The following is a 57,671-nucleotide window of genomic DNA, read 5'->3' on the forward strand; positions in this document are numbered from 1 at the left end:
ATGATCCCAAACACGACGTTGCTGCGTTGGACGACTGCGTCGGCGGCGGCGTCTGCCTGTTGACTCATACCTGACTGCTGGTTAATGGCTGCTGTTAATAAAACACGCACGTCACGGGTTTCGGCCATATCGAAGATGCCCAGCATCTCAGTCCAGATGTGCTCGTTATCTGCAGGTTTTCGGTCTGTTTGGGCCTGCACCACGCGTTGCTGAAAATTAGAAAAGTTTTTTTCAAGCACGTCGAGTGTGTCTGTGTTGTCAACACCCGCAAGTCGAAGCCTGCTTTCGCCCAGCAATCGGGTTTGCACGGCGCTCAGTTTTCGCAGCGCTTGAATATTGGTGCCAAGCCTGACAAGTAGAAGATCACGCGTCGTTGGCGCCGCGTTGCCGGTTAACAGCAGCTGCGCGTACCAGACCTTGAGCCGCTGTTTGTCTGCAGAAACATCGGTATAGCGAGTCAACATATCGTGGGCCACCCGACTGCGCAGCTCGTGGTGCTGCACCGTCCGCACCAGCCAGTACGCGGTCGCCGCCTGAACCAGCATCAGCCCGCAAAGGCATACGAAGGCGAGCACCAGTTTTCTTCGGTACATAGTTTGTTTTTACTTTTTCATTGTTCCCGGCAAGCTTGGCTAAGGATTGTCAACCCCGCCCCACAAACGGCATCTTGGTCGCCATGATGGTCATGAACTGAATATTGGTCGACAGCGGCAGTGCCGCCATGTGCACCACCGCATCGGCCACTTCACGCGCGTCCATCATGGGCTCGATGGCGATCTCGCCATTGGCCTGCGGCACGCCCTTGGCCATGCGCGCCGACAGCTCTGTCATCGCATTGCCGATATCGATTTGCCCGCAGGCTATGTTGTACTTGCGGCCATCGAGCGAGATGGATTTGGTCAGCCCGGTGATGGCGTGCTTGGTTGCGGTGTAGGGCGCTGAATTAGGCCGTGGCGCGTGGGCCGAAATCGAGCCGTTGTTGATGATGCGGCCACCCTGCGGCAGCTGGTCCTTCATCAGTTTGAAAGCACCCTGTGCGCACAGAAACGATCCGGTCAGGTTGATGTTGACGATGTTTTGCCATTGCTCAAAACCGATGTCTTCAAAACTCGACCCAATACCGCTGACCCCGGCATTGTTGAACAGCACATCGAGGCGGCCGAAGGTCTGCTTGCAAGTGGCAAACAGTGCGGCGACCGATTCGGGCCGGCTGACATCAGTGGCCACCGCCAGGGCGCGGTCGGTGCCCGACGCCTTCGCGACCTCCAGCAGCGGCTCGCTGCGGCGCCCGGCCAGCACCACGCGGTAGCCGCCCGCCAGCAGCGCCAGCGCAACCTCCCGGCCAATTCCGGTGCCTGCGCCGGTGACCAGTGCCACTTTGTCGTTTGAATTCATGGGGTGCCTTTGTCTATGAATGTTGTAGATGAAGCAGTCCATCACTGCCTGGTTTATAGATTTTGCCCGAGCCACTGCTGCAGCGCTTGCCCTTCCCGCCCGGCTCCAGGGATAGATTTCCCCAAAAAACTTTAGGTTTCAGCTATTTTTAGGATTGTCGGAAATAACCGACACCACAGAATTTTCAGCAGTGCTACCTTTGCACCATGGCTACCAATGCCCCCCGCTCTGCCCCCGCCCGAGTGCTGAAAATCTGGGACATCTCGCCTGCGGTTGACGAGCAGGCCGAGGTCTTTCCAGGCGACACGGCCTATTCGCAGCAACTGCACTTTTCGCTCTCGCCCGACTGCCCGGTCAACGTCAACCGCATCACGCTGTCGCCGCACACCGGCGCGCACGCCGATGCGCCGCTGCACTATGGCAGCGGCCAGGCCAGCATCGGCGAGCTGGCGCTGGCGCCCTATCTGGGCCCGTGCCGGGTGATTCACTGCATCGATTGCGGCCCGCAGGTAGAGCCAGAGCACATCGCGCATGCACTGGCAGACCTGCCGCCACGCGTGCTGCTGCGCACGGCGCTCCGCGCCAGCCAGTCCTGGGCATCATTTACGGCTGTAGCACCCGCTACGCTTGCGCTGCTAGCTACTAAAAACATAGCACTTATCGGTATTGACACGCCCAGTGTGGACCGCGTTAGCAGCCAGGGCCTGCCCAGCCACCAGCAGTTGCTGGCGCACGGCCTCCGCGTGCTGGAGAACCTGGTTCTTGACGACGTGGCCGAAGGCGACTACGAGCTGATTGCGCTGCCGCTCAAGCTGACGCGAGCCGATGCTTCGCCCGTTCGCGCCATCCTGCGCGAACTTCGATGAGTGCGCCATCCTGCGCGAATTTTCTTGAAACATGGAAGCTGCAGCCTATGTCCATCTCCCTGCAAGACTGCCGCGCACTGGACGCGCAAGACCCGCTGCGCGCCCTGCACGGGCAGTTCGTGCTGCCAGAAGGCCTAATTTACCTGGACGGCAACTCGCTAGGTGCGCTGCCCAAAAGCGCCGCTGCCCGCGTCGCCGATGCGGTAACGCAGCAATGGGGCCAGGGCCTGATCCGCTCCTGGAACAGCGCCGGCTGGATCGATGCGCCGCAGCGCCTGGGCGACAAGATTGCGCAACTGGTGGGTGCCGCGCCCGGCGAGGTGGTGGCCACCGACAGTACCTCGATCAATCTTTACAAGGTGCTGAGCGCGGCGCTCAATATCGCCGCTGAGGATGCGCCCGGACGCAAGCAGGTGCTCAGCGAGCGCAGCAACTTCCCGACCGACCTCTACATCGCCGAAGCGCTGTGCCAAGCGCGCGGCCTGCAGCTGCTGCTGGTGAAAGCTGAAGACATCAGCACAGCCTTGAGCTTTGACGTCGCCGTGCTGATGCTGACGCATGTGAACTACCGCAGCGGCGCCATGCACGACATGGCCGCCGTCACCCAAGCGGCGCATCAGGCCGGCGCCCTCGCGGTCTGGGACCTGGCGCACAGCGCCGGCGCCGTGCCGGTGGACCTGCACGGCGACAAGGCCGACTTCGCCGTGGGTTGCGGCTACAAATACCTCAACGGCGGCCCCGGCGCGCCGGCCTTTGTCTGGGCTCATCCGAAGCACGCGAACCGTTTCTGGCAACCGCTGGCCGGCTGGTGGGGCCATGCCGCGCCGTTCGACTTCACGCCCGACTACCGCCCCGCCGCAGGCATTGCGCGCTACCTGTGCGGTACCCAGCCCATCTTGAGCATGACGGCGCTCGAATGCGGACTAGACAGCGTGCTGGCAGCGCAGCCGCTGGGCGGAATGGCCGCCTTGCGCAGAAAATCGCTGGCGCTGACCGACCTGTTTATAGAACTGGTAGAGCAGCGCTGCGCCGGCCACGGCCTCGGCCTGGTCACGCCGCGCGAACACGCGCAACGCGGCTCGCAAGTCAGTTTCACTCGAAGCAATGGCGGCTACGCCATCGTGCAGGCGCTGATTGCGCGCGGCGTGATTGGCGACTTCCGCGCGGGCGACGGCGGCAAGCAGGAAGACATCCTGCGCTTTGGCTTCGCGCCGCTGTACATTGGTTTTGAAGACGTGTGGAACGCCGTGGAACAGCTCAGGCAGGTGCTGGAATCCAGCGAATGGCAGCAGCCCGAGTTCAACCAGAAGCAGGCGGTGACTTGACATGATTAACCCCCACGCTTGTCGCTGCACGTATTACGCTGCCCCCCGAGGGGGCTGCCTGCCCTTGGGGCGGCCCGGCGGCCAGGCAGCACGCCTTTTTCAAAAAGCATTGCCATGAAATCGCATTCACCCGAAAACATCGTGCGTGACGAGAAAGCCCGGCTCGACTTCAGCCGCTCCATGAGCTACGGCGACTATCTGCAGCTGGACGCCATCCTGGGCGCGCAAAAGCCGCTTTCGCCCGCGCATGACGAGATGCTTTTCATCATCCAGCACCAGACCAGCGAACTCTGGATGAAGCTGATGCTGCACGAGCTGCACGCGGCCATTGCCAACGTGGCGGCCGACGAGCTCGGCGATGCCTTCAAGAAGCTGGCCCGCGTCAGCCGCATCATGGAGCAGTTGGTCCATGCCTGGGATGTGCTGGCGACCATGACGCCACCCGAATACAGCGCGATACGCCCTTACCTCGGCAACTCCAGCGGCTTTCAGAGCGCGCAGTACCGCTGCATCGAGTTCGCGCTGGGCAACAAGAACGCCGCCATGCTGATGCCCCACGCGCACCGCCCTGACCTGCTGGCGCAGGTGCAGGCGGCCTATAAAGCGCCGTCGCTCTACGACGAAGCGCTGCGCTTGCTGGCCAGGCGCGGCCTGCCGGTACCCTCCAGCCACACCACGCGCGACTGGACTCAGGGCTACGTCGAAAGCGACGCGGTAGAAGCCGTCTGGCTGACGGTATACCGCGACCCCCAACAGTACTTTGACCTCTACCAGCTTGGCGAAGAACTCACCGACCTGGAAGACGCCTTCCGCCTCTGGCGCTTTCGCCACGTCACCACAGTCGAGCGCGTCATCGGCTTCAAGCGCGGCACCGGCGGCACAAGCGGCGTCAGTTACCTGCGCAAGATGCTTGACGTGGTGCTGTTCCCGGAGATCTGGAAGCTGCGTACAGCTTTGTGAGTTAAATAGGGCCCTAGCCCATATATGACGGGCGCAAGACGCTATGTTTTTAATAGCAAGTTCTTGTGTTTTACCTCGGCGAAAGCCGCACACTGTGCAACCTTGCGACGCCTGGCATGAATACCGGCGCTTGCCGCCTAGCCCGGCGAAGGCAGCGCCTCGCCCCACATGCGCCGCCACAGCCAGGGCAGCGCGGTGGCCAGGTCGGGGCGCTGGCTCTGCAGCGTTGGCGCATGGCTTTGCGGGGCGCGGGCGGCGCTGCTGCCCAGATCGAAGTGAAAGGTGTAGTCAGGCTCCTGACCCATGCGCAGGTCGGTGACAAACAGGTGTTCAGCGGACTGAGAAAGGCGGAAAAAGCCGTGGCTGAACGCCGCGATGCGCGCAACAGAGGGCTCCTGCCCATACCGGGTAATCAGCGCTGCGCCTTTGTCATGGGCGGTCCAGCGAATGCGCGGCGACGCGTCCAGCAGCGAATAGTGGCCTTCGAAATATTGGGTGGGTGTGGTGGCCACCAGTCGCCACAGCAGCGTGTTGAACGGCGCGGGTGTGACCAGCAGCGCACTGGCGGCAATGCCTTGCGTTTGAAGCGAGCTGCGCGCCAGGGTTGTGGCGTGCTGCTGCGCCGCCGCGCTCCAGCCCAGGTACAGCGTGGTGAGCAGCAGGCCGGCCGCGTTCCAGCGCAGGCCACGGCTGCTCTTGAGCCGCAGCGCCGCCACCACGCCCACGATCAGCGGCACGGTGTAGAGCGGGTCGATGATGAAAATGCTACCCACGCCAAACGGATAGTCGCTGAAGGGCTGCAGCAGTTGCGTGCCGTACACCGTCATGGCGTCTAGCAGCGGATGCGTGATGAGCGCCAGCCAGAGCGCGAGCCACCAGCGCTTGAACAGCGCTGCCTCGCCGTGCAGGCGCGCCACCAGCCAGGCCAGCGGCGGCGCAGTCAACGTCAGGAAAAACAGCGCGTGGCTCTCAGCGCGGTGGCGCGTCATGTTCAAGATCGCGTCGCCGTGGTCAATGAAAGCGTCCAGGTCAGGCAGGGTGCCAGCTAGCGCGCCCCAAAGCGCAGCCTTCCACACTGCGGTGCGACTGCCCATGACGGCCAAACCGACAGCCGAACCCAGCGCAATATGAGTCAGAGAATCCATGATGCGCAGCTTAATGCAGCGTGCTTGCACCCATGCGGCCTGCGGAATTGGACGGTACCTAAAATGACGCATACCATCAAGAAATGGAGTCTGCAATGTCAGGGCTGCGAATGCAACTGCGACTGGTCGCTTTTCTTGGGTGCCTGTCGAGCTTGGCCAGCGTGGCAAATGCTGCGGGAAATTGCGGCGCCGAGGTTAATGCCGACACGTTCACGACGAACGTTGGACCGCGCCATCATCCGGTCGGCCGGCCGCTGCCGCGCAGCGCGCAGTTCAAGCAGCCGACGTATTGCGGCGATGGCGTTTGGTTCTTCGACCTGAACCACAACGGCAGTCCTGAACCGGGCGAACCCAAGCTGTTTGGTCCCCAGCGCGTGATCGGCTGCAGTACTTGCCATGCCGACTCACCCGATGCGAAAACCGAGGCTGCGTCGAACGTCTTTTTGCGGCAGGACGTCAGTGTGTTGTGCCTGATTTGCCACAATATTTGATGTACCGCGTAAGGCGCCTTGCAAGTCAATTTATTGACGCAACCCATGTCAATACTGCGCACGCTGCTACTATTTTTATAGCGTATGAGTAGCGGTCAGCCTGCTGATCTAGCCAAAAAAGGGCAGACGACAGAAGCGCTGCAAACGTTACCAAGCCGCCGGCTGACGTAACAGCTAAAGGAAAGTGCAACACGGCCTAGCCCAAAAGCGGGGCTGGCAGTTAGCATCGGCCAAACCCACCGATGTTCCAAGCATTCCATGAACTCCCATCAGACCCTGCTCCCCCTGCCCGACGCGCGGCGGCTTTGGCGAGTGCCGGGTGGGCGCGGGGCGGGTTGGGCAGTGTCAATTGCAGTGTTCATCCTGCTGGTTCTGCACACTCCGCGAGCAATGGCCGACATCTGGGCTTTTATTGACGCCGAGCGCATACCGCATTTTTCGTCCACTCGCCTGGATGAACGCTATGAGCTGCTGCTTCGCGACAGCAAGGAAGTGGAACCATACCGGCGCATCGGGGCGGCCGACACCGCCCAGCAGGTTTCTGAGGAAGCCTACGACACGGAAGCTGGCAAGCCTGCTGTGGCTGCGGCCGACACGTCCAGCATCGGTGCGATTTCGCCCAGATTCCTGAGCTTGTTTGCGCGCTCAGAAAATTACCGGACCGTCAGCCCCTTGCTGCGCGAGGCCTCAAAAACCCACGGCATTGACTATTCACTGCTCAAGGCCCTGGTTGCCACGGAGTCCGGCTTCAACCCTAATGCCATATCACCGAAAGGCGCGGTGGGCCTGATGCAGCTGATCCCGCCAACTGCGCAGCGTTACGGCGTCACCGCCAGCAAAGGCAGCACGATTGCCAAAAAGCTGACCGATCCCCGGATCAACATCAAGGCGGGTGCCCGCTACCTGGCTGACCTGATCAGAATGTTTCCTGGCCGCCTGGACCTGGCGCTGGCGGCCTACAACGCCGGCGAAGGCGCGGTGCAGCGCGCCGGAAATAAAATTCCCAACTACCCCGAAACCCAAAATTATGTGAAGACCGTGATGCAGCTCCACACCGGGCTGGCGCCGCCTCCGGTCAAAACGGCGGAAGGGCGGGTGCGTGTGGAAACGCAGGGTGTGGGTATTGCGCGCGTCGACATGCCGCCGGTGCGCGAATCGCTCGATCCTTAGCGCGCGCTTATTGCCCGCACAGCAGAGCATTGCGTCGGGCCTGCTGGGTGGAGAGAATTACTGCCGCAGCGCCCGTCGAAAATGCGCAAGCAGCTATCTTTTTAATAGCAAATAAAACTTCAATCGAGCCACGGGCTTTAATCCCCGACATTTGCGCGTACGCCCGGCAGCGGCTCCAGAGCAACACGCCGGGTCATCATTTTGAGGATGGATGTGGTGTCTTAGGCGGTGGAGCCGACACGGCCCTTCTTCACATGCGGGGCCGATCAGCAGCGTGGCTGACTGGCTTTTATGGCTGGTCTGCGGTTGCTTGTTGTTGCAATGGCTTGGCCTGATTTCAAGTCGGCAGGCAACGATAGTGTTCGGCAGGGCTGGCCGCGTGAGATGGGCGATGCGGCGCTGGTTCTTCGAAGTCGGCTTAAGCCTTCTGTCAACTCGACAACGGAGACAAATACAGCTACAGCCCATACACAACGGGCGCATACAGCTATCACTTTAATAGCAAATCAGAAACCCGTAGGCGTTTTTCCATAAAGCCAGGGCAGATCAAGTAGCTTCTCGCCCAGCAGCCTGAGCGACGCATCGCGCGCCCAGCGCAACGGGCCACTGGCGTGAAATATCTGGCCGTTGCGCAGCGAGCGCGCCTGCACCTGGGCATTGCGCTGCCAACGGCGCTGAGCGTAGCGCTGCAGCAGGGCCGGCACTTCCACGGCCTGGTCTTGCGCCTGGGCCAGCGCCGAACCCAGCTCGGCCGCGTCTTCAATCGCCATGCCGGCGCCTTGCGCCAGATAAGGCCGCATCGGGTGCGCGGCATCGCCGAGCAAGGCAACGCGGCCCTGCGCCTGCTGCTGCGCGCCGCGCATGGGCGGGCGGTCGCACAGCGCCCACAAGCCCCAGCCAGCACCTGCCTCGCCACCGCAATCGGCAACTGCCTGGACCAGCTCACGCAGGGGCCAGGCGGTGTGCAGAAGCGCCGCCTGCAAATCGGTGGCGTTGCTGACGTGGTCCCAGCTTTGCAAGTCGCCATCGAGCTGGCCGTGCACGATGGCCACCACATTGAGCCATTCGCCGCCGCGCACTGGGTATTGCACGACGTGCAAGTTGGGGCCCAGCCAGGCCGTCACCTGCTGGCTGCGCAGGCGCTCGGGCAGGCTGGCCTGCGGCAGCAGCGCGCGGTAGGCCAAGTGGCCGGTAACGCGCGGCGGGCCGTCGGCCAGCAACTGCTCGCGCACGCGGCTCCACAGGCCGTCGGCGCCGATCAGCGCATCGCCCTGTACCTCCAGGCCGTCGCTGGTTTGAAGGGTGACCGCCTGCTCGCTGTCGGCAAAGCTGGCCACCGCGCTGTTCAGATTGAGCCGGACGTGATCACGCGCTTGCACGGCTTGCAGCAGCAGGCCGTGCAAGTCGGCGCGGTGGATGGTGGCGTAGGGCGCGCCGTATTTTTGCAACGCCCGCTGGCCCAGCGGCAGCACGCCAAGTTCGTCACCCGTGACCGCGTCGCGCACCTGCAAGCGGTGCGGAAAAGCCGCGATGCGTGCCAAATCATCCTGCAGCCCCCAACCGTGCAGCACCCGCACGACATTCGGGCCCAACTGGATGCCCGCGCCGACTTCGCCAAAGGCGGGCGCCTGCTCGAACAGGCGCACGTCCCAGCCCGCGCGGGATGCAGCCAGCGCCGCCGCCAGCCCGCCTATGCCGCCGCCGGCAATCAAGGCCTGCTGGATCACGCCGGACAAACCGCCACCATCCTTCGCCGTAAAGGCGCTCGATGATCCAACGAAAACATAGTCTGCGCGCTCATGCAGCCAACAACTGCCGCAACACAAAAGGAAGGATGCCGCCATTGCGGTAGTAGTCCACCTCGATGGGCGTGTCGACACGCAGGATCACCGTGACTTGCTGGCGCGAGCCGTCGGCGCGTGTGATGACAAGCTGCGCCTCGCTTTGCGGCTTCAACTCGGGGTGCGGAATCACGTCGATGATTTCCGAGCCCCTGAGCTTGAGGGTCTGCCACGATTCGCCCGGCTTGAACTGCAACGGCAGCACCCCCATGCCAACCAGGTTGCTGCGGTGAATGCGCTCAAAACTGCGCGCCACCACGGCCTTGATGCCGAGCAGCTGGGTGCCCTTGGCGGCCCAGTCGCGCGACGAGCCGGTGCCGTATTCCTCGCCGGCAAAAATCACCGTCGGCGTGCCCTCTTCCATGTACTTCATGGCGGCGTCGTAGATCGGCATTTTCTGAACCACGCTGTCTGGCGTGCGATGGCCGGGGTGGAACAGAGTCACGCCGCCCTCTTCGCGCGAACCCTCTTTGTCGGCAGGGATCATCAGATTCTTGATGCGCACATTGGCAAAAGTGCCACGCATCATCACGTCGTGGTTGCCGCGGCGCGCGCCATAGCTGTTGAAGTCTGCCTTCTGCACGCCATGCGCCTGCAGCCACAGGCCTGCCGGTGAGCTCGCCTTGATGGCGCCGGCTGGCGAAATATGGTCGGTGGTGATGGAGTCGCCAAACAGCGCCATGATGCGCGCGCTTTGCACCGAGATGCTGCCGGCCTCGGCCCTGGCCAGGGTGAAATCCTTGAAGAACGGCGGCTCGGCAATATAGGTGCTGGCCGGCCAGGTGTAAGCCGTGCCGGTCACGCCCTTGATCTTTTCCCAGAGCTGGCCCGGCTCGGTTTTGACCTTGGCGTAGTTGGCGCGAAAAGCCTCGCCATTCATCGCGTACTTCATGAGGGCATGGATTTCCTCGCTGCTTGGCCAGATGTCGCCCAGGTACACATCCTTCCCGCCTTTGCCTTTGCCAACCGGCTCGGTCATCAGGTCGCGCAACACGGTGCCGGCAATTGCGTAGGCCACCACCAGCGGCGGGCTGGCCAGAAAGTTGGCCTTGAGGTTGGGGTGAATGCGCGCCTCGAAGTTGCGGTTACCCGACAGCACGGCGGCGCACACCAAGTCAGCATTGCTGATGGCTTCGTTGAGCTCGGGCGTCAAATCACCGGAGTTGCCGATGCAGGTGGTGCAGCCATAGCCAGCCAGTGCAAAGCCGAGTTTTTCCAGATAAGGCAGCAGGCCGGTGGCCGTGAGGTATTCGGTCACGATGCGCGAGCCCGGCGCCAACGAGGTCTTGATGTGCGGCTGCACGCGCAGGCCAGCCTCCACCGCCTTCTTGGCCAGCAGACCGGCGGCCAACAGCACACTGGGATTGGAGGTATTGGTGCAGCTGGTGATCGCCGCTATCAGCACGTCGCCGTTGCCGACGGTAAGACCTTTTACATCTTGTGTTGCCGGGCTCTGGCTGCTGGCTGCCTCGCCGCTCTGTTCATGCGCCGTCGCCAACGTCGGGCGATTCCCCTCCATTTCCACCACGGAGCGCGCCGCGCCCGCCGGGGTGGGCGGCGCGGCGGGCAAGACATCGGGCCGGCCTTCGACGCTGTGACCTACCAGATGGCGCGTCTTCAAAATAGCAGCGGGCTGGTTAAAACCGTTTTCTGCAATCGGCTTGCTAAACAGCGATTCAAACTGTTGTGCAACCTGGCCCAGCTCGATGCGATCTTGCGGCCGCTTCGGGCCGGCCAGGCTGGGCGTGACATCGCCCAGGTCCAGCCTGACCACCTGCGAGTAATCGATCTCTCCGGCCCTGGCCACGCCAAACAGACCCTGCGCCTTGAAATAAGCCTCAAAGGCTTCTATCTCTTCGGTGCTGCGGCCAGTGCCCTTGAAGTAGTCAATCGTCTTTTCGTCCACCGGGAAGAATCCCATGGTGGCGCCGTATTCGGGCGCCATGTTGCCAATGGTGGCGCGGTCAGGCAGCGCCAGGGTGCGCGTGCCTTCGCCAAAAAATTCGACAAACTTGCCCACCACTTTTTCACGTCTCAAGGTTTCCGTCACGCGCAGCACCAGGTCGGTGGCGGTGACGCCCTCGCGCAGCCGGCCGCTCAGCTCCATGCCGACCACGTCGGGCGTGAGGAAGTACACCGGCTGGCCCAGCATGGCGGCCTCGGCCTCGATGCCGCCTACGCCCCAGCCCACCACGCCAATGCCGTTGATCATGGTGGTGTGGCTGTCGGTACCGACCAATGAATCGGCGTAAAAAACGCCGTCTTTGTTTTGATGCACACCGCGCGCCAGATATTCAAGATTGACCTGGTGCACGATGCCAAAGCCCGGCGGCACCACGCCAAAGGTGTCAAAGGCCTGCATGCCCCATTTCATGAATTCGTAGCGCTCCTGGTTGCGCTTAAATTCGAGCTTCATGTTCAGGTCCAGCGAGTTTTTCTTGCCGTAGTGATCGACCATGATGGAGTGGTCGACCACCAGGTCGACCGGCACCAGCGGCTCGATCAATTCCGGGTTCTTTCCCAGCCGCGCCGCAACGCTGCGCATGGCGGCCAGGTCGGCCAGCAGCGGCACGCCGGTAAAGTCTTGCAGCACCACGCGCGACACGACAAACGGGATTTCCTGCGAACGCACGCCGCCAGTTTGCCAGTTGGCAAGCTCGCTGACATGCGCCGCCGTGACTTTTTGGCCGTCGCAGTTGCGCAGCACCGACTCCAGCACAATGCGCAGCGAAACCGGCAGGCGGGAAATCCTGGGGAACTGCTTGGCCAGTTCGGGCAGGGAATAAAACTTGCCCGTTTTCCCCGGGGTGATCTTGAAGGTTTTGAGGGTGGCTGCGAATGCGTGGCTGCCTGGGCGCACGGGGGCAGGCATCTGGGTCATGGCGAACTCCTTTTATTAAACAAGCAGCCTCCATTCTGGCAGGCGATGGGCCGGTGCGAAAGCGTTGGCAGGCCCGGGCTTGTGCCACCGGGCGGCAGCACCGCCTTCCAAGCCAACTGGCGCTGGCGCAGAAAGGCAACATCTCGACACGTTCGGCGAGCGCCCCGGCGCGGTCGTGTTTTTGAGGCCTAGGACCCCGGCAGGCACGCTCAGCGTCATCAGCAGCACCACCACCAGCATATTTAGCTCCCCAGCATGTAGCGCTGCAGGAACTGGCATGAATAGACCTTTTTCTGCCGATGATTTCACGCGCCAGGCACTGCAGGCGCTGGTCCCGCAAGCTTGAAGACATGCTATGTCTTCGATAGCAGCTTACGCCCGTGCCTATTGGGCTACAGCGATTTTTTATCAAACCTTTCGGGTTGCGAGCGGTAGCCACCAACACGGGCCTGGCTGTCGGTGCGCACTGACAGCCAGCCACGGCAGCGGCTGATGACAGCAGCTGGCGCGCTCTTTTACGCTTAACCGTTGACCATCCAACATAAAGGAGTCCTCATGAGCAATACAACATCCGACCAGCAAACCCTTTGGGCGCTGATCAGGGACATCAAATTCGGCATGCTGACGCACCGCCATGGCAACGGCATGCTGCACAGCTTTCCGCTGACCACGCAAAACAAATCAATCGACGAAGGTGCAGCCCTGTATTTCTTCATTTCACGCAAAAGCGAACTGGTGCAAACCCTGCAGCAAGACAACAACGTCAATGTTTCGTATACCGATCCCGGCGATGACCGCTACGTCTCTGTCTCCGGCCAGGCGCGCATCAGCGAAGACGCCGCCAAAAAGGAGGCGCTCTGGTCTCCCATGGCCAAGCCATGGTTCGCCGGGGGTGTCACAGATCCTGACCTGGCGCTGCTGGAAGTCGGTATCAGCCACGCCGAGTACTGGGACGTGAAGGAAAGCAAGATGGTGCAGCTGGCAAAAATGGCCAAGGCAGCCGTCACCGGCAAACGGCCTGAACTGGGTGAGCACAAGGAAGTACGCGTTTCTTGAACTTGATGTGCCCAACTGGCGTTGTTGAAACCGAGTTTTCTCGCGCGACAGCCCGCCTGATTTTTCACTAAAGCTTGGCCAGCCACCCGAGGCGGACAATGGGGGAATGACGCTCAAGATCCCCGAACTGCTCCTGCCCGCCGGCTCGCTCGACAAGATGCGTGCCGCCTACGACTTCGGCGCTGACGCGGTGTACGCCGGACAGCCGCGCTATTCTTTGCGCGCGCGTAACAACGAATTTCGGCTGGAGCAAATCCAGACCGGTATAGAGGAGGCGCACGCTCGAGGCAAGAAGTTTTTTGTTACCAGCAATTTGCTGCCGCACAACGATAAGGTGCGCACCTACCTGCGCGACATCGAACCCATCATTGCGATGCAGCCCGATGCGCTGATCATGGCCGACCCGGGGCTGATCATGATGGTGCGCGAGAAGTGGCCAGCGGTGCCGATTCATCTGTCGGTGCAGGCCAACACCATGAATTGGGCGGCTGTGAAGTTCTGGCAAACGATGGGCGTGGCGCGCATTATTTTGTCGCGCGAATTGAGCCTGGACGAGATCGAAAAAATCCGCCAGGAATGCTCCGACATGGAGATCGAAGTGTTTGTGCATGGCGCCTTGTGCATGGCGTATTCGGGTCGCTGCCTGCTGTCGGGCTACTTCAACCGGCGCGACTCCAACCAGGGCACCTGCACCAACGCCTGCCGCTGGAACTACACACCGCAGGCCGGCACCGACGAGACCGATTCGGGCGAAGTTCAGCCCATCAAGCTGACGGGCGACTTCAGCTTTTCCGGCGAGCAGCAAGCGGCGGAAGAGTCGTTTTCAGCCTGCGGCGGCAGCCCGCGCCATCCACTGGCCGACGGCGTTTATTTGCTCGAGGAAAAAGAGCGCCCGGGCCAGCTCGTGCCCATCATGGAAGATGAGCATGGCACCTACATCATGAACAGCAAGGATTTGCGTGCCGTCGAGCATGTGGAGCGGCTGGTCAAAATCGGCGTCGATTCGCTGAAAATCGAGGGCCGCACCAAGAGCCGCTACTACGTCTCGCGCACCGCCCAGGTCTATCGCCGCGCCATTGACGACGCCGTGGCCGGCCGGCCCTTCAACCCAGCGTTAATCACCGAACTCGAAGGCCTGGCCAATCGCGGCTACACCAGCGGATTTCTGGAACGCCGCCCAGCGCAGGATTACCAGAACTATGAAAGCGGCAGCTCGGAAATGCGGCGCAGCCAGTTTGTCGGCGAGGTCATGGCCACGCAGGACGGCTGGGCCGAGGTGGAAACCAAAAACCGCTTTCAGGTTGGCGACACGCTGGAAGTCATTCATCCGGGTGGCAACCGCCACGTGCAGGTTACGCAGATGAAAAATCTGGAGGGTGAAGAAATCAGCGTCGCCTCGGGCAACCCGCTGCGCGTGTGGATTCCGCTGAAAGCGCCCGCCGACGGGGCATTGCTGGCGCGCTTGTTTGAATGAACGATATTGGGAGCGCTACATTCGTGATGAACGGCATCTGCAGGTCATCATTCACTACATTCATGGAAATCCGGTCACGGCGGGGCTTGGCCAAACCGTCCTAAACCGGCATTGGTCCAGCGCCCGGCTTTACGCATAAAAAATGGCTGCAGCCCATACAGGACGGGCGCTAGCAGCTATCAAAAAAATAGCGCTTATAAAAAAGCAGCCCAAAGGCCGCTTTTTTAGAATCAGACCAAACTTATACAGCCACGCCGTCTTTCACCGTGTCAGCCATGTCCGTGTAATCCTTGACCTGGTCAAAGTTCAGGTACTGATAAACCTGTTCGCTGGCTACCGTCAGAACCTTCATGTCGGCCATGTATTCGGCCTTGGTCGGGATGCGACCGAGCTTGGAACAGATGGCGGCCAGTTCGGCCGAGCCCAGGTAGACATTGGAGTTTTTACCAAGGCGGTTGGGGAAGTTGCGCGTCGAGGTGGAGAACACCGTGGCGCCCTCTTTCACCTGCGCCTGATTGCCCATGCACAGGCTGCAGCCCGGCATTTCCATACGCGCGCCCGCTGAGCCCAGCACGCCGTAGTGGCCTTCTTCGCTGAGCTGCTTGGCGTCCATCTTGGTCGGCGGTGCCATCCAGAGCTTGACCGGAATGTCGCGCTTTCCTTCGAGCAGCTTGGAGGCGGCGCGGAAGTGGCCGATGTTGGTCATGCAGCTGCCAATGAAGACTTCTTCGATGACGGTGCCGGCGACATCGCTGAGCGTCTTCACGTCATCGGGGTCGTTCGGGCAGGCCACGATGGGCTCATGGATCTCGGCCAGGTCGATCTCGATCACGGCGGCGTATTCGGCATCGGCGTCGGCCTTGAGCAGCTGCGGGTCGGCCAGCCAGGCCTCCATCGCGGCGATGCGGCGCGTTATGGTACGCACGTCCGAGTAGCCCGTCGCAATCATCCACTTCAGCATCGTGATGTTGCTGGTGATGTACTCGATGATGGGTTCTTTGTTCAGGTGTACCGTGCAGCCGCCGGCAGAACGCTCGGCCGACGAGTCGCTCAGTTCAAACGCCTGCTCTACCTTGAGGTCAGGCAGGCCTTCGATTTCAAGAATGCGGCCCGAGAAAATATTGACCTTGCCCTGCTTGGCAACCGTCAGCAAGCCGGCCTTGATGGCGTACAGCGGAATGGCGCTCACCAGGTCGCGCAAGGTGACGCCGGGCTGCAGCGCACCCTTGAAACGCACCAGCACACTCTCGGGCATGTCCAGTGGCATCACGCCGGTGGCGGCGCCAAAAGCCACCAGGCCGGAGCCGGCCGGAAAGCTGATGCCGATGGGAAAACGCGTGTGGCTGTCGCCACCGGTGCCGACGGTGTCGGGCAGCAGCATGCGATTCAGCCAGCTGTGGATGATGCCGTCGCCCGGACGCAGCGGAATGCCACCGCGCGTGCTCATGAAATCGGGGAGCTCGTGGTGCATTTTTACGTCAACCGGCTTCGGGTAAGCAGCCGTGTGGCAAAACGATTGCATCACCAGGTCGGCGGAAAAGCCCAGGCAGGCGAGGTCTTTCAGCTCGTCGCGCGTCATCGGTCCGGTGGTGTCCTGCGAGCCGACCGAGGTCATTTTGGGTTCGCAATAGGTACCGGGGCGCACGCCCTGGCCTTCGGGCAGACCAACCGCGCGGCCGACCATTTTTTGCGCCAGCGTGAAGCCGCGGAGGGTGTCAACCGGGTTTTGCGGCAACCGGAACAGCGTAGACACCGGCAGGCCCAGCGCCCAGCGCGCCTTGGCGGTCAGGCCCCGGCCGACGATCAGCGGAATGCGGCCGCCGGCGCGCACTTCGTCAAACAGCACCTCGCTTTTGAGCTTGAACTCGGCAACACACAAGCCGTCTTTGAATGCCTTGCCTTCGTAGGGACGCAGTTCAATCACATCGCCCATGGCCATCTGGCTCACGTCGAGTTCGATCGGCAGCGCGCCCGAGTCTTCCATGGTGTTGTAGAAAATCGGCGCGATCTTGCTGCCCAGACAGACGCCGCCAAAGCGCTTGTTCGGCACGAAAGGAATGTCTTGACCGGTAAACCACAGCACCGAGTTAGTGGCGGACTTGCGCGAAGAACCGGTACCCACCACGTCGCCGACATAGGCCACCAGGTGGCCTTTGGCCTTGAGTTCGTCAATGAATTTGACCGGGCCGCGTTTGCCGTCTTCCTCAGGGGTAACGCCAGGGCGGGCGTTCTTGTGCATGGCCAGCGCGTGCAGCGGAATATCGGGGCGGCTCCAGGCGTCGGGTGCGGGCGACAGATCGTCGGTGTTGATTTCGCCGGCTACCTTGAACACGGTCAAAAGGATGGATGGCGGCACTTCGGGGCGGCTGGTGAACCATTCGGCATCGGCCCAGCTTTGCAGCACGGCTTTGGCGTATTTGTTGCCTTTTTCGGCTTTTTCCTGGACGTCATGGAACTGGTCAAACATCAGCAGCGTGTTTTTCAGGCCGCTGGCAGCCTGCGTGGCAACGCTGTCTTCGGCATCGCCCAGCAGCTCGATCATCGGGCCGATGTTGTAGCCGCCCAGCATGGTGCCCAGCAGCTGCGTGGCCTTTTCGCGCGAGATCAGCGCGCATTTCTCCGGACCGTGCGCCACCGCGGCAAGGTAACTGGCCTTGACCTTGGCCGCGTCGTCAACACCGGCCGGCACGCGGTGCGTGATCAGGTCCAGCAGAAATGACTCCTCGCCTTGGGGCGGGTTTTTCAGCAGCTCGATGAGCTCGCCGGTCTGTCTGGCCGACAGCGGCAACGGTGGAATACCCAATACCGCGCGTTCGGCGACATGGTTGCGGTAGCTTGACAAGAACTCGGATGACATGCGGCTTTCTCCTGAATGCAAAATCGTATAAAAACTGATTGGGCTGGCGTTCGCGCTCCAGTGCCGAGACCGGAAAAGCGTCGCTTGACTGCTTACTTGGCCGGAGCGTCTTTGCCGTCGGCCGGCTTGGGCGCATCCAGCACGCTGGCGGGCGGGTTGGTCTTCATGTTCTCGGCCATGGCCACCTGCGCAGGGCTCATGCACTCATCGGCCAGGCGAATGCCCTGCTTCTGGTTCATCAGCATGGATTTGTTCGCCAGCTGCAGCCATACCGCGCCAGCCTTCTGGTCTTCCAGTCGAATCGCGCCGGTGGTGGTGGCAACCGGGAACATGCGGTACTTGAAGTTCTTTCCCTGTACGTCGAAGTAACCGGCTTGCTTCTCATCTGGCGTCAGGGTCACCGAGGCACCGAGTTCGCACGGCAGTTTGCCCACATGCACACGCTCGGCAATCGCCAGCTCGTCAGGGGTGCGTGCGTCCTCGGCGGCCTCAATGCCGGCGGCCACGTTCTTGGCAGCGGTCTTCAGGTTGGTTCGATTGGCATTAACGGCAGGTTTCTTTTTGGCGACCTTGGCCGCCGGTTTGGCACTTTTCGCAGCGGGTTTAGCGTCGCTGCCGGCGCTGGTTTGGGCCGCAGCGAAGCCGGGTGCCAATAAAACGACGGCAGCCAGAGTGGCTGCCAAGGTTGCAGTAAGAGTGGTTTTCATAGGGCCTTCGAATGGTTGGATGGAATGTTTAGCGCTGAAGGCTCAAGGGCTCAGGAAGCCTCAAGGCAGCGCTGGCTGAAAAAAAACCTGCACCTCGGCGGGTAACGCGCGGCCGGTCTGGTGAGCGCGTTCAAGTACCTGCCAGAAGTAGCGGTAGCTTGCACGGTCGTGCAATTTACCATCAAAACTAGTGGGAGCCCAATCAGCACGGGCGGCACTAGCTATTATTTTTGTAGCATCTTCGATTTCGCCCTCGGTCGGGGCAAAGGCCTCCAGGATGGGCCGGATCTGGTTCGGATGAATGCTCCACATGCGGGTGTAGCCCATTTTTCGGGCGGCATGGCGTGCGGCTGTTTTCATCGCTTCGGGGTCATTGAACTCGGTGACCACGCAGTGCGACGGCACTTTTCCGTGGGCGTGGCAGGCCGAAGCGATCTCCAGCTTGGCGCGCACCACCAGCGGATGGCTGAACTGGCCCTGGCTGCTCATGCCGGCGGCCGGAATCGCGCCGCCGTGGGCCGACACGAAATCCATCAAGCCAAAACTGAGCGACTGCACCCGCGGGTGCGCCGCGATCTCGAAGGCGTGATGCACGGCGGCGGGCGATTCGATCAGCACATGCAGCGGTAAATCGTCAGCCGAGGCCGCTTTCAAGGCCTGCTCGGCCCGGATCACGTCAGCTACCGACTCCACCTTGGGAATCATGATGTGCGAGAGCTGGCGCGACAGCCTTCCGGCGATCACGTCCATATCCGCCTCAAAAGACGGATGGTCCACCGCGTGCACGCGCACCGCCACGCGGGCCTGTTCACGGGCCAGCAAGGCCAGCGCCACCACCATTGCCGCATGCTCGGCCTCGCCGCCCACGGGCGCGCCGTCCTCGCAGTCCAGCGTCACGTCAAAAACGCAGGCGCCGAACTCTTCCATCATGTCGGCCTGCAACTGCAGACTTTTGCGCATGCGCGCCTCAATGCCGCTGTAGTGGTCGCAAACCGGTAAAACCGCCATTGCGGCCTGAGCGCCGAGAAGTATTTGGCGGGGGTGCCTGGCTCCCGCGATGGTCGCTGCATGCGCTGCGCCGCCGCCCAAAAGAGCTGTGTTTGCTTGGGGCGGCCCGGCGCGGAATTCGGTTGCCCCCACGCTATTCACTTCGTGTAATGCGCGGCCTCCCGAGGAGGCTGTGCTTGCTTGGGGCGGCCCGGCGCGGCGCACGACGTTTCCTTTTGCCTCAGAGCAGGTGGGCGACGCCGGCTTGCTCGTCCTGCAGCTCTTTCAGGGTCTTGTTGATGCGTTCCTGGCTAAACGCGTCAATGGCAAGACCCTCGACCAGCTGGTATTCGCCGCCTTTGCAGGTGACGGGGAAACCAAACATCGTGTCCTTCGGAATGCCGTACTGGCCATCCGACGGAATGCCCATGGTGACCCACTTGCCATCGGTGCCCAAAGCCCAGTCCCGCATGTGGTCGATCGCCGCGTTGGCAGCCGACGCGGCGGAAGACAGGCCGCGTGCCTCGATGATGGCTGCGCCGCGCTTGCCGACGGTTGGCAAGAAGGTGTTGGCGTTCCATTCCTGGTCGTTAATCATCTTGGCCACGCTCTCGCCCTCGATGGTGGCAAAGCGGTAGTCGGCGTACATCGTCGGCGAGTGGTTGCCCCAAACCGTGAGTTTCTCGATGTCGGCGACAGGCTTGCCGGTTTTGGCGGCGATCTGGCTGGCGGCGCGGTTATGGTCAAGCCGCAACATGGCGGTGAAGTTCCTGCGTGGCAGATCCGGCGCGCTTTTCATGGCGATGTAGGCATTGGTGTTGGCCGGGTTGCCAACCACCAGCACGCGCACGTCGCGGCTGGCGACGGCGTTAAGCGCCTTGCCCTGGGCCGTGAAGATGGCGCCATTGACGGCCAGCAACTCGGCGCGTTCCATGCCAGGTCCGCGCGGACGTGAACCAACCAACAGCGCGTAGTCCACATCCTTGAAGGCGGTCATCGGATCGCTGTGCGCCTCCATGCCGACCAGCAGCGGGAAAGCGCAATCGTCGAGTTCCATCATCACGCCCTTGAGGGCTTTTTGCGGGCCTTCGACCGGCACTTCCAGCAACTGCAAGATCACCGGCTGATCTTTGCCAAGCATTTCGCCAGAAGCAATGCGGAACAGCAAGGCGTAACCAATTTGGCCAGCTGCACCGGTGACGGCAACACGGACGGGTTTTTTGCTCATGATTGAAGGACTCCAGGAAAGTTAAAAATCAGTTGAAAAAAGGGGCGCGAGGTGAGAGGCTTGACGTCGACCTGGCGTTTGTCAAAACTTTCGGAAGGCGCTGAACCAGCATCGAATAATCCGAAAATACTCCAAAATCGGGCTGGCCTTGCATTTGGCTTAGCCCATGATTTTACGCTTGAAAATGACTGACCGTCAATTTGTCTTATGTCTTATATAAGATATGATTGCGTCTTGGCGTCGGCCCGGTCCAGTACCAGTACCCTGAGCGCGTCACACCGCCACACCAAGCCGACCCTTTACCTGTTGTTCAACTGCTGTTCTTATGGCAACCACATTTTTATCACCCCCTGACCCAGCCAGCAACGCCAGCGAAGCGGGCCCGGTTGCCGTGGCCAGCGGCGCCAGTGCTACCCCGGCATTCAGTCCGCTGTACCAGCAAATCAAGGTATTGATTTTGCAAAGTCTGCAGGCCGGAGAGTGGAAACCGGGCGATCCGATTCCCAGCGAGATGGAACTGGCCGCGCGCTTTCGCGTCAGCCAGGGCACCGTGCGCAAGGCGATTGACGAACTCGCTGCCGAAAACCTGGTAGTGCGCCGCCAAGGCAAAGGCACCTTTGTCGCGACCCATGCCGAGCAACATGTGCAATACCGTTTTTTGCGGCTGATGCCTGACAGCGGCGACCTGCAAAGCGAAGGCCCGGCCGAGCGCCAGATCATCAACTGCAAGCGCCTGCGCGCCACCGCCGACATTGCCCGGCCGCTGGCGCTGCGCACGGGCGACGCCGTGCTGCAGTTGCGCCGCGTGCTGGCTTTTCAAGGCGCGCCTACCATTCTTGAAGATGTCTGGCTACCGGGCGGCCCCTTCAAAGGCCTGACCGCAGAGCGGCTGGCAACGCATCGCGGCCCGATGTACGCCCTGTTTGAAACCGAGTTTGGTGTGCGCATGGTGCGCGCCGAAGAAAAAATCCGGGCGGTAGCCGCTGACGTAGCTTCTGCCGAACTGCTGGGCGTGACGGTGGGCGAGCCGCTGCTCAGCGTGGAGCGCATTGCCTACACCTACAACGACATGCCTATGGAGCTGCGACGCGGCCTGTACCGCACCGACGGCCACTACTACAGTAACAAACTCAGTTAAAGCCATTAGTTAAGCAGCGCAGCACGGCCCCTTTGCAATTGGTTTTGCTGCATTGCAATAGAATTAGAACGTTTTGGAGGTCAACCGCATCCCCGGTTAGCACCCAGTTACATCCAAGAAAGCCCAAAAAAATGACAGAGCTGGCCACCCCACAGCGTCCCAAGCGGCCTGAGTTCCGCAACATCAACGCCTTCACCGACCTCCCCGCTTACCGCCTCCCGCTTGCAGGCATCGTCTCCATCCTCCACCGCGTCAGTGGGGCCATCATGTTTATCCTGCTGCCCTTCATCCTCTGGATGTTTGACGCCTCGGTTTCCTCTGAAATTTCCTTTGCCAGATTCAAGTCCGCCTTCAACGTCGGCATGCTGGGCCTGCCCGGCGTGCTTTGGAAGCTGGCCGCGCTGGCGCTGATCTGGGCCTACCTGCACCATGCGATTGCCGGCCTTCGGCATCTGGTGATGGACACCAACCACGCAGCCGTCAGCAAGGAATTCGGCAAGTCGTCAGCTATTTTCACGCTGGCCGTGAGCATTGGCTTGACGCTGGTGCTAGGCGCCAAGCTGTTTGGTCTTTACTAATTCAAGGAAAGCAAGCATGTCTGTCAATTACGGCTCCAAGCGCATCGTTGTCGGCGCTCACTACGGCGTGCGCGACTGGCTGGCCCAGCGCATCACCGCGGCCCTGATGGCCCTCTTCACCCTGCTGCTGCTGGCCCAGGTCATTTTCAGCAAGGGACCTATCGGCTACGACAAGTGGGCCGGCATCTTCTCCTCGCAGTGGATGAAAGTGCTGACCTTCACCATCATCATCGCGCTGGCCTACCACGTGTGGGTCGGCATGCGCGACATCTGGATGGACTACATCAAGCCGGTTGGTTCACGCCTGGCCCTGCAGGTTTTCACCATGGTCTGGCTGCTGGCTTGCGCGGGCTGGGGCATACAGGTGCTGTGGCGCCTCTAAAACCCCGCCCCGGCCCTCTTGCTTACCCGGGCCGCATCCGACTACCGAGACTGAAAGAAACATGACTGCTACTTCCAAACTTCCCAAGCGCAAATTTGACGTCGTCATTGTCGGTGCTGGCGGCTCCGGCATGCGCGCCTCGCTGCAACTGGCCCGCGCCGGCCTGAATGTGGCCGTCCTCTCCAAAGTGTTTCCGACACGTTCGCACACCGTGGCAGCGCAAGGCGGCATTGGCGCTTCCCTGGGCAATATGTCCGAGGACAACTGGCACTACCATTTTTACGACACCGTCAAGGGTTCCGACTGGCTTGGCGACCAGGACGCAATCGAGTACATGTGCCGCGAAGCTCCCAAGGTGGTGTACGACCTGGAACACATGGGCATGCCGTTTGACCGTAACCCGGACGGCACGATTTACCAGCGTCCGTTTGGCGGCCACACCGCCAACTACGGCGAAAAACCGGTGCAGCGCGCCTGCGCCGCCGCCGACCGCACCGGTCACGCCATGCTGCACACGCTGTACCAGCAAAACGTGAAGGAGAAAACCAATTTCTTCGTCGAGTGGCTGGCCATGGACCTGATTCGCGACGCCGACGGCGACGTGGTGGGCGTGACCGCGCTGGAAATGGAAACCGGTGACCTGCATATTTTCGAGGCCAAGACCACGCTGCTGGCGACTGGCGGCGCCGGCCGCATTTTTGCGGCATCGACCAATGCATTCATCAACACCGGCGACGGTTTGGGCATGGCTGCGCGCGCCGGCATTCCGCTGGAAGACATGGAGTTCTGGCAGTTTCACCCGACCGGCGTGGCCGGCGCCGGCGTGCTGCTGACCGAAGGCTGCCGCGGCGAGGGCGCAATTTTGCGCAACAGCGACGGCGAGCGTTTCATGGAGCGTTATGCACCGGCCTATAAAGACCTGTCGCCACGCGACTACGTGTCGCGCTGCATGGACCAGGAAATCAAGGAAGGCCGCGGTTGCGGCCCCAACAAGGATTACATCAATCTGGACATGACCCATCTGGGCGTCGATACCATCATGAAGCGCCTGCCTTCAGTGTTCGAGATTGGCCACAACTTTGCCAACGTCGACATCACCAAGGAACCGATTCCCGTGGTGCCCACCATTCATTACCAGATGGGCGGCATCCCGACCAATATCCACGGCCAGGTGGTGACGCAGAACGCCGCCAACCAGAGCGAAGTCGTCAAGGGCCTGTACGCGGTGGGCGAATGCTCCTGCGTCAGCGTGCACGGCGCCAATCGGCTAGGCACCAATTCGCTGCTCGACCTGCTGGTGTTCGGCCGCGCTGCCGGCAACCACATTGTTGAATTCAACCCAAGCACGGTGCACAAGCCGCTGCCGCTTGACGCCGCAGACAAGGCGCTGGCACGTATTGCCCGCCTTGACAACGCGGCCGATGGCGAGTACGCGCAGGACGTGGCCAATGACATCCGCGCGACGATGCAACAGCACGCCGGCGTATTCCGCACCCAGGCCACCATGGATGCGGGCGCGAGCAAAATCGCTGAACTGCGCAAGCGCGTCAACACCATTGGCCTCAAAGACAAGTCGAAGATTTTCAACACCGCGCGCATCGAGGCGCTGGAAGTTGAAAACCTGATCGAAGCGGCCGAGGCCACCATCGTTTCCGCCGCTGCCCGCCATGAAAGCCGTGGCGCGCATTCGGTGGACGAGTACTCCGACACGCCCGAACATCCGAACGGCCGCAACGACACCGACTGGCACAAGCACACCCTGTGGTACAGCGAAGGCAACCGCCTGGCCTACAAGCCGGTGCAGATGACGCCTTTGACCGTCGCATCGGTGCCGCTCACCGTTCGCTCCTTCTAAAAATACCAGCGGGAACCCCCCATGACCACACGCACATTCCAGATTTACCGTTACGACCCGGACGCCGACACCAAGCCCTATATGCAGACGCTGGAGGTCGAGCTCGACGGCAGCGAACGCATGCTGCTTGATGCGCTGATGAAGCTGAAGGCGCTGGACCCAAGCATTTCCTTTCGCCGCTCCTGCCGCGAAGGCGTGTGCGGCTCGGACGCGATGAACATCAACGGCAAAAATGGTCTGGCTTGCCTGACCAACATGCGCACGCTGACGGGCACGATTGTGCTCAAGCCGCTGCCCGGCCTGCCTGTGGTGCGCGACCTGATTGTCGACATGACGCAGTTTTTCAAGCAGTACAACTCGATCAAGCCCTACCTGATCAATGACAACGTGCCGCCCGAGAAAGAACGCCTGCAAAGCCCGGAAGAGCGCGAAGAGCTCAACGGCTTGTACGAGTGCATTCTGTGCGCCAGCTGCTCCACGGCCTGCCCCAGCTTCTGGTGGAATCCCGACAAGTTCGTGGGGCCGGCCGGCCTGCTGCAGGCCTACCGTTTCATTGCCGACAGCCGCGACGAAGCCACCGCCGAAAGACTTGACAACCTGGAAGACCCGTACCGCCTGTTCCGCTGCCACACCATCATGAACTGCGTCGACGTCTGCCCAAAAAACCTGAACCCGACCAAGGCGATCGGCAAGATCAAGGAAATGCTGGTGTTGCGTACTGTCTAAGCTAAAAGTATGGACTCCCCTGACGTGTCGCCGCTGCTTGATGAGCGCGGCCTGAGCAAGCTGAAGTGGCGCTGCCGCCGCGGCTTGCTGGAAAACGACCTGCTGATTGAGAAGTTCTTCCAGCGCCATGAGGTTACCTTGACCGTCAGGCAGGCTAAAGGCTTGGATGATTTAATGGCGCTTGCTGATAACGATTTGCTGGACCTGTTGCTAGAGCGAAAACAACCCGGACAGCTGTCTGATGCCGATGCGCAAGCCAGCGCCTCTACCCTTGAATCGCTGGAAGTTTTAAACTTGCTGCGCCCACCTGCCAAAACAGTGCCCCGACAGTCCCCGTATTGATTTGAGAGAAAGAACCGATCATGAAGCTAGCTGACATCAAAGCCACCCTGTCATTCAGCAACGGCAGCCCAAATGTCGATTTACCGGTGTACCAAGGCACGGTGGGCCCGGATGTGCTGGACATTCGCAAGCTGTATGCCCAGACCGGCATGTTTACCTATGACCCTGGCTTCATGTCAACGGCCGCTTGCCAATCCGCCATCACTTACATTGACGGCGACAAGGGCGAACTGCTGTACCGCGGCTACCCGATCGAGCAACTTGCCACCAACTGCGATTATCTCGAGACCTGCCATCTGCTGCTGTACGGCGAACTGCCCAACGGCGATCAGAAAAAAGACTTTGTCAGCCGCGTGACCAACCACACCATGGTTAACGAGCAGATGCAGTTTTTCCTGCGTGGTTTTCGCCGTGACGCGCACCCGATGGCCATCATGACCGGCCTGGTTGGCGCCCTGTCGGCCTTCTACCATGACAGCACCGACATCAACAATCCCGAACACCGAGAAATTGCGGCCATCCGCCTGATTGCCAAAATGCCGACGCTGGTGGCCATGGCCTACAAGTACACCGTGGGCCAGCCCTACGTGTACCCCCGCAACGACCTGAGTTATGCCGGCAACTTCCTGCACACGATGTTTGCCACGCCGTGCGAGGAGTACAAGGTCAACCCGGTGCTTGAGCGCGCACTCGACCGTATCTTTATCTTGCACGCCGACCACGAGCAGAATGCATCGACCTCCACGGTGCGCCTGTGCGGCTCGTCGGGCACCAACCCGTTCGCGGCCATTGCCGCCGGCGTGGCCTGCCTTTGGGGCCCGGCGCATGGCGGCGCCAACGAAGCCGCGCTGAACATGCTGGGCGATATCCAGAAAAATGGCGGCGTCGAGAAAATCGGTGACTTCATCAAACAGGTCAAGGACAAGAACTCCACCGTCAAGCTGATGGGCTTTGGTCACCGCGTTTATAAAAACTATGACCCGCGCGCCACGCTGATGCAGGAAACCTGCAAGGAAGTGCTGCAGGAAATGGGGCTGGGAAACGACCCGCTGTTCAAGCTGGCCATGGCACTGGAAAAGATTGCATTGGAAGACGACTACTTCGTCTCACGCAAGCTTTATCCCAACGTGGATTTTTACTCCGGCATCGTGCAGCGCGCCATCGGCATACCGGTGCCGCTGTTCACCGCCGTTTTTGCGCTGGCCCGCACCGTCGGCTGGATTGCCCAGCTCAATGAAATGATTGGCGACCCCGAGTACAAGATCGGCCGTCCACGCCAGCTTTTCATCGGCTCGATGCCGCGTGACGTGAAACCGATCGCTCAGCGTTAAGCCGCCCGGATCCAGCGCCTTGGCGCTTTGCATCCGCCCGCCAGATGGCAACATCGGCGGGCTTTTTAACGCGTGGGCATCGCACTCTGACTGCTATAGTTTTTATAGCTGGTTACGTCCGTGCTGTATGGCCTAGAGGCCAAAAATACCGCTTATTTCATGAAAATGGGGTTTCACCAGCCATTTCGGCAAGCCTGTCATCGCATATTGCGATGACCAAGACTTCATTTATGCAGCAAAATAGAAACCCATCGCCAACTGCGATGGCTCCACGCCATGTCCCTCTTAAGCTCCGAACGCAATTTCGCCCGCCGCATCGACCTGACCTCGCTTCAGCTGTTTGTCGCGGTGTGCGAACTCGGCAGCATTGGCAAGGCGGCCGAGCGCGAATTCATTGCGGCGTCGGCCATCAGCAAACGCCTGAGCGACCTGGAAGCCGCGCTGGGCACCCCGCTGCTGTACCGCCACACGCGCGGCGTAGACCTGACGCCAGCCGGGCAAAGCCTGCTGCACCATGCACGCTCGGTGCTTTTCAGTCTGGAGAAAATGCAGGCCGAGCTGAGCGAATACGCCGATGGCGTGCGCGGCCATGTACGCGTGCACGCCAGCATTTCGGCCATCGTGCAGTTTTTGCCCGAAGACCTGGGCGCCTTCATACGCCAGCACGCCGAGATCAAGATTGACCTGGAAGAACACCTGAGCACCGAGGTTGTGCGCGCCGTTCAGGAAGGCGCCGCCGACCTGGGCGTCTGCAACACCGCCAACGGCGTGGGCGAGCTGCAAACGCGCCCTTACCGCACCGACCAATTGGTGTTGATAGTGCCCAAAGGCCATGATCTATGCGCGCAAGGTGCTATCAATTTTGAATCAGCTCTGGACTACGACCAGGTCGGCCTGCATTCGACCAGCTCGATTTATCTGGCGCTGCGCCAGGCCGCCGCAGCGGTCGGGCGCACCATCAAGCTGCGCATTCATGTGACCGGACTGGACGCAATGTGCCGCATGATAGACAACGGCCTCGGCGTAGGCGTGATGCCGCAGCGCGCCTTTGCGCTGATGCATGGCGTCGGCGAGCTGCAAGCCATAGCGCTGCTCGATGCCTGGGCGACGCGCCGGATCGAGCTGGTGGCGCGCGATTTTTCAAGCTTGCCGGTGACCGCCCGCCTGCTGGTCGATCATCTCGCGCAGCAGCCGCTCACCGCCTAAAATTACTTTTTAGACCACGAAAAAGACTACGAAGAAGACCACAAAGGAAGAGCCATGACACCTATCACCACTGAAGCGCACGGTCGCACGCTGTACGACAAAATCTGGGACGAGCACGTCGTTCACACCGAAGAAGACGGCACCTCGATTCTTTATATCGACCGGCATCTGGTGCACGAAGTCACCAGCCCGCAAGCCTTTGAGGGCCTGCGCGAAACCGGCCGCAAGGTCTGGCGCATCAGCTCCATCGTCGCCACGGCCGACCACAACACACCCACCACCGGCTGGGAGTTGGGCTATGACGGCATCACGGACCTGGTCAGCAAGGAACAGATCACCACGCTGGACGCCAACATCAAGGAATTTGGCGCAGCCGCCTTCTTTCCTTTCCTCTCCAAACGCCAGGGCATCGTCCATGTGATTGGGCCCGAAAACGGCGCCACCCTGCCCGGCATGACCGTCGTCTGCGGCGACTCGCACACCTCCACCCACGGCGCATTTGGCGCGCTGGCGCACGGCATAGGTACCAGCGAAGTCGAGCATGTGATGGCCACGCAAACCCTGCTGGCCAAGAAAGCCAAGAATATGCAGATATTGGTGGAAGGCACGCTGCCCAAAGGCTGCACCGCCAAGGACATCGTGCTGGCCATCATCGGCAAGATTGGCACCGCAGGCGGCACCGGCTACACGCTTGAATTTGCTGGATCGGCAATTCGCGCCCTCAGCATGGAAGGCCGCATGACGGTCTGCAACATGGCGATTGAAGGCGGCGCGCGCGCCGGTCTGGTGGCGGTGGACCAGAAAACCATAGACTACGTCAAGGGCCGCCTGCTGGCCCCGGGCACCGACGCCAAAACCGGCCAGTTTGTGGGAGGTCCCGAATGGGACTTGGCCGCGCAATACTGGGCCACGCTGCATTCCGACGCCAATGCCAGATTTGACGCCGTGGTCGAGCTGGACGCCAGCCAGATCCTGCCGCAGGTGAGCTGGGGCACCTCGCCCGAAATGGTGCTGTCGATTGAAGACCAGGTGCCGGACCCCGAGAAGGAAAAAGACGCCAACAAGCGCGGCGCCATCGAACGCGCACTGGCCTACATGGGCCTGGAGCCGGGCAAGGCGCTCAACGATATTTTCATCGACAAGGTATTCATTGGCTCTTGCACCAACAGCCGCATCGAGGACATGCGCGAAGCCGCCTCGGTGGTGAAAAGAATTGGCCGAAAAGTCGCCAAAAACGTCAAGCTGGCCATGGTGGTGCCGGGCTCCGGCCTGGTCAAGGAACAGGCCGAGCGCGAAGGTCTGGACAAGATTTTTATCGCTGCCGGCTTTGAATGGCGCGAACCGGGCTGCTCGATGTGCCTGGCCATGAATGCCGACCGGCTCGAACCCGGTGAGCGTTGCGCTTCCACCAGCAACCGCAACTTTGAAGGACGCCAGGGCGCGGGCGGCCGCACCCATCTGGTCAGCCCGGCCATGGCGGCGGCGGCGGCCGTGCATGGCCATTTCGTCGATATCCGTCAATTTGTCTAGAAAAAAGTTTGAAGGAGAATTCTGATGAAAAAATTGACACCGCTGCTGTTGCTTGCGTTTTCTGTGTTGTCTGCCTCCCTGCTGGGCGGCTGCAACACCATGAGGGGATTCGGTCAGGACGTGCAGCGTGCCGGCACCGCCGTTGAAAACGCTGCAAAAAAATAGGCTTTGAACCATATGCAAAAATTTATCCAACACTGCGGCCTCGTTGCCCCCATGGACCGCGAGAACGTCGACACCGACGCCATCATTCCCAAGCAGTTTCTCAAATCAATCCGCAAGACCGGCTTTGGACCCAACCTATTTGACGCCTGGCGCTACCTCGATGCCGGCTTTCCCGGCCAGGACCCGGCCACGCGCCTGCCGAATCCGGATTTCGTGCTGAACCAGCCGCGCTACGCCGGTGCCTCGGTGCTGCTGGCGCGCAAGAACTTCGGCTGCGGCTCGTCGCGCGAGCACGCGCCCTGGGCGCTCGATCAATTCGGCTTTCGCGCCATCATCGCGCCCAGCTACGCCGACATCTTTTTCAACAACAGCTTCAAAAACGGCCTGCTGCCCATTGTGTTGCCCGAGTCGCAAGTGGCGCAGCTGTTTGACGAGGTACTGGCCTTTCCCGGCTACACGCTGACCATCGATCTGGAGCGCCAGGTCGTCATCAAGGCGCAAGGCGAAGAGCTGCCCTTCGAGGTGCAGGCTTTTCGCAAATACTGCCTGCTCAATGGTTTTGACGACATTGGCCTGACGCTGCTGCAAAGCGACAAGATCAAGGCGTTTGAAGCGGAACGGCTGGCGACCAAGCCCTGGCTCAACCACACGCTGGCAGGCTGATCGAAATTAACGGGTAAATCATGCTCTAGCCCAATAGCCACGAGCGTTAGCAGCTATAAAAAAGATAGTAATCATGAAAATCGCAATTCTCCCGGGTGACGGCATCGGCACCGAAATCGTTGCCGAGGCCGTCAAGGTCCTGCAGGCTTTGGATCTGACATTCGAAACCGAGAGCGCATTGGTAGGCGGCGCCGCCTACGAGGCTTACGGTCATCCGCTGCCCGACGCCACGCTGAAGCTGGCCAAAGAGGCCGACGCCGTGCTGTTTGGCGCAGTCGGCGACTGGAAGTACGACAAACTCGACCGGCCATTGCGGCCCGAGCAGGCCATTTTGGGTCTGCGCAAAAACCTCGGCCTGTTCGCCAATTTCCGCCCGGCGATCTGCTATGCGCAACTGGTAGACGCCTCCAGCCTGAAACGCGAACTGGTGTCCGGCCTGGACATCTTGATCATTCGCGAGCTGACCGGCGACATCTACTTTGGCCAGCCCAGAGGGCGCCGGGTGGCGACCGATGGCCACTTTCCGGGTGCCGAGGAAGCCTTCGACACCATGCGCTATTCCCGCCCCGAGATCGAACGCATTGCCCATGTGGCGTTTCAGGCTGCGCGCAAACGCAAGGCATCGGGTGGTGAAGGGCGCGTCACCAGCGTCGACAAGGCCAACGTGCTGGAGACCTTCCAGTTCTGGAAAGACGTGGTCACTGAAGTAGGGCTGCAGTACCCCGATGTGGCGCTGGACCACATGTACGTGGACAACGCGGCCATGCAGCTGGTCAAGGCGCCAAAGAAGTTCGACGTGGTGGTCACCGGCAATATGTTTGGCGACATCCTCAGTGACGCCGCCGCCATGCTGACCGGCTCCATCGGCATGCTGCCTTCGGCCAGCCTGAACGACAAAAATCAGGGCCTGTACGAGCCCAGCCACGGCAGCGCGCCCGACATTGCCGGCAAAGGCGTGGCCAATCCGCTGGCGACCATTTTGAGCGCCGCTATGATGCTGCGCTTTAGCCTGAACCAGCCAGAAGCGGCCGCGCGTATTGAACGCGCCGTTGACCAGGTGCTGACGCAGGGCCTGCGCACCCCGGATATTTTCAGCGCAGGCACGACCCGGGTCGGCACGGTCGCGATGGGCGATGCGGTGGTCAAGGCGCTCGGTTAAGAAAGTAGACTCCCTTTTCGCTGGACTGGCAGGCCCTCATCGGCTTGTCAGGCTTATCCAGGCAAAATTGGCATTTGGGCTGGCCTCGCTACAATCAGAGCCATGTGCAACCACGTCGTCGTCCATCTCCCTGCCGCTTTGCGGACAGGCTATGGCGCGCCGGTTTTTGCCCAGACCACAATCACGACCACCATTAAAGGCTAGCAAGCCTGGTTCGTCGTGCCCTCCGGCTCGATGAGCCGGGTCAAAAAGCCACTTTTTCGTACTTTTTGAAGGGCTTTTCGCCATGAACAACATGAAACTCACAGGCAATCTCACCGGACTCGTAGGCTGGCGCGGCATGGTCGGCTCGGTGTTGATAGACCGCATGCAGGCAGAAGGCGATTTCGAGCTGATCGAGCCGGTTTTCTTCTCGACCTCCAACGCGGGCGGCAAAGCGCCGGCGCAAGCCAGGAACGAAAACACCCTGAAAGACGCTTTTGACCTTGGAGCGCTCAAGCAGTGCGACATCATCATCACCGCACAAGGCGGCGACTACACCGCCGACGTATTCCCCAAGCTGCGCGCTGCCGGCTGGAAGGGCCACTGGATTGACGCGGCATCAACCCTGCGCATGAACGACGACGCCGTCATCGTCCTGGACCCGGTCAATCTTCCCGTCATCAAAAATGCTATGGCCAAAGGCGGCAACAATTGGGTCGGCGGCAACTGCACTGTGAGCTGCATGCTGATGGGCGTAGGCGCGCTGTACAAGGCCGGCCTGGTCGAATGGATGACCAGCATGACCTACCAGGCGGCGTCGGGTGGCGGCGCGCAGCACATGCGCGAGCTGCTGACCCAGTTCGGCACGCTGAACAGCGAAGTCAAGGCGCTGCTGGACGATCCGAAATCGGCCATCCTGGAAATCGACCGGCGCGTACTGACCAGACAGCAGTCGCTGAGCGCCAGCGAGACCGCCAACTTCGGTGTTCCGCTCGGTGGCTCGCTCATCCCCTGGATCGACAAGGATCTGGATAACGGCATGAGCAAGGAAGAATGGAAAGCCGGCGCCGAAACCAACAAGATTCTGGGCCAGGGCGCGGGCTTTGGTACGCCGCCTGTCCCTGTCGACGGCTTTTGCGTGCGCGTGGGCGCGATGCGCTGCCATAGCCAGGCGCTAACCTTCAAGCTCAAGAAAGACGTGCCGCTGGCCGACATCGAGGCCCTGATCGCGGCGGACAATGCCTGGGTCAAAGTGGTGCCGAACACGCGCGAAGCCTCCATCAAGGACCTAACGCCGGTAGCCGTCACGGGCACCATGCAAATTCCGGTCGGTCGCCTTCGCAAGTTGGCCATGGGACCCGAGTATCTGGGCGCGTTCACCGTGGGCGACCAACTGCTTTGGGGTGCCGCTGAACCGCTGCGCCGCATGTTGAGGATCCTGCTGGATGCCTGAGATAATAGTGGCCGTCGGTTGCAGTTAGTCAGCCACCGACCCTGAACACTTGTTACATAGCGTTGCCTTCAGACAACATCAAAATCTTGTAAGTCAGCACTAACCCGAGGTGTCAAGACTTAAGCGATGTCTTAGCTTGTCAGCGTAATGCCTTGATGTTAAGGTTGTTTTTCGAAAATTAGCATCAAGGTTTTTGTGTCCTCAGGCAAAAAAAAGTTACATGCAGTCCGAGCACTGGAGGCTCAAAACCCCATGAATAATCGCGGTCGTTGGCGTATTGGCGCCCTGGCGAGTGCCATTGCCTTGCTCGGTAGCCTGGCAAGCTTGGAAGCCCACGCCATGGCGCTGGGTCGAATCACCGTTCAATCTGCATTGGGCGAGCCGCTGCGTGCCGAGATCGAAGTGGCAGACATCACTGCCGAAGAAGCCGCCAGCCTGAAAGCCGGCGTAGCACCGGCAGACGCTTTCAAGGCGGCAGGGTTTGAATACACCGCCGCGGTCTCCGGGCTGGAAGTCAAACTGCAGCGCCGCGCCGACGGCAGGGCTTTTCTGCGACTGACCAGCAGCCGCCCCGTGACCGAGCCATTCGTGGATCTGATCCTGGAGGCCAACTGGTCCAGCGGACGCATCACGCGCGACTACACCATGCTGTTTGACCCGCCTAACCTGCGCGCCGCCAACGCGGCTGCGGCGGTGGCGCCAACCGCCCCTATTTTGTCCCGGCCGGCAGCGCCGAATCTTCAGCCCATTCAGCCAACGGGCCGAGCCGTCGCCGCCAGTCCGCCTGCAGCCGCCAGCCCACCACCTGCGCGGCCAGCGCCAACGGTCAAAGTGCCCGCGGTCAAGGTCAGTCCCGCAGAAAAAGCGCCCGCCGACAACAAACAAATTACAGTCAAGACTGGTGACACTGCCGGAAAAATTGCGGCCCAAAACAAGCCGGCGAGCGTGTCGCTGGACCAGATGCTGGTGGCATTGCTTAAAGGCAATCCGGATGCCTTCATTGCCGGCAACGTCAACCGCATCAAGGCCGGCGCCGTGTTGGACGTACCCGGCGCGCAAGCCGCCAGCGCCATTTCAGTTGGCGAGGCCAGCCAGACCATCGTCGCCCAAAGCAAGGATTTCAACGCTTTTAGACGCAAGCTCGCGGAGGGCGTGCCCAGCACGCAAGTCGCCGGCGCCGACCGCCAGGCGGCTGGCAAGGTGCAGGCCAAGGTTGAAGACCGCGCGTCGGCCAACAGCGCGCCCGATAAATTGACGCTCTCCAAAGGCTCGATCCAGGGCAAGTCCGGTGCGCAGGCCGAAGACAAGATCGTCAAGGACAGACAGGCCCAGGACGCGTCGACCCGTTTGGCCGAACTGTCCAAAAACATCAACGATCTCAACAAGCTGGGCATCGGGCCTGGCCGGGCTGAAGCGCCAGCGGCCGATGCAGTCAAGGCGCCGGGTGTTACTGTGCCAGCGCCTTCCAGTCTGGCTGTACCGGCAACCATTCCAGCGCTAGCGGCCAGTTCAGCCGCAGCCAGCAGCGGCGCAGCAGCGCCGGCCGTGGTAGCCTCGGCTGCCGCCCTCGCGCCGCCGGTCACGCCGGTCGCCAGTACAACAGCCAGCAGCAGCACGGCAACTGCCACCATCGCCCCCGCCTCTGCCCCATCTTCGGTTCTCGCGCCTGTCGTTGCAGCGTCGGCGCCGGTCGCAGCAGCCAGCAACGTTGTGGCCGCAACGTCTGCTACCAAGCCCCTGGTCAAGGTCGAAACGCCGACTGATGCCAGCCTGCTCGACGAGTGGCTGGAAAATCCGCTGACCAAGCCTTTGGCCGCTGGTCTGCTTGTGCTGCTGGCCGGATTCGGTTTATACCGCTACCGCAGGCGCAACCGCGCGTCCCAGATCGACAGCTCATTCCTTGAAAGCCGCCTGCAGCCCGACTCCTTCTTTGGCGCGAGTGGCGGCCAGCACGTGGACACCAAGGAAGGGAACGCCACGGGCTCGTCCCTGGTCTATTCCCCCAGCCAGCTTGACGCCGCCGGCGATGTGGATCCGGTAGCCGAAGCCGATGTCTACCTCGCCTACGGCCGCGATTTGCAAGCCGAGGAAATCCTCAAGGAGGCCGTGCGCACCAGTCCGAAGCGCGTGGCTATCCATGCCAAACTGCTTGAAATTTATGCCAAGCGTAGCGACAGCAAGGCTTTCGAGAACGTGGCGCTGGATGCCTTTAACCTGACGCAAGGCTTCGGCCCCGAATGGGCACACATCACGGAATTGGGTCGTGAGCTGGATCCTGCCAATCCGATGTACCTGCCCGGCGGACAGCCCTTGGGCAACGTTCCCGCAAGCGGCGCAGCTTTCAGTTCGGCCAGCTTGCTGGCTCATCTGGATTCCACTGACACTCCTCCAGTCACTGTGCCGCCGTCTGATGTTGATGTTGACCTTGATCTGGATTTTTCGCTGGACGAAACGCCCGATATGGGGACCATGCCAGCCCCCTTTACGCTTTCTTCTCCCCCTGCGCTCCTGCAGACGCCCGAGCTCCCTGAAGCGATGAAACCGATCCTGAATCTGGATGATCTTGATGATCTGGATCTCGATGATCTGAATCTTGATGACCTGGACATGGATTTTGACAATGCAAAAGCCGCCCCACCGGCTGCCGGGCCCGTCAACGAACTGCTGCCGGAGATTTCCTTCCCCTCCAACGGATTGGACTTCTCCCCGGAGCCTTTGGCCACGGCGTCCAAGCCTGTTGCGGCATCCAAGCCGGAGCTGCCCCCTGCGGCTGTCGCGCCTGCGCCGGTCGCTGCCGACAGTGGCATGCTGGAGTTTGATCTGAGCTCCTTGTCCCTGGACCTGCACGAGCCCGCGACCGATAGCCTTCCTATTGCGGACTTGGTGACCCAGTCGGATGACCCGCTGGAAACCAAATTCCTGCTGGCTGAAGAATTCCGTTCCCTGGGCGATCCAGATGGCGCTCGAGCGCTGGCCGAAGAGGTGTTGGCCAAAGCCGCAGGGCCCCTGAAAGTCAAAGCACAGGCGTTTCTCAGCGCCCTGTCATGAACGCCGGCTGAACGCCTGGCGTCACGTGGTGAATTGCTGCCTGTGAGGATTGCGCTCGGTATCACTTACAGCGGCAGCGCCTACGAAGGCTGGCAAAGCCAGTTGTCGGGCAAGACCGTTCAAGACAAGCTGGAGCAGGCCTTGGCCAAGTTTGCCGTACAGCCCGTGCGAATCATGTGCGCCGGGCGTACCGATGCGGGCGTACACGCTCTGATGCAGGTCGCGCACTTCGACACCCCCCTGCAGCGTGAAACCGCGTCCTGGGTACGTGGCACCAACACCTTTTTGCCGCCCGACATTGCCGTGCAGTGGGCGCGGCAGGTCCCCGATGAATTCCATTCACGCGGCAGCGCCATCGCGCGCCGCTATGCCTACGTGGTCCTGGAATCCCCGGTGCGCCCCAGCGTCGAGGCCGGGCGCGTCGGCTGGGTCTACCGGCCGCTGGATGGCGCGGCGATGCAACGGGCACTCGCCCATTTGCTGGGCGAGCACGACTTCAGCTCCTTTCGCGCGGCACAGTGTCAGGCCAGGTCACCCGTCAAAACCATCAGCCGCATTGAGATTTCCCAGCGCGCAAGCACAGCTTCACGCTACTGGCGCTTCGAGTTCGAAGCCAACGCGTTTTTGCACCACATGATTCGCAACATCATGGGTTGCCTACTGGCGATTGGCCAGGGCACCCATCCGCCAGATTGGCTGGCCGAGGTCGTTGCCGCACGCAGCCGCGCTGCAGCCGCTCCCACTTTTTCTCCCGACGGCCTGTATTTTCTGGGCCCGGTTTACGAAGCGCGTTACGGCTTGCCAAATCGCACTGCCGCTTATGATTGGTTGCCATGATTGCCCCCACGCTTTTCACTTCGTGTAATGCGCTGCCGCCCGAGGGGGCCGCTGCGCCTGCGGCCCGGCGAAGCCGGTTCCGCGGCCCAGGCCGGAGTGAAGAGTTACTGCGCTGTCTTCCGTTCGGGTATGGCTTATGACCTCTTCTTTGCCTTTGCGCACCCGCATCAAGATTTGCGGCCTGACGCGCGAGCAAGACGTGGACGCGGCGGTGGCCGCCGGCGCCGATGCGGTCGGCTTTGTCTTGTACGAAGCCAGCCCGCGCCATGTGACGGCCGAGCGCGCCGCCGAACTGGCGCGCCGTTTACCCCCCTTCGTCACACCGGTGCTGCTGTTCGTCAACGCAACTGCTATCAAAATAATAGCTGCCTGCGCCCGTATTCCCTCGGCTATGGTGCAATTTCATGGTGATGAGTCACCCAATGCCTGCCTGCAGATCGGCCGGCCCTTCCTGCGTGCCGCGCGCATTCCGCTGGACGAAAACGCGGCGGCGGACGATCACCGCTTCGATCTCGTAAAATATGTCGAAGACTTCAAAGCCGCCCAGGCCATACTTTTAGACGCCCATGTCGAGGGCTATGGCGGCGGCGGAAAAACATTCAATTGGTCACTTCTTCCTCCAAACGTCAACGCTCACCTCGTCTTGTCTGGTGGGTTGACGCCTGCAAACGTGACCGATGGCATTTTGCAAGTCAGGCCGCGCTGTAAAACGCTGGCCGTTGATGTGAGCTCAGGCGTCGAGATTTCAAAAGGAATCAAGAGTCTGGAGAAAATCAATCAGTTTGTCGCAGCCGTTCGCGCTGCCGACGAACATTTCAAAAACCTTGCGGGACAGACCAGGCTACATGAGCGCAGCAAATGAGTTGCTCTGTCCTTAACTAAACAAGACTATGTACGACTACCACCAACCTGACCCTGCCGGTCATTTCGGAATTTACGGCGGCAGTTTCGTGTCTGAAACACTGACCGCCGCGATCAATGAGCTGAAAGAGGCTTACGCCAGATACCAGAACGACCCGGAGTTTCTGGCCGAGTTCCGCTATGAGCTCAAGCACTTTGTCGGCCGGCCCTCGCCGATCTACCATGCCGCCCGCATGAGCCGCGAGCAGGGCGGCGCGCAGATTTACCTCAAGCGCGAAGACCTCAACCACACCGGCGCGCACAAGATCAACAACACCATAGGCCAGGCCATGCTGGCACGCCGCATGGGCAAGCCGCGCATCATTGCCGAAACCGGCGCCGGCCAGCACGGCGTGGCCACGGCCACGATTTGCGCGCGTTATGGCTTGGAGTGCGTGGTCTACATGGGCAGCGAAGACGTCAAGCGCCAAAGCCCCAATGTTTACCGCATGAAGCTGCTGGGCGCCACCGTAGTTCCAGTGACCAGCGGCAGCAAAACCCTAAAAGACGCGCTCAACGAAGCCATGCGCGACTGGGTCGCCAACGTGGACAACACCTTCTACATCATCGGCACGGTAGCCGGACCGCACCCCTACCCCATGATGGTGCGTGATTTCCAGAGCGTGATTGGCGCCGAGTGCCTCACCCAGATGCCGGAAGTCAACGCCGGCAAGCAGCCCGACGCGGTGATTGCCTGTGTCGGCGGCGGCAGCAACGCCATGGGGATTTTTCATCCCTATATTTCGTATGAAAAAACCCGGCTGATTGGCGTCGAAGCGGCCGGCGAAGGCATGGACAGCGGCAAGCATTCCGCATCGCTGCAGCGTGGCCTGCCTGGCGTTTTGCACGGTAACCGCACCTATGTGCTGCAAGACGAGGACGGCCAAGTCACGGAGACGCACAGCATCAGCGCTGGCCTGGACTACCCCGGTGTCGGCCCCGAGCACGCTTTTCTGAAAGACATAGGCCGCGCCGAATATGTCGGCATCACCGACAGCGAAGCGCTGGCAGCCTTTCACTACCTGTGCCGTACCGAGGGCATCATTCCGGCGCTGGAATCGGCCCACGCCGTGGCCTACGCGATGAAACTGGCCAAAACCATGCGCAGCGACCAGAGCATTCTGGTCAACCTGTCGGGCCGCGGCGACAAAGACATAGGCACCGTGGCCGACCTGTCGCAGGCGGATTTTTTCTGCCGCCCATCCTGCCATGGCCAAAGCATCAAGGGCGCGTCTGCTTTGGCCGGGCAAGTTGTGGGGTTTGTGCGATGAGCCGCATTCAACCCACCCTGGCCGCGCTGCTGGCCCAGGGCCGCAAAGCCTTGATTCCGTATGTCATGGCCGGTTTCCCCTATGCCGACGTCACCCCCGAACTGATGCACGGTCTGGTGGCCGGCGGCGCCGATGTGATTGAACTGGGCGTGCCTTTTTCCGACCCCAGCGCCGACGGCCCGGTGATTCAGAAGGCCGGCGAGAAAGCGCTGGCGCTGGGCATTGGCCTGGCCGATGTGCTGGAGATGGTGCGCGTCTTTCGCACCCGCGACAGCGCCACGCCGGTCGTGCTGATGGGCTACGCCAACCCGGTGGAGCGCTACGACATCAAGTACGGCGCCAGCACCACCGAGAGCGCCTTTATCCGCGACGCCGCAGCGGCCGGTGTCGACGGCATGCTGATTGTTGACTACCCACCCGAGGAATGCGTGGAATTCGCCTCCCGGTTGCGCGCGCATGGCATGGACCTGATCTTCTTGCTGGCACCCACCAGCACTGACGCCCGCATGGCGCAGGTGGCCGAAGTGGCGAGCGGCTACGTCTATTACGTCTCGCTCAAGGGCGTGACCGGTTCCGGCGCGCTGGACGTCGATGCCGTCGAAGCCATGCTGCCGCGCATTCGTCAGCATGTAAAGGTGCCGGTAGGCGTTGGTTTTGGCATTCGCGATGCGGCCACCGCCAAGGCCATCGGCCAAGTGGCAGACGCCGTGGTGATTGGCAGCAAGATCATCCAGTTGATTGAGCAGCAGCCGCGCGATAAAGTGGCCGCCGTGGCCAGGGATTTCCTGAAGGAAATCCGTGCGGCGCTGGACTGATATTTGACGCAGCAAAACCCATCCACCCGGCTCACCCGACGTAAACGACATACACGACGTACAAAGCGCCCCTCCCCCAGCGGCAACGGCTAAACGCAGATGCAAACCCACAAGGACTGACTTCATGTCTTGGCTAGAAAAACTCCTCCCCCCGAAAATCAACCCGACCGACCCGACCGAGCGCCGCAGTGTGCCCGAGGGTCTGTGGATCAAGTGCCCGAGCTGCGAAGCCGTGCTATACAAGACCGACCTGGAAAAAAACCAGAACGTCTGCCCGCAGTGCAGCCACCACCACCGTATTGGCGCGCGCGCCCGGCTCGATGCCTTTTTGGACGCCGAGGGACGCTATGAACTGGGGCAGGAAGTGCTGCCGGTGGACGCCCTCAAATTCAAGGACAGCCGCAAATACCCGGAACGCCTGAAAGAAGCCCTGGAAAACACCGGCGAAACCGATGCCCTCGTCGTGATGGGCGGCGCCGTCCACAGCATAGGCGTGGTGGTGGCCTGCTTTGAGTTTGATTTTATGGGCGGCAGCATGGGCAGCGTCGTGGGCGAGCGCTTTGTACGCGGCGTGCATGCCGCCATTGAGCAAAAAGTGCCTTTTATCTGCTTTACCGCCACCGGCGGCGCACGCATGCAGGAAGGCCTGCTTAGCCTGATGCAAATGGCCAAAACCAACGCCTCGCTGACCCGCCTGGCCAAAAAAGGCCTGCCCTTCATCAGCATACTGACCGACCCGACCATGGGCGGCGTGAGCGCCGGCTTTGCCTTTGTCGGCGATATCGTGATTGCCGAGCCCAAAGCCCTGATCGGCTTTGCCGGCCCACGCGTCATCGAATCGACGGTGCGCGTCACCCTGCCCGAAGGCTTTCAGCGCGCCGAGTTCCTGCTGACCAAGGGCGCAATCGACTTTATCTGCGACCGCAGGGAACTGCGCAAAACGGTAGCGAGCGCGCTGGCGATGCTGCTGAAGCAGCCGGCAGATGCGGTGAGCTAAAGTTTTACCGGATTTGCTCCTTTTTTTATAGCTGCTTGCGCCCGTATTCATTGGGCTGCAGCTCAAAATGATATCCAACTGGCAGGCCCCGCCAGAATTTTGATGGCATGATGTCCAATTTGTGTTTTGACGATCACATTTCGCAACGCACCTCAATTTGAAGCGCCCTATCATGTCTGATGCCCTGACACTCACGTCCCTCCCGCTGTTCCCGCTGGGCTCGGTTCTTTACCCCGGCGGCCTGCTGCCGCTGCGGATCTTTGAAGTCCGTTACCTGGACATGATTGGCAAATGCCACAAGACGGGCGCGCCTTTTGGCGTCGTTTCGCTGATCGAGGGCACGGAAGTTCGCCGGCCCAGCGACGCGACCGTGCAGGGCGCGGTGCCCAGCGGCGACGGCTTTGCGCGCGAGGACTTCACTGCGGTTGGCACGCTGGCAACGATCACCGGGTTCTCGGTGCCGCAGCCGGGCCTGATGGTGATCGACTGCGTGGGAACGCAGCGCTTTGAGATTTCTCGCCGCGAAAAACTCAAGCATGGCTTGTGGGTGGCCGACGTCACCCGGCTTGCGGACGATCAGGCCGTCACGATTCCGCCGGACCTGCAAGGCACGGCCGATGCGCTGGGCAAGCTGATCAGGACGCTGCAGCAGCGCAGCGTGGCTGCCGCGCAGATGCCGCTGCAAGCGCCTTACCAGTTGAGCGACTGCGGCTGGGTGGCCAATCGGTGGTGCGAATTGCTGCCGATGCCGCTGGACTTAAAACAGCGGCTGATGGCGCTGGACAACCCTTTGCTGCGGTTGGAACTGGTCAGCGACATTCTGGAGCGCAACGGCATTGCGTTGTGATTCGCTGCGAATTGGCGCTCAGGCGCTGACGTCGGCAGCATCGATGCAGACCAATATGCATTTTGCGCGTCCCCGCCGGCGAATCGGCCGGTTAAAAACTTAAAATCAGTGGCTGGGAGGTTCTTTCGCCCCATGCTGACCAATTCTTCCTGGCCTAGCCTTCCTGACCCTTTTTTTTCTGCTCTTTTCCCCGGAACACCGACCTCATGCCCATCCAGACTATCCCGTCCATGTCGCCCGCTGCCGGCCACCTTGCCAGCGTCCCGCACGATGAGAACCAGTTGATCATCGAGCGTCGGGAAAAGCTCAAGGCCTTGCGCCAGCAGCAGGCCGATGGCAAAGGCGTGGCGTTTCCCAACGACATCAAGCCCGCGCACCGGGCCGAGGCGCTGTTTGCGCAGTACGACAGCCAGACCAAGGAAGAGCTGGAGCCGCTGGCGGTGCTGGTGCATGTGGCGGGCCGCATGATGCTCAAGCGCGTGATGGGCAAGGCCAGCTTTGCCACGCTGCAGGACGCCTCGTTTGGCCCGTCGGGCGGGCGCATTCAGGTCTACATCAACAACGAAGGCGTGGGCGAAGCGGTGCACAGCGCCTTCAAACATTGGGACCTGGGCGACATCGTGTCGGCCACCGGCACGCTGTTCAAGACCAAGACCGGCGAGCTGTCGATTCACGCCACCGCCATCCGGCTGGTGACCAAAAGCCTGCGCCCGCTGCCCGACAAGTTCCACGGCATGGCCGACCAGGAGGTCAAATACCGCCAGCGCTATGTCGATTTGATCATGGACGAGTCTGCCCGCAAGCGCTTCATGGCGCGCAGCAAGGCGGTCAGCGGCATTCGCGACTTCATGGTGGCGCATGACTTTCTGGAAGTCGAAACGCCGATGCTGCACCCGATTCCGGGCGGCGCCAATGCCAGGCCCTTCAAAACCCATCACAACGCGCTGGACCAGGAGATGTTTTTGCGCATCGCACCCGAGCTTTACCTGAAGCGCCTGATCGTCGGCGGTTTTGAGCGGGTGTTTGAAATCAACCGCAGCTACCGCAACGAGGGCATCAGCGTGCGCCACAACCCCGAGTTCACCATGATGGAGTTCTACGCGGCGTGGTGGAATTACTCGGACCTGATGACGTTTACCGAGGCGCTTATTCGGGACGCCGCGCAGAAGGTCTGCGGCGGGCTGCAACTGAGCTACGGCGGCAGGGCGGTAGACTTGCAACCTGCCTTTGAACGCCTGACGATCCGCGAGGCCATCATCAAGCACACCGAGGCAGGCGAGCATGTCGACGACGCGGCATGGCTGACCAGCGCCCTGAGAAAGCTCGGCTTCACCGAAGCCAAAGACCGCCTGCAGGCCCGCTCGCTAGCGAGTTTGCAGGTTATGTACTTTGAGGAAACGGTGGAAGAAAAGCTCTGGCAACCCACCTTTATCTGCGAACACCCGGTGGAAATCTCGCCACTCGCCCGTGCCAGCGACAGCAACCCGGGCGTTACCGAGCGTTTTGAGCTGTACATCACGGGCCGCGAGTTCGGCAACGGGTTCAGTGAGCTCAACGATGCCGAGGAGCAGGCGGCACGCTTCAATGCACAGGTAACGGCCAAGGACAGCGGCGACGACGAAGCCATGTTTTACGACCATGACTTCATCCGCGCGCTGGAGTACGGCATGCCACCTGCCGGCGGCTGCGGCATCGGCATAGACCGGCTGATGATGCTGCTGACCGACAGCCCGAGCATTCGCGACGTGATTTTGTTTCCGGCGCTGCGCCGCGAGGTTTGACGAGTTTTAGGGGTGTTTTATGCCTCTAGCCTAATAGACACGGGCGCAAGCAGCTATTAATTTCATAGCAATTCAGCAGCAGACATGACGACGATGAAATACCTCTCGGGTTACCCCGACAGCCTGAAGGCGCAGGTGCAAGAGCTGCTGGTGCAGGGCCGGCTCGGTGACATGCTGCTCAAAAAATACCGCCATGCCCACGCCGTGCGCACCGACAAAGCCTTATACGACTACGTGATGGCGCTGAAGAACGATTTTCTGCGCAACGCCGACCCACTGTCCAAAGTGGCGTTTGACAGCAAGCTGCAGGTGATTGCCCACGCGCTGGGCACGCACACCACGGTGTCGCGCGTGCAGGGCAACAAGCTCAAGGCCAAACGCGAAATCCGCGTGGCCACGCTGTTCAAGGATGTACCGGCGGAGTTTCTCAAGATGATTGCTGTGCACGAGCTGGCCCACCTCAAGGAAAAAGACCACGACAAGGCGTTTTACCAGCTTTGCAATTACATGGAACCGCAATACCACCAGTATGAATTTGACCTGCGGGTGTATCTGACGCATATCGATGCGGCGGGCAAGCTGGCCTGGCCAGCGCTTTTAGCCAGCAGCGTGACCAGGGCGGGGTGAACTGAATGCGGCCCATCGTACAAATCCCGCAACTTACCCGGCTGCCTTGGCCTAGCCCTTGATGCTTTGGCCATGGTGGGGGGAACACCGGGCGCTCAGATCCACGTCCAGTGACACCGCACTGCCAGCGTATCGCCGAACGCGCAATTGGCGTTCTTTGCCGAGTTCCTGGCCATCACCGGTTGTTTGCGCACCCTGATCGACAGCTGTTCGCTGAGATTCAGCAGCCCGCAAAGGTGCCCGGTGCGATGCTCTGAGCCCGCAAGCAAGCAAGCAAGCAAGCAAGCAAGCAAGCAACATCATCAGCGAAGACGCGCTGCGTCAGGACAAGAACACAAGAAATTTTAGCTTTGCAAGCGTTTCGGCGCAGCGTACCATGCGCTCATTCACTGTTTAGTTGCCTCCCCTACGAGATAAACCCAATGAACACCGCAAGCCTCAATCGCTCATGGAAGCCGACGGATCGATTCGGCTGGACGCTTGAGCGTGAGCAATTCAGGTCCGGGCCGCTATCCCCTTATCTCCTAACCCCCTTCTCCTTAACTCCTGGAACTTCGCATGTTTGCGTTTATCCATTGAGTATCGTGCAGGGTTTTGCATCGGAGTAATCAGATTTAATGGGCCATAGTCACTTCGATATCAAAAAAGCAAATAATATGGCAGCATCAATAAAAAAAGGCATCTTATGCGACTAAAGTCCCATTTACAAAAGATTGAAAAATCGGCAATCTCCGCCTTTAATTCGTTACTCAGATATCGAAATTACAAATTGATAGAAAACCGGCTTCTATATGAATGGCAGAAATCTTCAGAAGCAAAACCAACTTATAACAGATCAACATTACCCGAGGGTGCCTCGGATTATTTGCATAAAAATAATCCAAAACTTGAACAGCTTAATAAAACATATAATATTTTTGATACAGAGGTGACAACGCCACTAGTTTGGACCGACGCTCACGTAAAACCCGATGATGTTGTTTACTTCAGAGGAGACAATGCTTATGTTTGGCAATTGAGGGGCCAAAACATGAACACTATGGGCTATGCTTTGACCACATATTATGTCAAGTCAATCGATACGCTTCAGCTTTTGGACCTATTGAAAGAAGATAATTTATTTGGTAACTTCACTTTCCGTATCGACAACCGCGTGATATCTCGAGACCTGCTGGATTCCATTATAGAAATTTATTTCCTGGAGAAGCACCTCAATATTTCGAAGTTAAATAAGGCTACTATTTTGGATATTGGCGCAGGTTATGGCAGATTGGCCCACAGAATGACTAGTGCAATACCTCAAATCAGCAGTTACCTGTGCACCGATGCAGTTGCCATTTCCTCCTTTATTTCAGATTACTACATAAAATTCCGCAAGCTGGATAAGATAGCTAAAGTGATTGGCCTGGACGCAATCGAGAAAACGCTAGGCTACGAACCGGTAGATATTGCAATCAATATTCATAGCTTTTCAGAATGCAAGATATCAGCCATCGACTGGTGGCTGTCCCTGCTTTCCCGATACAAGGTGAGATACTTGATGATTGTGCCCAACGCTGGTGACCACGGTGGCGAACGCCTGCTGACTCATGAAGGCGAAGATTTTGGTAAAGTGATTGAAAATCATGGCTATAAACTCATTGCCAAAGAACCAAAATTCAGAGATCCTGTGGTTCAGACATTCGGGATAAATCCCACTTATCACTATTTATTTGAACTTCAATAAGTGTCCTCGTGCCAATGGGCGGGTATGGTTTTTCCATGAAATCGTTGAGCGGGAGCGCTCTCAATTTACGGAAAATTTATTCGTAGGTGGTTGCGAATATAAAATCCCTTCAAGCAGTTCGCGGTACGACCATCTGTGAAAGCCAAAGAGGCCGGAATTTATCAATCACTTTGCTACACCTTGCGTCATAAATTTACTGTGCGGTGTTGCGCATGTGTTTGCACCTTCAGTATTGGAGGGTTGATCCAAACGGCAGTGGGCATGGGAGCCAGGCAAGGGTTGATGCCTTTGAAACGATTTGGCGTTGCCAGGAATGCCGCGTCCAAGGCGGCCTATTGGCCGGCCCCTTGAGTTAGGTGGATATCCCAGGACCAAATTTGGTTGTGCGCAACCGGCGGCAGTTCAGGCTTTGTGTAGGCAGGATGACGCAACTGGTTGCGTCGCTCGCTTACTGCTTCCCGTGCCCTGCAGCAACCGATACATGGTGCGCACCGATCCCGGAAAGCACCCCTGGCCCAGCAAGGTGGCATGCGCTACCGCAGGCGCGGCGTCAACGAAACGATCACTGTTGAGCGTCTCCAGCAGCACTTTGCGCTCGATGATATCCAGGGCCAATGGCGCTTTGGGGCGCGCCACACTAGGGCGATGCGGCCCCACCATAGTCTGACGATCGGCGCCTGCTTGGTGGCGCTTGGGCGCCCCGCGCGACATGCCCATGGCTTTGCAGGCAGCACCCGTACCCAGTACCGGTGGATGTCAACCTCGATATCGCGGACATTCAGGAACTGTGGTCGATTCCCGGCGGCCCCGCCGTGGCAACCAATCAACTCCTCTACAACCTCGCCCGCCGCGGCATCGAATGGGATTTGCTTCCTTGGCTCCGCGAGCGCCGCATCCCGATCATGGCTTATCTCCGATTGAGCAAGCCAAACTTACCCTAAATCCGAAGCTCGTCGACTTCGCGAGGCGCCACGGCATGACACCCGCACAGGCCGGACTGTCATGGCTGCTGGCTCATGACGACGTGATCGTCATTCCTAAAACCGGCCGTCGCGACCGGCTGAAGAAAAATATCGGCGCGTTGGATCATCGTCTGACGCAAGCGCAACTTGCCGAACTGGATCGGTTGTGCCCACCGCCGATAGGCTCCCGTCCGTTGGAGATGCTTTGATGAGCGAAGCCAAAAATCGACGATACCTTTACGGATTTATTTCCGGCAAAACGTCCGAACTTTTCGCGCTACCCAGCTATTAAGAATGTGGTTGTGCTTGCGTCCAAGTTACACAGAACAAAGCAAAGGTGATCGCACGAAAAAAGACAAGCCTGACCAAGTGGTAGTTGGGGTCCGGGGAGTAATGGAACAGTGAACCTCCGCGGCGGCCTGCGCACAAAAAACAGCGCAGTCCGGCGCATTGCCCCGACCGGTTGCCGCAAGCTTCGCCATTTAGCTATCAATATAATAGCTGTTTGCGCCCGCCCATCATGGGCTTCAGGCACCTTTTATGTCAATACGGGGTAGGCGCATGGGCCTGATCTTCAACCAATCCGCTGGCGCATCAAGTCCGGCAGGGCATTGGTTTTTGCATCTCATGGACCAGTTTTTCTTCTCGGGAATTTCAATTTTTATGGGTTGGTAGTTCACCAGTAGATTAGCGGTGAGCCCGTATAGAGGCCAAAATGCCCAGCGTGAAAAGCACGCAGGCAACCTGCTGGAGCGGCGTGGGCCAGAGCCCATTCCAGACAAAAGAATACAGCAGAGCGAACAGGGTTTCGCTAACGATGAGCTGCCCGCACAGGCTGGCGCTGAGCCGCTGACTGGCCAGGTTCCACAAAATGGTAGCCAGCCAGGCCGAGCCGACGCCAGTGGCCAGGCACAGCAGCGCAAACACGGGCAGGTCTTCCCTCGCTGTCAGCACGGACAGGCTTGAGCCTGCTGCCAGCCACATCAGCAGCGCGCCCAGGCCAGTGGCAATGCCCAGCCAGTTGGCCCAGTCGGTGGCATTGACTTCGGTGTGCCGCTTGAGCCAGGCTGAATTGAGAATGGCGAATGTCGTCCAGCACACCATAGAGGCTGTCACAAAAGCCACGCCACGCCAGAAATTTGAGGCCGGCCCGTGAGCCGCCTGCTGCGTGGAGTCCATCATTAGCAGCAAGCCCGCCAGCGTAAGTGCCAGCCCCGGCAACAGCGCAGCCCAGCGCAGGCCCTGCGGCTTGCCCAGCAGCATGACCCACAGCGGGATGGTGCCGATGATCAGCGTCGGCACCTCCGTGCCGGCATCGCGTATGGCCAGCACCAGCAGCAGGTAGTAGCCACTGAAACCCAGCACGCTCAGCAGCAGCGCGGCTGCGGCCTGGCGCCAGGTGGGCAGGCGCCGCGTGCGCAGCCCCGCCAGCATCACCACAGCTGCCAGCGCGCCGTACACGGCAAAGCGCCCGGCGCTAAGGTCGATGGACGAATAACCGCCTTCGCCCATGTTGAGCATGCGCGGCGCCACGAACACCAGCCCCCACAGCGCACCCGCCGCGAGACCGGCCAGAATGCCGATCAGCATTCGTGAGCGGGTTTCCTGAGCGCTGGTTGGCGCGCCTTGGCGACACTGATCAAGCTCCAAAACCGTCATCGGCCGCAATCACGGCACCGTTAACGAAATGGCTCTCGCCGCTGGCCAGCATGACAAGCAGCGCATCGAGGTCTTCCGGTTTGCCGATACGCTTGCGCGGCAACATTTGCACCAGCTTTTTACCCTGTTCGGTTTCCCAATGGTGGTGGTTGATTTCGGTGTCGATATAGCCGGGGCAGATCGCATTGACGTTGATGCCGAACTTGCCCCATTCCAGCGCCATGGCACGCGTCATCTGCACCACGGCGGCCTTGCTCATGCAGTACACACCGATCTGCGGCAACACGCGCAGGCCGGCCATCGATGCGATGTTGATGATGCGTCCGCCGGAGTAAGTGCCGGGAGCTGCCCCTTTGGAGCGGGCCAGCATGCGTTTGCCGACTTCCTGCGCGACAAAAAACGCGCCCTTGACATTGGTATTGAAAATAAAGTCGTAGTCTTCCTCGGCCACATCCTGAATGCGCTGCGTTGTGCTGACGCCCGAATTGTTGACCAAAATGTCGATGGGGCCGACCTCTGTTTCGGCATGGGCCACACCCGACTTGATGCTGGCGATGTCGGTCACGTCGAGCGACACCACATGGGCATCGCCACCTTCGGCTTCGATCTGCGCGCGCAGCTCCTTGAGCTTGTCGAGCCGGCGGCTTGCCAGCACCACGGCGGCACCGGCGCGGCTCAGGGTTTTTGCAAACTGCGCACCCAAGCCACCGGAAGCGCCAGTCACCAGCGCGACGCGCCCGGAAAGATCAATGCTGTAAGCCATCAGAAACTCCTCTAGATTAAAAGTGAACGATCGTTCGGTGCCCTGTGATCACGACATAAAATCAGCCGCAAACCGACAACCTTTCCTGAAATTCATTATCAGCGAGTCCCCAATGAACAACCAAGAAATTCTGGCTCAGTTTGGCCCCCGCGAAGCCATGGAATACGACGTGGTGGTGGTGGGCGGCGGTCCCGGCGGTCTGGCGACGGCCATTCGCCTGAAGCAGCTAGCCGCAGAAAAAGGCGCTGACGTCTCTGTGGTGGTGCTGGAAAAGGGCTCTGAGCCGGGTGCGCACATTTTGAGCGGCGCCATCATGGATCCGCGGGCGCTGACCGAGCTGTTCCCGAAGTGGAAAGAGCTGGGTGCACCGGTGACTCAAGCCGTCACGGGCGACGAGATGCTGTTCTTGAGCCAAACCGGCAAGATCAGCACGCCCGAATTCCTGATCCCGAAATCCCTGCACAACGAAGGCAACTACGTCATCAGCCTGGGCAACTTTGTGCGCTGGCTGGGCCAGCAGGCTGAGGCGCTTGGCGTGGAAATCTTTCCCGGCTTTGCGGCTGCCGAAGTCCTTTACAACGACGACGGCTCTGTGAAAGGCGTTGCCACCGGCAACCTCGGCGTCGGCAAAGACGGCCAGCCCATGGAGAACTTCCAGCTCGGCATGGAACTGCACGGCAAGTACACGATCTTTGCTGAAGGTTCGCGCGGCCACCTCGGCAAAAATCTGATCGCGAACTACAAGCTCGACGCAGACAAAGACCCGCAAACCTACGCCCTCGGCATCAAGGAGTTGTGGGAGATTGATCCGGCTAAAGCCAAACCCGGCCATGTGGTGCACTCCTTGGGCTGGCCCATGGACAACCAGACTTATGGCGGCGGTTTTCTCTATCACCTGGAAGACAACAAAGTTACGCTCGGCTTTATCACAGGCCTTGAATACAGCAACCCTTGGCTTAGCCCGTTTGAGGAAATGCAGCGTTGGAAGACCCATCCTGCAATTCGCCACTACCTTGAAGGCGGCAAGCGCATCAGCTACGGCGCCCGTGCCATCACCTGCGGCGGTTTGATGAGCTTGCCCAAGACCATTTTCCCCGGCGGTGCACTGGTGGGCTGCGACGCCGGCTTCCTCAACTTTGCGCGCATCAAGGGCAGCCATGCCGCCATCAAAACGGGCATGCTGGCTGCAGACGCTGCATATGCAGCGGTGACCGGTGGCCGCCAGCACGATGAGCTGTCGGCCTACCCCGAAGCATTTGAAAAGAGCTGGTTGCACGAGGAGCTTGAAGCCTCACGCAACACCAAGCAATGGATGAAAAAAGGTCTGTTTCTGTCTTCCTTCATGAACGGAATTGAGCTGTGGCTAATGCCCAAGCTGGGCTTCAAGGCCCCGCCCTGGACCATTCATAACAAGGTAGCGGACCACGCGAAACTCAAGCTTGCGTCGGAATGCCCGCAAATCGTCTACCCCAAGCCGGATAACAAAATCACTTTTGATCGTTTAAGTTCGGTGTTTGTGTCCAACACCAACCACGAAGAGCAACAGCCGGCCCACCTGACACTCAAGGATGCCAGCATTCCGGTCACTATCAACCTGGCCCTGTATGCCGGTCCCGAAAGCCGCTATTGCCCGGCCGGCGTGTATGAATTTGTGAAAAACGCCGACAACACGGACCGGCTGCAGATCAATGCACAGAACTGCGTGCACTGCAAGACCTGTGACATCAAGGACCCCACGCAGAACATCGTGTGGGTGACACCTGAAGGCGGCGGCGGACCGAACTACAGCGGCATGTAGTTCCATTTCCTGATCTTTAGCACGGAAGGGCAGTTTAGATACGACTCCCCGTTTGCCTTTTAAAGCGTACCCATTGCAATAAGTAACGTCAAAAAATTCGCATTTTCAACACTTTTTACATTCGCAGGGAGAGGAAGGGCTCAACGCAAGCTTTGAGCGCGCGGGAACCTCATCCCGGAATCGACCGGCGCGCTTCACAAATCTGACGCATTGAAGCGTTTCCTATCGGACGAATTCTGATCCACCAGAGTGCTTTTTTCTGATCTCGCCTTGAGACTTGGCGAAGATGACAGTGGAAATCGGACACGCAAACAATTGCTGACGCAGGCCGAAGAATCGATCGTTTGGTGACATGCGCGACTGTAGGGTTGCACGGGTGCTACCCAGCCTGGAACGGCCAGGTAGACACATCCGGCACTTCGACTGAATGTAAGCTAATTTTTAGTAAGAATTCGCTACGAAAGTCTTGAAATAACGCGGGCCATGGGCCATTCGGACTATTGCCGATTGCTGCTCAGATCTACAAACTTGCTTCATTTAGCAGTGAGGAAAACCATGTCGCCCGCCCTGCTTAGTGTCTTGTTGGTAGCTGGCTTGGCTGTTGTAGCGCCCACGTCGGCGTCAACGTCAATCCAGGTTGACTCAACAACCTCCCCGTATTCGAACTTGGAAATCGCCGCGCGCATGCCGCTGCAACCTGTAGCAGTACCCGTCCCTGTCGTCGCGGCAGGCACCGTGCCAGAGCGTCGCAGCATTCCCCAAAGCGCAGCCGACGGCCGATCCAGCGCGGACGGTTCTGGCTGGCGGACTTATGGCACCTTGTTAGCAATCCTGGTGCTAATGGCAGCCATTGCGCTACGGCGCCACAAAGCGGGGGAAATCTAGCGTGGGTGAACTCGGCCGTTCTGGTGTGGCCGCAGTTAAATGGAGTACTGCCGCCTCTGCGGGCCGCTTTGCACTTCAACTACTGGCACAAGTTGTATTGGCACGAACCCTGGGGCCGGATACTTTCGGTATCTTCGCCATCGGCATGATAATTCTGACTTTCGCAAACTTCGTCTCAGGCTTTGGCTTCAGCTGGAATTTGTTGCAACGCACTACTCTGCGTGAGGAAGACATCCGTTTTGCCTGGACCTGGCAGTGCATCGTGGGAGCCGTCACGATGCTCGGCTTGTATCTGTTGGCGCCCGTGCTGGCGGATTATTTCCGCGAGCCTAGAGCCCAGTCGGTCATTGAGTGGCTGTCGTTGGCGTGCCTGCTCGGTGCGGCTGCCGCTCCCGCGACCTACTTGTTGCAACGCGACCTGAATTTTCGTGCAGTTGGCTTGGTTCAGGTGGGCAGCTATGCCGCAGGCTATCTGGCAGTGGGTATTCCGATGGCACTGCTGGGTTGGGGAATAACGTCTCTGGTGGCCTCCTGGCTGGTCCAGGCTACGGTTGTTCTGGTGGCCAGCTATTGGCTAAAGCCGCATGCCTTGCGTCCGCTTTTTTGGTACCCCGATGCGGTCTCGTCCGTGGGCACGGGTCGTGCCGTCTTTTTCACCAACATCGTCAACTGGTTGCTCAACAATCTTGACCGCGTGCTGGTAGGACGTCTGCTCAGCGCCGAGGCCTTGGGTCTGTACAACATGGCTTACAACCTGGCAACGCTGCCCAACACTTTGCTCGTAGGTGCCCTGCAGCCGGCATTCATGGCGGCAGGAGCGCGCCTGCAAAATGAGGTGCAACGGCTGGGCCGCGTGTACTTTCAGATGCTGGCCACGATTTTTGTTTTGGGGCTGCCGGCTTTCGTGTTTCTTGCCCTTATTTCAAGCGACCTTGTGCGCCTGCTTTATGGTCCGCAATGGCGTGAAGCAGGCGGGGTGCTAAGCATTTTGTTCCTTGCCATGCCAGCGTACGTTGTTTGGGGTCTGTCTACCCCAATTCTCTGGAATACGGGGCGAAGGCACTATGAATATGCATTGCAGCTGCCCCTGGTTGGCTTGGGAGTGATGGGCTTTTACTTCTTTGCCGGGCAAGGGATTCAAGCAGCGGCCACCGTCGCGGCCTTGCTGCTGGTAGTGCGTGCCATCGTGATCAGTACTGCAGCGTTTCGGGCGCTGGGGCTGCACGGGTCAACCGTGCTACAGCATGTCGCGCGCGGCTTGATGCTTAGCGCACTGTGTTGCGCCGGGGTGTTGTCTGGCCAGCTGGCTGTCGCGCGCTTTGAAATGCCACTTCTTTCGCTGGTGACCAGCACGCTCGCGGTCTTTTTCCCCCTGACTTTGCTGCTGGCCCTGCGCCCTCAGATATTGGGTGATCAGGCAGCGGCCATGGTGCTTAGGTTTTGTCCAGGACTGGAACGCTTTTTGAGTCGCACGAAGCCGGTGCCGCTGCCGGAAAACTTGGGCGAACAGATCTTGTAGGTCGAGGCATCATGAATCAAGTTGTCATCATTTCCGTCCTGATCACGGGCGCTGTTCTTGCGGCACTGGCCGCAACGCTAGGCATGGCGGGCACAGTCCATCTGACTTCGCGCCGTACCCACGGCTACATGCATTTAATTTTCTATGCCTTATTGTTTACCGCGGCACTCAGTAGTCTGTTGTCCGGGCGCGACTTCGCAAACGCCAGCATAAACATTAGCCAGCAGGCTGCGCCGGGACGTCACCCCATCATGATGTTTGCGCAGCCGCTGATCTCGCTGTTAATACTGACCGTCGCCGGCGAACGCATCGTGACGCATTGGCTAAAACGGGACAAATCGGCGCACGCGCCAGCGTTGCTATTGGTAACGTTTCTTGTCTTTTGGGCGGGTACGGTGGCAGCGCCCGCTTTAATGGGCGCCCACCCTTACCTGGCACACGACTATGTCTACCCGCTGGTCATGGGGATTGCAGCTTTACTGGTTAACGGCGCCGAACGTGACCTGGCCGTCCGGGCAGCGCGCAATGCCCTTGTGTTATTCGTCGCGGCAGGCCTGCTGCTGATTCCATTTAAAACCAGCCTGATGCTTGACACCTCCTATGCACAGGGAATGTTCCAGGGTGTGCCGCGCCTCGCAGGTCTGGCATCTCACCCGGTCACATTGGGCCTCCTTTCCCAACTTGGCTTGCTGTGCCTAATGGCATTCCCTTATCAGCGCAACTGGCTAAACCGGCTTGCATGGATGATCGGTCTCGGATCGCTCTTCATGGCGCAGTCGAAGACCGCGTGGATCGCTTTCACCCTGTGCTCGGTATGCATACTCGCTGTGCGGCGTGGCCCAGCGTGGTGGCGACGCGTCAGCGATCCAGCGCGTCCCGAGAGCGGCGTCGTTTCTGTGCTGTTGTTCATGGTTGCGGTGGCGTCGATAAGTTTGGTTTTGATTTTTGCCGATCTAGGTTCCAGGTGGGTCAGCTTTTTCGACAGCGCAGAAGGCGCACAGTTCGCCTCGCTAACCGGCCGGGATCTTATATGGGCGATTGCCTATGACGAATGGCAACGCAACCCGCTGTTCGGTTATGGACCCACTTTGTGGGACGAAAGTTTCCGGGCCGTCATTGGCATGCCCAACGCAACCAGTGCACACAATCAGTTCATGGATACGCTGTCGCGATCCGGATCCGTGGGCGCGTTGGCCCTGACGCTTTATGCGCTGGTGCTGCTGGTGCTGTCGCTTTACTATGCGCGAGCCAGCCGTGGGCTTTCACTGGCTCTGTTCGTCGCATTGATAGTGCGCTCAGTGAGTGAAGTTCCGCTTTCTCTCTTTGGATACGGCACAGAACTGATCACACACATCTTGCTGTTGATCACACTGGCGGCTTCTGCCGGCGAAGCCCGTGTTCGTCTGGCGCAAAGCACTGAGGACCGAAAACACGCGCCTGTTAATCCTGCCCGAGACCCTTTAGCACCAGCCAGATTCTCTCTATGAAGTTCTCTATCGTCATTCCGCTTTACAACAAAGCGCCTTACATTACCAGCACCATCGAAGCGGTCCTGGCACAGACCTTGACGGACTTCGAGGTGATTGTTGTCGACGACGGTTCAAGTGACGGCGGAGCCGAACTGGTTGCGGCCTTAACCGATCCACGCTTGTGTCTGGTGCGTCAGGACAACGCGGGTGTTTCGGTGGCCCGTAACCGGGGAATTGCACGGGCACGCGGTGACTGGGTCGTATTTCTGGACGCCGATGACGGGCACCATCCTCGCTTCCTGGCGTCTTTGGCGGCGGCCCAAAAAATCTACCCTCAGGCGGACGCCGTAGCCACCCAATTTATGTCTCTTCCCGACAGCAGGGACAACTGGCCGCCGCGTTGGCCAGACATAGGCGATCGCCTGAACATTGAACTCATCACGGATCTGCCTACCCGCTGGATGATGGGTCCGACTTTATGCACCGGCTCGGTAGCCATACGAACGGTGCTGCTCCAGCAAATGCAGCCCTGCTTTCCTGTTGGAGAATCGCAAGGCGAAGATATTGACCTGTGGTTTCGAATTGCCGAAAAAACATCCATCGCCCTGGTAACGAGTCCTTTGTTGGCCTACCGTACTTCGGTGGAAGGAAGTTTGACAGCGCAACACGACCCTATGCTGTTTCGGTATCCGGCAATTCAGCGGATGCGAAGACGGGCACTTTCGGGTTCCCTGTCAGCACAGCAGAGCCGGTCCACCTTGTGGTTTATAGCGCAGCAGGAAGTGTCCGGGGCCCGCCACGCAATGGCTTCAGGTCAACGTCTAGAGGGTATGCGCTGGCTGATTCGCGGACGCCACGCGGTAAGCGGCAGGCGCTGGTGGTTAACAGCTGTTATGACGTTGCTTTTTCCAGGAAAACTGGTGAGGATTTGGGATTACCGTCGTTCGCGCCGGGCGTTGCACCCCCTCGACACCGCCAGGGCAGGAAACAGAAATGAAACCTGAGAACTTTTCCAGAACATTTCCGCTACCTGCCTGCCGCGCCGCTGTAATCGTCAAGGCGTTCAATAAAGAAAAGCGCATCCAGGCAGCAACAGAGAGCGCGCTGCGCGCAGTGCCCACCGTGAATGGTGAGGTGGTGTTTGCAGATTCCGACTCTTTCGACCGGACCGTTGAGTTGGCTCAGGCTCATCCGATAAGCATCGCGCAACTCGCGCACCCGGATAAACGCTCCTGCGGCATCGGGCCTCAATTGGGCTTTCAGCATTCGCGCGGTGAATTCATATGCCTACTTGACGGGGACATGCAAATGCTTGGTGGTTCTCTAGAGCAGGCGCTGGCTCTCCTCACGCAGCATGGGGATGTTGCCGGAACCAGTGGTCGCGTGGTCGAGCAGAACAAGAAAAGCCTAGAACACCTTGCGCGTGGGGAACGCCTCTGCACCCAACGGTCGCCAGGCAGCGTGGACCGGCGCGATGGCGGTGGACTTTATCGGCGCAGCGCCATCGAAGACGCGGGCTATTTGTCCGACCGCAATCTTCATAGCTACGAAGAGTTTGACCTGGCGGTACGTTTGCGCGTCCTGCGCTGGCGTCTGTGGCTCCTGCCCGTGGACGCTGCCAATCACTTTGGTCAGGACGCCCCGCCCTACCGTTTGCTGATGCAGAGCTGGAGCACGCGCTACACATCCAGACTGGGGGAACTGGTTCGCTCTGCAGCTGGTCAGCCCCGCCTTCGTTGGGTACTACACGGTCTGCGTGATCTGCAGCTCTTCGTGGCTGTTATGGCATGGTGGCTCGCGATGGTCAGCATAGCTTTCTGGCCGGTTTCTGCAGCTTGGCGCCTGGCGTTTTTTTGCGCGCTGCTTACCGCACCCGTGCTACTAATGACCTGGCGCAAGCGGTCTGTCACCAAGGCTGTTTATGCCGTGGTGTCCTGGTGTTTCAATGCTGCCGGGTTGTTGCGCGCGCGGAGCCCTGCGCGCGCGCTCATCTCCAGACGGATTTTCAAGGAGCCCGCCATCCCAACCGCCGCAGTCGATGCCAACAGCGACTTTTTGGAACCCTTACCGGTTCCCTGCAAAAACAGATATGAATCAACATCGTGGTTCCTGCCAACTCCTACATTTAGCTAGAACGCCCCATGACCAACCTTCTTAAGCCTGCGCTGTCCCGGATGCCGAAACTCACCTCTCCAGATACCGAAAACACCCATGCGAAGTGAACCGATGCCCCGAACCGCTGCCCGCGAGCGTGGCGGCCGCTATATCTACATTGCCTGCCCGTGGGCACCCAAAGGCGGGGGCATGTTCAAGGTTGCGGATTACCTGATACAGGCCCAGGCATTTTCCACGCCCGCCGAGGCAGCCGAGTTACGCCCCCTTGATACGCGCGGCGGTGCCCATGCGCTTTTTTCTGTTTGGGTTCTTGCTACTGCCCTGGCCAAGCTGGTGCGCGGACGCTTGAATGGCCAGCTGGTAGGCGTGCATGTCAATATGGCCGAACGACTGAGCCTGTTTCGCAAGAGTGCCATCGTCGTCATGAGCCGCGCTCTGGGTGTGCCCGTGGTGCTGCATCTGCACGCTGCACAGATGCCCAATTTTTACCGTTCGCTGCCTCTTCTTCTGCAGGCCATGACTCGCTGGGTATTTTCCTTGCCAGCCAGCTGTGTGGTGCTGGGCGCTATTGCACAGCGCTTTGTCATCGACGAACTACGAGTTCCTGCTGATCGTGTCGAGGTCGTCATTAACGGTGTTCCCGAGCCGACGCAGACGCGTCGCAAGGCCGTGGTTGATAGCGTACAGCGCGTGCTGTTTGTGGGCAACCTTTTAGAACGCAAGGGCGTTTCAGATCTCTTGAGGGCACTGGCGTTGCCC

47 protein-coding genes and 1 pseudogene (2 of these 48 running past the window's edge) are annotated in these 57,671 nt (G+C 60.0%); 37 read left to right on the forward strand and 11 right to left on the reverse strand.

Annotated features, from left to right (window positions below; genetic code table 11):
• Positions 1–593 carry the 5' portion of a HAMP domain-containing sensor histidine kinase gene (locus HHJ18_RS04050; protein ID WP_296911755.1) on the reverse strand. The gene continues 1,006 nt to the left of window position 1, outside the view, so only the first 593 of its 1,599 coding nucleotides appear in the window; the start codon lies at positions 591–593; its stop codon lies beyond the left edge, outside the window.
• Between the two features lie 49 nt (positions 594–642).
• The gene (locus tag HHJ18_RS04055) at positions 643–1,395 is read right to left on the reverse strand and encodes an SDR family oxidoreductase (protein ID WP_296911757.1); all 753 of its coding nucleotides are present in this window, start codon (positions 1,393–1,395) and stop codon (positions 643–645) included.
• A 242-nt stretch (positions 1,396–1,637) separates the two neighbouring features.
• Between HHJ18_RS04055 and kynB the strand changes: the two genes are divergently transcribed.
• The 3 genes from kynB (at position 1,638) to kynA (ending at position 4,546) form a co-directional block, all read left to right on the forward strand.
• The gene (kynB, locus tag HHJ18_RS04060; RefSeq protein ID WP_296911926.1) at positions 1,638–2,261 is read left to right on the forward strand and encodes an arylformamidase; all 624 of its coding nucleotides are present in this window, start codon (positions 1,638–1,640) and stop codon (positions 2,259–2,261) included.
• Between the two features lie 47 nt (positions 2,262–2,308).
• The gene (gene kynU, locus HHJ18_RS04065; RefSeq protein ID WP_296911759.1) at positions 2,309–3,586 is read left to right on the forward strand and encodes a kynureninase; all 1,278 of its coding nucleotides are present in this window, start codon (positions 2,309–2,311) and stop codon (positions 3,584–3,586) included.
• A 114-nt stretch (positions 3,587–3,700) separates the two neighbouring features.
• Complete coding sequence (gene kynA / locus HHJ18_RS04070) at positions 3,701–4,546, forward strand: tryptophan 2,3-dioxygenase (RefSeq protein ID WP_296911761.1); 846 nt, start codon at positions 3,701–3,703, stop codon at positions 4,544–4,546.
• 137 nt (positions 4,547–4,683) lie between these two features.
• Here the strand turns inward: kynA and HHJ18_RS04075 are convergent, their stop codons facing one another.
• Positions 4,684–5,691: a metal-dependent hydrolase gene (locus tag HHJ18_RS04075; RefSeq protein ID WP_296911763.1), complete on the reverse strand. Its 1,008-nt coding sequence runs from the start codon at positions 5,689–5,691 to the stop codon at positions 4,684–4,686.
• Between the two features lie 95 nt (positions 5,692–5,786).
• Between HHJ18_RS04075 and HHJ18_RS04080 the strand changes: the two genes are divergently transcribed.
• Positions 5,787–6,182, forward strand: coding sequence for a hypothetical protein (locus tag HHJ18_RS04080; protein WP_296911765.1), 396 nt, complete (start codon positions 5,787–5,789; stop codon positions 6,180–6,182).
• Positions 6,183–6,572: 390 nt separating this feature from the next.
• Positions 6,573–7,352, forward strand: coding sequence for a lytic transglycosylase domain-containing protein (locus tag HHJ18_RS04085; RefSeq protein ID WP_296911767.1), 780 nt, complete (start codon positions 6,573–6,575; stop codon positions 7,350–7,352).
• 506 nt (positions 7,353–7,858) lie between these two features.
• Here the strand turns inward: HHJ18_RS04085 and HHJ18_RS04090 are convergent.
• Together HHJ18_RS04090 and HHJ18_RS04095 are read right to left on the reverse strand one after the other, a co-directional pair.
• Positions 7,859–9,079, reverse strand: a complete 1,221-nt coding sequence (locus HHJ18_RS04090; RefSeq protein WP_296911928.1) for an FAD-dependent monooxygenase — start codon at positions 9,077–9,079, stop codon at positions 7,859–7,861.
• A 70-nt stretch (positions 9,080–9,149) separates the two neighbouring features.
• The gene (locus HHJ18_RS04095; RefSeq protein ID WP_296911769.1) at positions 9,150–12,074 is read right to left on the reverse strand and encodes an aconitate hydratase; all 2,925 of its coding nucleotides are present in this window, start codon (positions 12,072–12,074) and stop codon (positions 9,150–9,152) included.
• A 555-nt stretch (positions 12,075–12,629) separates the two neighbouring features.
• On the opposite strand from HHJ18_RS04095, the gene HHJ18_RS04100 reads away from it, so the two are divergent.
• Together HHJ18_RS04100 and yegQ are read left to right on the forward strand one after the other, a co-directional pair.
• Complete coding sequence (locus HHJ18_RS04100) at positions 12,630–13,130, forward strand: pyridoxamine 5'-phosphate oxidase family protein (RefSeq protein WP_296911771.1); 501 nt, start codon at positions 12,630–12,632, stop codon at positions 13,128–13,130.
• Positions 13,131–13,236: 106 nt separating this feature from the next.
• A complete protein-coding gene (gene yegQ, locus HHJ18_RS04105; RefSeq protein ID WP_296911773.1) occupies positions 13,237–14,604 on the forward strand; it encodes a tRNA 5-hydroxyuridine modification protein YegQ in 1,368 nt (455 codons plus the stop codon).
• Positions 14,605–14,845: 241 nt separating this feature from the next.
• Here the strand turns inward: yegQ and HHJ18_RS04110 are convergent, their stop codons facing one another.
• The 4 genes from HHJ18_RS04110 to HHJ18_RS04125 form a co-directional block, all read right to left on the reverse strand.
• Entirely contained in the window at positions 14,846–17,461 is a 2,616-nt protein-coding gene (locus HHJ18_RS04110) for a bifunctional aconitate hydratase 2/2-methylisocitrate dehydratase (protein ID WP_296911775.1), read from the reverse strand.
• 92 nt (positions 17,462–17,553) lie between these two features.
• Positions 17,554–18,168 (reverse strand): hypothetical protein, encoded by a 615-nt coding sequence (locus HHJ18_RS04115; protein WP_296911778.1) that lies wholly within the window; start codon positions 18,166–18,168, stop codon positions 17,554–17,556.
• 60 nt (positions 18,169–18,228) lie between these two features.
• A complete protein-coding gene (locus HHJ18_RS04120; protein WP_296911780.1) occupies positions 18,229–19,176 on the reverse strand; it encodes a CoA ester lyase in 948 nt (315 codons plus the stop codon).
• A gap of 220 nt (positions 19,177–19,396) precedes the next feature.
• The gene (locus HHJ18_RS04125) at positions 19,397–20,383 is read right to left on the reverse strand and encodes a malate dehydrogenase (RefSeq protein ID WP_296911782.1); all 987 of its coding nucleotides are present in this window, start codon (positions 20,381–20,383) and stop codon (positions 19,397–19,399) included.
• Between the two features lie 325 nt (positions 20,384–20,708).
• Between HHJ18_RS04125 and HHJ18_RS04130 the strand changes: the two genes are divergently transcribed.
• The 24 genes and pseudogenes from HHJ18_RS04130 to HHJ18_RS04245 form a co-directional block, all read left to right on the forward strand.
• Entirely contained in the window at positions 20,709–21,521 is an 813-nt protein-coding gene (locus HHJ18_RS04130) for a GntR family transcriptional regulator (protein WP_296911784.1), read from the forward strand.
• Positions 21,522–21,652: 131 nt separating this feature from the next.
• Complete coding sequence (sdhC, locus tag HHJ18_RS04135) at positions 21,653–22,099, forward strand: succinate dehydrogenase, cytochrome b556 subunit (protein WP_296911786.1); 447 nt, start codon at positions 21,653–21,655, stop codon at positions 22,097–22,099.
• A gap of 16 nt (positions 22,100–22,115) precedes the next feature.
• Complete coding sequence (gene sdhD, locus HHJ18_RS04140) at positions 22,116–22,481, forward strand: succinate dehydrogenase, hydrophobic membrane anchor protein (protein ID WP_296911788.1); 366 nt, start codon at positions 22,116–22,118, stop codon at positions 22,479–22,481.
• 61 nt (positions 22,482–22,542) lie between these two features.
• Positions 22,543–24,336, forward strand: coding sequence for a succinate dehydrogenase flavoprotein subunit (gene sdhA, locus HHJ18_RS04145; RefSeq protein ID WP_296911790.1), 1,794 nt, complete (start codon positions 22,543–22,545; stop codon positions 24,334–24,336).
• 21 nt (positions 24,337–24,357) lie between these two features.
• On the forward strand, positions 24,358–25,062 hold the full coding sequence (locus HHJ18_RS04150) for a succinate dehydrogenase iron-sulfur subunit (RefSeq protein ID WP_296911793.1): 705 nt from the start codon (positions 24,358–24,360) through the stop codon (positions 25,060–25,062).
• Positions 25,063–25,071: 9 nt separating this feature from the next.
• Complete coding sequence (locus tag HHJ18_RS04155; RefSeq protein ID WP_296911795.1) at positions 25,072–25,404, forward strand: succinate dehydrogenase assembly factor 2; 333 nt, start codon at positions 25,072–25,074, stop codon at positions 25,402–25,404.
• A gap of 20 nt (positions 25,405–25,424) precedes the next feature.
• Positions 25,425–26,735 carry a citrate synthase gene (gene gltA, locus HHJ18_RS04160; RefSeq protein WP_296911797.1) on the forward strand — a complete coding sequence of 437 codons (1,311 nt, stop codon included), beginning with the start codon at positions 25,425–25,427 and terminating at the stop codon, positions 26,733–26,735.
• Positions 26,736–27,011: 276 nt separating this feature from the next.
• Positions 27,012–27,941, forward strand: coding sequence for a LysR substrate-binding domain-containing protein (locus HHJ18_RS04165; protein WP_296911799.1), 930 nt, complete (start codon positions 27,012–27,014; stop codon positions 27,939–27,941).
• A 54-nt stretch (positions 27,942–27,995) separates the two neighbouring features.
• Positions 27,996–29,471, forward strand: a complete 1,476-nt coding sequence (gene leuC, locus HHJ18_RS04170) for a 3-isopropylmalate dehydratase large subunit (RefSeq protein WP_296911801.1) — start codon at positions 27,996–27,998, stop codon at positions 29,469–29,471.
• A 24-nt stretch (positions 29,472–29,495) separates the two neighbouring features.
• The gene (locus HHJ18_RS04175) at positions 29,496–29,636 is read left to right on the forward strand and encodes an entericidin A/B family lipoprotein (protein WP_296911803.1); all 141 of its coding nucleotides are present in this window, start codon (positions 29,496–29,498) and stop codon (positions 29,634–29,636) included.
• 12 nt (positions 29,637–29,648) lie between these two features.
• Positions 29,649–30,299, forward strand: coding sequence for a 3-isopropylmalate dehydratase small subunit (gene leuD, locus HHJ18_RS04180; protein ID WP_296911806.1), 651 nt, complete (start codon positions 29,649–29,651; stop codon positions 30,297–30,299).
• A 73-nt stretch (positions 30,300–30,372) separates the two neighbouring features.
• A complete protein-coding gene (gene leuB, locus HHJ18_RS04185; protein ID WP_296911808.1) occupies positions 30,373–31,458 on the forward strand; it encodes a 3-isopropylmalate dehydrogenase in 1,086 nt (361 codons plus the stop codon).
• 295 nt (positions 31,459–31,753) lie between these two features.
• Positions 31,754–32,893 carry an aspartate-semialdehyde dehydrogenase gene (gene asd, locus HHJ18_RS04190; RefSeq protein ID WP_296911931.1) on the forward strand — a complete coding sequence of 380 codons (1,140 nt, stop codon included), beginning with the start codon at positions 31,754–31,756 and terminating at the stop codon, positions 32,891–32,893.
• Between the two features lie 252 nt (positions 32,894–33,145).
• A complete protein-coding gene (locus HHJ18_RS04195) occupies positions 33,146–35,941 on the forward strand; it encodes a FimV/HubP family polar landmark protein (RefSeq protein WP_296911810.1) in 2,796 nt (931 codons plus the stop codon).
• Positions 35,942–35,983: 42 nt separating this feature from the next.
• Positions 35,984–36,778, forward strand: coding sequence for a tRNA pseudouridine(38-40) synthase TruA (gene truA, locus HHJ18_RS04200; protein ID WP_296911812.1), 795 nt, complete (start codon positions 35,984–35,986; stop codon positions 36,776–36,778).
• A gap of 136 nt (positions 36,779–36,914) precedes the next feature.
• Positions 36,915–37,640, forward strand: a complete 726-nt coding sequence (locus tag HHJ18_RS04205; protein ID WP_296911814.1) for a phosphoribosylanthranilate isomerase — start codon at positions 36,915–36,917, stop codon at positions 37,638–37,640.
• 28 nt (positions 37,641–37,668) lie between these two features.
• A complete protein-coding gene (trpB, locus tag HHJ18_RS04210; protein ID WP_296911816.1) occupies positions 37,669–38,949 on the forward strand; it encodes a tryptophan synthase subunit beta in 1,281 nt (426 codons plus the stop codon).
• Entirely contained in the window at positions 38,946–39,764 is an 819-nt protein-coding gene (gene trpA / locus HHJ18_RS04215) for a tryptophan synthase subunit alpha (RefSeq protein WP_296911818.1), read from the forward strand. The genes trpB and trpA overlap by 4 nt, the downstream gene beginning before the upstream one ends.
• A gap of 124 nt (positions 39,765–39,888) precedes the next feature.
• Positions 39,889–40,761: an acetyl-CoA carboxylase, carboxyltransferase subunit beta gene (accD, locus tag HHJ18_RS04220; protein WP_296911821.1), complete on the forward strand. Its 873-nt coding sequence runs from the start codon at positions 39,889–39,891 to the stop codon at positions 40,759–40,761.
• Positions 40,762–40,933: 172 nt separating this feature from the next.
• On the forward strand, positions 40,934–41,608 hold the full coding sequence (locus HHJ18_RS04225; RefSeq protein WP_296911823.1) for an LON peptidase substrate-binding domain-containing protein: 675 nt from the start codon (positions 40,934–40,936) through the stop codon (positions 41,606–41,608).
• Between the two features lie 206 nt (positions 41,609–41,814).
• Entirely contained in the window at positions 41,815–43,389 is a 1,575-nt protein-coding gene (gene lysS, locus HHJ18_RS04230) for a lysine--tRNA ligase (protein ID WP_296911824.1), read from the forward strand.
• Positions 43,390–43,473: 84 nt separating this feature from the next.
• Positions 43,474–44,016 carry a M48 family metallopeptidase gene (locus HHJ18_RS04235; RefSeq protein ID WP_296911826.1) on the forward strand — a complete coding sequence of 181 codons (543 nt, stop codon included), beginning with the start codon at positions 43,474–43,476 and terminating at the stop codon, positions 44,014–44,016.
• A 685-nt stretch (positions 44,017–44,701) separates the two neighbouring features.
• A complete protein-coding gene (locus HHJ18_RS04240; protein WP_296911828.1) occupies positions 44,702–45,742 on the forward strand; it encodes a putative sugar O-methyltransferase in 1,041 nt (346 codons plus the stop codon).
• A gap of 758 nt (positions 45,743–46,500) precedes the next feature.
• Positions 46,501–46,913, forward strand: a pseudogene (locus tag HHJ18_RS04245) (aldo/keto reductase); the annotation flags it as partial.
• Positions 46,914–47,391: 478 nt separating this feature from the next.
• On the opposite strand, the gene HHJ18_RS04250 reads toward HHJ18_RS04245, so the two are convergent.
• Together HHJ18_RS04250 and HHJ18_RS04255 are read right to left on the reverse strand one after the other, a co-directional pair.
• On the reverse strand, positions 47,392–48,294 hold the full coding sequence (locus tag HHJ18_RS04250; protein ID WP_296911830.1) for a DMT family transporter: 903 nt from the start codon (positions 48,292–48,294) through the stop codon (positions 47,392–47,394).
• A 49-nt stretch (positions 48,295–48,343) separates the two neighbouring features.
• On the reverse strand, positions 48,344–49,126 hold the full coding sequence (locus HHJ18_RS04255) for an SDR family oxidoreductase (protein ID WP_296911833.1): 783 nt from the start codon (positions 49,124–49,126) through the stop codon (positions 48,344–48,346).
• Positions 49,127–49,238: 112 nt separating this feature from the next.
• Here HHJ18_RS04255 and HHJ18_RS04260 point away from each other — a divergent pair, with 112 nt between their 5' ends.
• The 6 genes from HHJ18_RS04260 to HHJ18_RS04285 all read left to right on the forward strand — a co-directional run.
• Positions 49,239–50,924, forward strand: a complete 1,686-nt coding sequence (locus HHJ18_RS04260) for an electron transfer flavoprotein-ubiquinone oxidoreductase (RefSeq protein ID WP_296911835.1) — start codon at positions 49,239–49,241, stop codon at positions 50,922–50,924.
• Between the two features lie 910 nt (positions 50,925–51,834).
• Positions 51,835–53,328, forward strand: coding sequence for a lipopolysaccharide biosynthesis protein (locus tag HHJ18_RS04265; protein ID WP_296911933.1), 1,494 nt, complete (start codon positions 51,835–51,837; stop codon positions 53,326–53,328).
• 11 nt (positions 53,329–53,339) lie between these two features.
• Positions 53,340–54,815 (forward strand): O-antigen ligase family protein, encoded by a 1,476-nt coding sequence (locus HHJ18_RS04270; protein WP_296911836.1) that lies wholly within the window; start codon positions 53,340–53,342, stop codon positions 54,813–54,815.
• Positions 54,812–55,801: a glycosyltransferase family A protein gene (locus HHJ18_RS04275; RefSeq protein WP_296911838.1), complete on the forward strand. Its 990-nt coding sequence runs from the start codon at positions 54,812–54,814 to the stop codon at positions 55,799–55,801. Before HHJ18_RS04270 ends, HHJ18_RS04275 begins: the two co-directional genes overlap by 4 nt.
• On the forward strand, positions 55,791–56,930 hold the full coding sequence (locus tag HHJ18_RS04280; protein ID WP_296911839.1) for a glycosyltransferase: 1,140 nt from the start codon (positions 55,791–55,793) through the stop codon (positions 56,928–56,930). The genes HHJ18_RS04275 and HHJ18_RS04280 overlap by 11 nt, the downstream gene beginning before the upstream one ends.
• 93 nt (positions 56,931–57,023) lie before the next feature.
• Positions 57,024–57,671 carry the 5' portion of a glycosyltransferase family 4 protein gene (locus HHJ18_RS04285; RefSeq protein ID WP_296911841.1) on the forward strand. Its footprint extends 525 nt past the window's final position, so the window shows 648 of its 1,173 coding nt (coding positions 1–648); its start codon is at positions 57,024–57,026; its stop codon lies off the right edge, out of view.

The sequence above is a fragment of the Polaromonas sp. genome (assembly GCF_012927455.1).
GTDB lineage: Bacteria > Pseudomonadota > Gammaproteobacteria > Burkholderiales > Burkholderiaceae_C > Polaromonas.

Coding starts and splice junctions, on each gene's coding strand:
- HHJ18_RS04055 (WP_296911757.1), bottom strand. CDS start 1,395: ATGAATTCAAACGACAAAGTGGCACTGGTCACCGGCGCAGGCACCGGA.
- kynU (WP_296911759.1), top strand. CDS start 2,309: ATGTCCATCTCCCTGCAAGACTGCCGCGCACTGGACGCGCAAGACCCG.
- kynA (WP_296911761.1), top strand. CDS start 3,701: ATGAAATCGCATTCACCCGAAAACATCGTGCGTGACGAGAAAGCCCGG.
- HHJ18_RS04075 (WP_296911763.1), bottom strand. CDS start 5,691: ATGGATTCTCTGACTCATATTGCGCTGGGTTCGGCTGTCGGTTTGGCC.
- HHJ18_RS04080 (WP_296911765.1), top strand. CDS start 5,787: ATGTCAGGGCTGCGAATGCAACTGCGACTGGTCGCTTTTCTTGGGTGC.
- HHJ18_RS04085 (WP_296911767.1), top strand. CDS start 6,573: ATGGCCGACATCTGGGCTTTTATTGACGCCGAGCGCATACCGCATTTT.
- HHJ18_RS04095 (WP_296911769.1), bottom strand. CDS start 12,074: ATGACCCAGATGCCTGCCCCCGTGCGCCCAGGCAGCCACGCATTCGCA.
- HHJ18_RS04100 (WP_296911771.1), top strand. CDS start 12,630: ATGAGCAATACAACATCCGACCAGCAAACCCTTTGGGCGCTGATCAGG.
- yegQ (WP_296911773.1), top strand. CDS start 13,237: ATGACGCTCAAGATCCCCGAACTGCTCCTGCCCGCCGGCTCGCTCGAC.
- HHJ18_RS04110 (WP_296911775.1), bottom strand. CDS start 17,461: ATGTCATCCGAGTTCTTGTCAAGCTACCGCAACCATGTCGCCGAACGC.
- HHJ18_RS04115 (WP_296911778.1), bottom strand. CDS start 18,168: ATGAAAACCACTCTTACTGCAACCTTGGCAGCCACTCTGGCTGCCGTC.
- HHJ18_RS04120 (WP_296911780.1), bottom strand. CDS start 19,176: ATGGCGGTTTTACCGGTTTGCGACCACTACAGCGGCATTGAGGCGCGC.
- HHJ18_RS04125 (WP_296911782.1), bottom strand. CDS start 20,383: ATGAGCAAAAAACCCGTCCGTGTTGCCGTCACCGGTGCAGCTGGCCAA.
- HHJ18_RS04130 (WP_296911784.1), top strand. CDS start 20,709: ATGGCAACCACATTTTTATCACCCCCTGACCCAGCCAGCAACGCCAGC.
- sdhC (WP_296911786.1), top strand. CDS start 21,653: ATGACAGAGCTGGCCACCCCACAGCGTCCCAAGCGGCCTGAGTTCCGC.
- sdhD (WP_296911788.1), top strand. CDS start 22,116: ATGTCTGTCAATTACGGCTCCAAGCGCATCGTTGTCGGCGCTCACTAC.
- sdhA (WP_296911790.1), top strand. CDS start 22,543: ATGACTGCTACTTCCAAACTTCCCAAGCGCAAATTTGACGTCGTCATT.
- HHJ18_RS04150 (WP_296911793.1), top strand. CDS start 24,358: ATGACCACACGCACATTCCAGATTTACCGTTACGACCCGGACGCCGAC.
- HHJ18_RS04155 (WP_296911795.1), top strand. CDS start 25,072: ATGGACTCCCCTGACGTGTCGCCGCTGCTTGATGAGCGCGGCCTGAGC.
- gltA (WP_296911797.1), top strand. CDS start 25,425: ATGAAGCTAGCTGACATCAAAGCCACCCTGTCATTCAGCAACGGCAGC.
- HHJ18_RS04165 (WP_296911799.1), top strand. CDS start 27,012: ATGTCCCTCTTAAGCTCCGAACGCAATTTCGCCCGCCGCATCGACCTG.
- leuC (WP_296911801.1), top strand. CDS start 27,996: ATGACACCTATCACCACTGAAGCGCACGGTCGCACGCTGTACGACAAA.
- HHJ18_RS04175 (WP_296911803.1), top strand. CDS start 29,496: ATGAAAAAATTGACACCGCTGCTGTTGCTTGCGTTTTCTGTGTTGTCT.
- leuD (WP_296911806.1), top strand. CDS start 29,649: ATGCAAAAATTTATCCAACACTGCGGCCTCGTTGCCCCCATGGACCGC.
- leuB (WP_296911808.1), top strand. CDS start 30,373: ATGAAAATCGCAATTCTCCCGGGTGACGGCATCGGCACCGAAATCGTT.
- asd (WP_296911931.1), top strand. CDS start 31,754: ATGAAACTCACAGGCAATCTCACCGGACTCGTAGGCTGGCGCGGCATG.
- HHJ18_RS04195 (WP_296911810.1), top strand. CDS start 33,146: ATGAATAATCGCGGTCGTTGGCGTATTGGCGCCCTGGCGAGTGCCATT.
- HHJ18_RS04205 (WP_296911814.1), top strand. CDS start 36,915: ATGACCTCTTCTTTGCCTTTGCGCACCCGCATCAAGATTTGCGGCCTG.
- trpB (WP_296911816.1), top strand. CDS start 37,669: ATGTACGACTACCACCAACCTGACCCTGCCGGTCATTTCGGAATTTAC.
- trpA (WP_296911818.1), top strand. CDS start 38,946: ATGAGCCGCATTCAACCCACCCTGGCCGCGCTGCTGGCCCAGGGCCGC.
- accD (WP_296911821.1), top strand. CDS start 39,889: ATGTCTTGGCTAGAAAAACTCCTCCCCCCGAAAATCAACCCGACCGAC.
- HHJ18_RS04225 (WP_296911823.1), top strand. CDS start 40,934: ATGTCTGATGCCCTGACACTCACGTCCCTCCCGCTGTTCCCGCTGGGC.
- lysS (WP_296911824.1), top strand. CDS start 41,815: ATGCCCATCCAGACTATCCCGTCCATGTCGCCCGCTGCCGGCCACCTT.
- HHJ18_RS04235 (WP_296911826.1), top strand. CDS start 43,474: ATGACGACGATGAAATACCTCTCGGGTTACCCCGACAGCCTGAAGGCG.
- HHJ18_RS04240 (WP_296911828.1), top strand. CDS start 44,702: ATGCGACTAAAGTCCCATTTACAAAAGATTGAAAAATCGGCAATCTCC.
- HHJ18_RS04250 (WP_296911830.1), bottom strand. CDS start 48,294: ATGCTGATCGGCATTCTGGCCGGTCTCGCGGCGGGTGCGCTGTGGGGG.
- HHJ18_RS04255 (WP_296911833.1), bottom strand. CDS start 49,126: ATGGCTTACAGCATTGATCTTTCCGGGCGCGTCGCGCTGGTGACTGGC.
- HHJ18_RS04260 (WP_296911835.1), top strand. CDS start 49,239: ATGAACAACCAAGAAATTCTGGCTCAGTTTGGCCCCCGCGAAGCCATG.
- HHJ18_RS04270 (WP_296911836.1), top strand. CDS start 53,340: ATGAATCAAGTTGTCATCATTTCCGTCCTGATCACGGGCGCTGTTCTT.
- HHJ18_RS04275 (WP_296911838.1), top strand. CDS start 54,812: ATGAAGTTCTCTATCGTCATTCCGCTTTACAACAAAGCGCCTTACATT.
- HHJ18_RS04280 (WP_296911839.1), top strand. CDS start 55,791: ATGAAACCTGAGAACTTTTCCAGAACATTTCCGCTACCTGCCTGCCGC.